Genomic DNA, 57671 nt, shown 5'->3' with positions numbered 1-57671 from the left:
CAGGCTTTGCGCCGAGAAGCCGCCGAACACCACCGAATGCGTGGCGCCGATGCGTGCGCAGGCCTGCATCGCGGCCACGCCGTCCACCGACATCGAGATGTAGATGACGACGCGGTCGCCCTTCTTCACGCCCAGGCTCTTCAGGCCGTTGGCGATGCGGCAGGTGCGGGACAGCAGCTCCTTGTAGCTGGTGCGCGTGACCTCGCCGCCATCGGCCTCGAAGATCAGCGCGGTCTTGTCGCCCTTGCCGGCCTCGATGTGGCGGTCCAGGCAGTTGTAGGAGGCATTGAGGGTGCCGTCCTGGAACCACTTGAAGAACGGCGCATTGGCGTCGTCCAGCGCCTGGGTGAAGGGCTGCTTCCAGGTGATGAATTCGCGCGCCAGACGCGCCCAGTAGGCCGCATGGTCGGCCTCGGCCTCGTCGACGAGGCGCTGGTAGGCCGCCATGCCCGACACATGCGCGCCTTCGCGCGCAGCGGCGCTGGGCTCGTACAGCTTGGATTCCTGGTTTTCACTCATCGTTTGTCTCCGTAGTGCGTCTCGACCGCTTCGGGCGCACTGTGGCCGCTGCGCCTGACGAACGGCTTACTCTAAGCGCGGCGCCGCCGTCCTGGAATGCCCGGGCTTGCGCCGGATCAAGCCGGCGGGGCGCCGCATAAACTCCCGCCTTCGTTACACATCGCCTGCCCGCATTCCCCCATGGCCCAGTTGCCCGATCCGACCGCCGTTCGCATGCGTCCGCTGCCGAACCTGATCTTCGCCAGCCGCTGGCTGCAGCTGCCGCTGTACCTGGGCCTGATCCTGGCGCAGTGCGTCTACGTGTTCCACTTCTGGGTGGAGCTGGTGCACCTGATCGAAGCCGTGTTCGGCGACCGGGCCGCGCTGGACAAGCTCATCTCCAGCATCGGCTACAAGACCGACGTGCCCGTCACCTCGCTGAACGAGACGGTGATCATGCTGGTGGTGCTGGCTTTGATCGACGTGGTGATGATCTCCAACCTGCTCATCATGGTGATCGTCGGCGGCTACGAGACCTTCGTGTCGCGCCTGCGGCTGGAGGGCCACCCCGACCAGCCCGAATGGCTGAACCACGTCAACGCCTCGGTGCTGAAGGTGAAGCTGGCCACCGCCATCATCGGCATCAGCTCCATCCACCTCTTGAAGACCTTCATCAACGCCGCCAACTACACCGACAAGGTGTTGATGTGGCAGACCATCATCCACATCGCCTTCCTGTTCTCGGCGCTGGCCATCGCGCTGGCCGACCGGATCATGACCCCCTCCCACGCACCGCGCGATCACTGAAGGCCGCTTCGGCACCATCCACCATGCGCTGGCTTCCCACGCGAGAAGACATCCTGCAGTCCCGCTGGCTGCAGCCGGTGGCCCACCACCTGCACGATGACCGGCTGTGGCACCTGGAGCGTGGCTGCGTGGCCCGCGCCGTGGCCATCGGGCTGTTCTTCGGCCTGCTGCTGCCCTTCGCGCAGTTCCTGGCGGCGGCAGTGTTCGCCGTCTGGCTGCGGGCCCACCTGGGGGTGGCCGCCGGCGCCACCTTCGTGACCAATCCGCTCACCTTCGCGCCCCTGTACTGGCTGGCGCACCGCATCGGGCAGGCGGTGCTGGGCGCGCCGGACGACGAAGCCGCGGCCGACGCCGTCAGCCGCCAGGTGGAGGCCGCGGCCGCCCACCAGGGCTGGCTGGCCGCCGCCTGGGACACCGTGCAGGGCGCCGGCGCCCCACTGGTCGTCGGCCTCGCGGTCATGGCGGTGGCCGCCTCGGTGCTGGGCTTCCTGGCGGTGTGGTTCCTCTGGCGCCCACGCCGCCCCGCCGCCTGACCATCGCCGCCTAACGCCCGTACAGCACCTGCGGCAGCCACAACCCGATCGCCGGGAACTGGTACAGCAGGATGATGGCCAGCACCTGGATGCCCATGAACGGGATCATCCCGGAGAAGATCTGGTTCAGCGTCACATGCTTGGGCGCCACGCCCTTGAGGTAGAAGGCCGACATCGCCACCGGCGGGCTCAGGAAGGCGGTCTGCAGGTTCAGCGCCACGAGCAGGCCGAAGAACAGCGGATCGACGCCAAAGTTGTCCAGCAGCGGCACGAAGATCGGCATGAAGATCACGATGATCTCGGTCCATTCCAGCGGCCAGCCCAGTACGAAGATGATGACCTGGCTGAGCACCAGGAACTGGGTCTTGGTGAGGTTCATGCCCAGCACCCACTGCTCCACCAGTTCCTGCCCCCCCAGCAGCGCGAAGGCCGCCGAGAAGATGGCCGAGCCGACGAACAGCCAGCACACCATGGCCGAGGTCTTGGCGGTGAGGAAGACCGACTCCTTGATCACCGTCATGTTCAGCCGGCCGTAGGCCGCCGCCAGCAGCATGCCGCCGAAGGCGCCCACCGCGGCCGCCTCGGTGGGCGTGGCCAGGCCCATCACGATGGAGCCCAGCACCGCCAGGATCAGCACCATGAGCGGGAAGAAGCTGGCCAGCAGCATCTTGAAGATTTCCAGCCGCGCGAAGCTCAGCAGCGCATAGAACACCAGCATCGCCACGCTGGCGATGGCCAGGGTGACCCAGAAGCTGGTGGGCGCGGGCCGGGTGGTGGCCTCGGCCGCCGCATCGGGCGGCGCGGCGCCGCCGACGGCGGACGCCTCGGGCGGCGCCGGCAGCGGCGGCGCGGAGGCCACGGCCGCCGCTTCGGGCGAGGTCGGCTCGGCCAAGCCGCCTTCGGACGGCGGCTCCGCCAGCCCGCCTTCGCTGGGCGGCTCAGCCAGCCCGCCCTCGCTCGGCGGCTCGGCCAGGCCGCCTTCGCTGGACGAGCTGCCGTCGCCCGCGCCGATCTGCTGCAGCCCGTTGTCGGCTTCGGCCGGTGCCACCCGCGTGACGGCCTGGTAGCTGCTGATGGCCACCACCGCGAACAGCACCGCCGGCATCAGCGCGACGAACAGCTGGCGCAGCAGGTAGCCGGCGGGCACGTCGGCATTGCGGCGGCCCTTGAGGGCACCGACCAGCGCCGGCAGCGCATGCATGCCGCCGCGGGCGCCCAGGGCCACCAGCGGCGCTGGCAGCGGCACCACCCGGTCGGCGGCCGACAGCGGCGGCGCCAGGCTGGGCTTGATCTTGGCCAGGATGATCACGTAAAGGATGTACAGCCCCGCCAGCATGATGCCGGGCAGCAGCGCGCCGGCATACAGCTGCACCACCGACACGCCGGCGGTGGCGCCATAGACGATGAGCAGCACCGAAGGCGGAATGAGGATGCCCAGGCAGCCGCCGGCCGTGATGGCGCCGGCCGACATCGGCACGCTGTAGCCGGCCCGCAGCATCTGCGGCAGCGCCAGCAGCCCCATCAGCGTGACCACCGCGCCGACGATGCCGGTGGCGGTGGCGAACACCGCGCAGGTGACCAGCGTGGCCACCGCCAGCGAACCCGGCACGCGGGCCAGCGACAGGTGCAGGCTCTTGAACAGCTTCTCGATCAGGTTGGCCCGCTCCACCAGGTAGCCCATGAAGACGAACAGCGGGATCGAGATCAGCACGTCGTTGGCCATGGTCTTGTAGGCCGCCTGCACCATCAGGTCCAGCGTGCGGTTGGCGTCCCGCTCGTAGGCCAGCCAGGTGAACAGCATGCCCATGCCCATCAGCGTGAACGCCGTGGGAAAGCCCAGCATGATCGCCACCACCACCAGCGCCAGCATCACCAGCCCTATGTGGCCGTTGGTGATGGTGGGCACGCTGACCAGCATGCCCAGCACCAGCACCACGATGATGGCCATCAGGCCGAAGCCGAACCAGAGCTCCTTGCGCAGCTTCATGCGCGGCTCCCGGCATTGCGGTCATGCGCGCGGCCGGCGGCCTCCACGTCGTCGTCGCTCACGTGCACCATCTCCTTCAGCTTGTCCACGTCCACCTCTTCCACATCGTGTTCCCGTGTCGGCCAGGCGCCGGTGCGCAGGCAGATCACGCAGCGGGCGATCTCCACCAGCCCCTGCAGCAGCAGCACCGCGCCGGCCAGCGGTATGACGAACTTGAACGGGTACAGCGGCAGCGCATCGGCCGAGAAGGTCTGCTCGCGGATGGCCAGCGACTCCTGCGCGAAGGTCCAGCCGGCCCAGGTGAGCGCGACGATGCCGGGCAGGAAGAACAGGATGTAGAGCACCAGGTCGATGGTGGCCTGGGTGCGCGGCTGGAAGAAGCCGTAGAGCACATCGCCGCGCACATGGCCGTTCTTGCTCAGCGTGTAGGCGCCGGCGGTCATGAACAGGGTGCCGTACAGCATGATCTGCGCATCCAGCACCCAGGCATGCGGCTTGTTCAGCGCATAGCGGGAGAACACCTCCCAGGTGATCAGCAGCATCAGCATGACCACCGTCCACGCGAACGCCTTGCCCACGAAAGTGGAGAAGCGGTCCACCGCCCACAAGCTCTTCTGCATCACGACTCCGGCAAACAGACAAAGGGCGCCGGCAAGCGGCGCCCCGGTGGTTCCTGACGCGGGTCAGGTCTTTCTGCCGCGGCCGAAGTAGTGGTTGAAGGCCATCTTGAAGTCGACCGTGTAGTCGTTGTGCCACTGGCCGGCGCGCTGCGCAAAGGCACGCTGCGAATCCAGCACCTTCTTGAACATCGGGTTCTCGCCGGCCTTCTTCTCCACCGTCTTGTCCCACGAGGCCAGCTGCGCGCGCAGCACGGCATCGGGCGTCTTGTAGAACTTGATGCCCTGCTGCTTGAGCGCCTCGTAGTCCTTGGAGTTGCGCTCCACGGCCTTCCAGCTCATGTCGGCGCTGGAGGCCTGCACCGCATAGTCGATGATGGCCTTCAGCTCGGGCGCCAGGCCCTCGAGCTTGCCCTTGTTGAACAGGATCTCGAACTGCTCGCCGCTCTGGTGGAAGCTCTGCAGCATGCAGTTCTTGGCCACGTCGGGGAAGCCCAGCACGCGGTCGCTGGAGGCGTTGTTGAACTCGGCCGCATCGATCAGGCCGCGGTCCAGCGCGGGCACGATCTCGCCGCCCGGCAGCGGGTTCACGGCCGTGCCCATGTCGGTGAACACGTCCACCGCCAGGCCCACGGTGCGGAACTTCAGGCCCTTCATGTCCTCCACCTTGGCCACCGGCTTCTTGAACCAGCCCAGCGGCTGCACCGGCATCGGGCCGTACAGGTACGAGACAACGTCCAGGTTCAGGCTCTTGTAGATCTCGTCCACCAGCGCCTTGCCGCCGCCGTAGTAGTGCCAGGCCAGCACCATGTTGGCGTCCATGCCGAAGCCCGGGCCCGAGCCCCACAGCGCCAGCGCGGAGTTCTTGCCGTACCAGTAGGCGATGACGCCGTGGCCGCCATCCAGCGTGCCCTTGCTCACCGCGTCCAGCAGCTGGAAGGCCGGCACCACCGAGCCGGCGGGCAGCACCTCGATCTTCAGGCGGCTGCCGGCCATGTCGTTCACCTTCTTGGCGAAGTCCTGGGCGTACTCATGGAAGATGTCCTTGGCCGGCCAGGTGCTCTGGAAGCGCAGCGTGGTGGTCTGCGCCTGGCTCACCGCCGGCGCTGCCAGGGCCCCGACGGCTGCACTGCCTGCAGCGGCGTTCTTGAGGAAGCGGCGGCGCGGTGCCGGAGCCGGGGCTTTCTGGGTCATTGCGATGTCTCCTGAACTTCAACGGACGATGCGGAGTTCGACTATCGAAGCTAGGCATTGACACCGGCAACTGGAGGTAACCCGCGACCGCGGGTAATTGCGCCGCGCAGATCAGTGGTGGTCGAGGTCTTGGGGCACCGGCGCGGTGGAAGCCAGCCGCAGGTGCAACGCGGCCATGGCCATCATCTGCGCCGACACCGGCGCGGTGATGAAGATGAAGAGCGTGATCAGCAGCTCCCGCAGGAACCATTCGCCCTGCCCCGCATGCCACAGCATGCTGGCCAGCAGCACGCCGCCCACGCCCAGCGTGCTGGCCTTGGTGGGCGCATGCAGCCGCATGTAGAAGTCGCGGAAGCGCACCAGGCCGATGGCCCCCACCAGCAGGAACAGCGCCCCCACCACGAGCAGCGCGGCGATGGCGCCTTCCAGCAAGGGGTTCAGGACGATCGATTCGGTATTGCCCATGTCGGTGCGCCTCTCACTCGATGACGTCGCCACGCGCGACGAAGCGGGCCATGGCCACGGTGCTGACGAAGCCCAGCAGCGCGATCAGCAGCGCGGCCTCGAACAGCAGGTCGCTGCGCAGCTGCAGGCCCAGCAGGATCACCAGCGCCACGGTGTTGACGTAGAGCGTGTCCACCGCCAGCACGCGGTCGGTGGGCGTGGGGCCGGCCAGCAGCCGCCAGGCGGTCAGCGCCATCGCCACCACCACGGCGCCCAGCGCGAAGTTCAGGGCCCAGGCCATCATTCGAAGATCTCCTTCAGCGGTGCTTCGTAACGCGCCTTGATGTCGGCCACCATGGCGTCGGCATCGGCGCAATCCAGCGCATGCACCAGGATCGCCCGGCGGGTGCCGTCATCGTCCTCGCGCCCGCCCTCGCCTTCGATGACGCAGGACACGGTGCCCGGCGTGGTGGTGATGATGGCCGCCAGCAGCACCGTGCCGGTGGGATGCCGGATGTCCAGCGGCACCCGCAGCCAGGCCGGCTGCGGCCGCGAGGCCGGGTTCACCGCGATCCAGGCCACGGTGAGGTTGGCCAGCACGATGTCCCACAGCACCACGCCGGTGAGCCGGAAGGCGCGCTGCCAGGCATGCAGCCGGGTGCCGTGGCTGAGGAAGGGCGCGGCCAGCCAGGGCAGCAGCACGCCGAAGAGGGCCGCCCACAGCACGCCGGCCACGGTGACGCCGCCCTGCAGCAGCAGCCACACGCCCGCCAGCAGCAGCGACAGCACCGGATGCGCCAGCCAGCGGCGCGCCGGCGCGGTGCCCGAAACCCAGGGCTTGTTCATCGGGAACCTCCCGTGGTGCGGTAGGGCCGCACCGTCTGCGCGGACTCATTGCCCAGCACCGCGCGCGCATAGCCGGCGCGGTCGGACATCTGCAGCGCCGCGGCATCCACATAGCGCTTGACCGGCGACGCCCACACCACCAGGGCCAGCGTGGCCACGAAGAGCATGGCCATCGGCGCCAGCAGCCGCGGACTGGCACCGGCGGAAGCGAAGCCGCCTTCGGCCGGTTCATGGCGCACCGCCCAGAACAGGATGCTGCCGGCCCGCGCCAGCCCCACCAGCGTGAGGAAGCCCACGCCCAGCACCACGGCCCACACCCAGGGCGCGGCCGGACCCTGCGCGGCCTGCAGGATCATCACCTTGCCCAGGAAACCCGGCAGTGGCGGCAGGCCGGCGACGGAGGCCGCGCCCAGCAGCAGCAGCAGCCCCAGCAGCACCGGCTGGGCCACCGGCGTGGCCGGCTCCAGCGTGCCGCCGGCCGCGCCGCGCTGTGCCGCCACCAGTTCGGCCAGCAGGAACAGCCCCGCCACCACCAAAGTGCTGTGCACCAGGTAGAACAGCGCCGCGCTCCAGGCCGCGGTGCTGAACAGGCCGATGGCCGCCACGATGGTGCCCACCGAGGCCACGTTCAGCCAGCCCACCAGCCGCGCCAGCGTGGTGGAGGCCAGCGCACCCAGCACACCCAGCGCGCCGGTGGCCAGCGCCATCGGCAGCAGCCAGGGCTGCACCAGCAGTTGCGAATCGCCGGCGCCTTCGCCGAACACCACGCCGTGCACCCGCAGGATGGCGTACACGCCCACCTTGGTCATCAGCGCGAACAGGGCCGCGACGGGCGCGCTGCTGGCGGCATAGGTGTTGGGCAGCCACAGGTGGAGCGGCAGCAGCGCGGCCTTGAAGCCGAACACCACCAGCAGCAGCATCGCCCCGGCCTGCAGCAGCGCCGCCTCCGGCGCCGGCACCTGCGGCACGCGCAGCGCCAGGTCGGCCAGGTTCAGCGTGCCGGTGAAGGCATAGACCAGCGCCATGCCCACCAGGAACAGCGCCGAGGCCGCCAGGTTGAGCACCACGTAGGGCACGCCGAAGCGCAGCCGCTCCCGGCCCTGGCCATGCACCATCAGCACGTAGGAGGCGATCAGCAGCACCTCGAAGAACACGAACAGGTTGAACAGGTCGCCGGTGACGAAGGCGCCCGACAGGCCCATCAGCTGGAACTGGAACAGCGCATGGAAGTGCCGGCCGTGGGCATCCCAGCCGCCGCTTGCATAGACAAGCGCCGGCAGCGCCACCAGGCCCACCAGCACCAGCATCAGCGCCGAGAGCCGGTCGATCACCAGCGCGATGCCGAAGGGCGCCGGCCAGGCGCCCAGCCGGTACACCTGCAGCGTGCCGTCGGCCGCGCGCAGCGCCAGCGCGACCGCGATGGCCAGCCCGGCCAGCACCGACAGCAGCGACAGCCAGCGTGCGCGCCGCAGCACCCGGTTGCCATGGCCGCCGGCGCCGTCGCCCATGGCCAGCAGGGCCACGGCGGTGGCCATGGGCAGCAGCACCGGCAGCACCGGCAGGTGGTCGGTCCAGCTCGTCATCGCTGCGGCTCCTGGCCGTCCACGTGGTCGCTGCCGGAGGCATCGCGGCTGCGCAGCGCCATCTCGATGACGAAGCCCGTGGTGGCGAAGCCGATGACGATGGCGGTGAGCACCAGCGCCTGGGGCAGCGGGTCCACCATCGGCTGGCCCTCGCGCACGATGGGCGGCAGCCCCACCGCCAGCCGGCCCATGGCGAAGATGAACACGTTGACCGCATAGCCCAGCAGCGACAGGCCCAGCACCACCGGGAAGGTGCGGCCGCGCAGCATCAGGTACAGGCCGCAGGCCGTCACCCAGCCGATGCCGGTGGCCATCAAGGCTTCGATCGTCATGCGGAAGCTCCTTGCTTGGAGGCGCTGCCCAGCGAGGACAGCATCAGCATCGTGGCGCCCACCACGGTGACGTACACGCCCAGGTCGAACAGGCCGGCGGTGGCCAGCGGCAACTCGCCCAGCAGCGGCACGCTGGGGTGGCCGTGCGCGCTGGTGAAGAAGGGCTGGCCGAAGAGGAAGGCACCGGCACCGGTGCACAAGGCGATACCCAGACCGACGGCGATCCATCGCGTGAAGCGGCGGGCGCCGTCGCCGCCCAGCCGCGCTTCGGCCTCGCCCTGGCCGCGCGCCATGTACTGCAGCAGCAGGGCTGCGGCGGTGACCAGGCCGGCCACGAAGCCGCCGCCCGGCAGGTTGTGGCCGCGCCAGAAGATGTAGGCCGACACCACCAGCGCCAGCAGCAGCACCAGCCGCGACACCACCTGCAGCATCAGCGGCGGCCGTGCAAAGGACCAGGCGCGGCCGGCGTCATCGGCCCTCGGCCGGCGTGCGCGCATGCCGTCCAGCAGCGCCAGCGCGCCCACCGCGGCGATGCCCAGCACCGTGATCTCGCCAAAGGTGTCGTAGCCGCGGAAGTCGACCAGGATCACATTGACCGCATTGGTGCCGCCACCCGCCGGCAGCGATTGCTCGGCGAAGAACCAGGAGATGGAATCGTGGTTGCGCGTGAGCACCAGCCACGCCAGCCAGGCCATGCCGCCGCCGCCCGCTGCCGCCAGCAATGCATCGCGGCTGCGGCGCAGCACGCTGGATTCGCGCGGCGTGGTGGCCGGCAGCAGCGCCAGCCCCATCAGCAGCAGCACGGTGGACACCACCTCCACGGCCAGCTGCGTCAGCGCCAGGTCGGGCGCCGACAGCGCCTCGAACGTCAGCGCCGTGACCAGCCCTACCGCGCCCACCAGCACCACCGCGATGAAGCGCTGGCGGTGCAGCGCCAGCAGGGCCGCCCCGGTGGCCACCAGCAGGCCCCACATCAGCAAGGCCAGCGGCGTGGCCGGCAGCTGCGGGCGCTCGCCCGCCGCCAGGCCCGCGCCGGCGGGGCCGAACAGCGGCCAGGCCGCCAGCACCACCGCCGTGCCCAGCATCCAGGCCATGTAGCGCTGCAGCGAGCCGTTCTCGGTGAAGGCGGTCAGCCGGCCGGCCGCGCGCAGCAGGCCGTCGAAGGCATGGGTGAACAGCAGCCGGCCGGTGAAGCCGTTGGGATGGTGCAGGTGCAGGTTGTAGTGCCGCTTGAGCCCGGCGTACATGAGCACGCCGCCGCCCAGCGCTATCACGCTCATCAGCAGCGGCAGGTTGAAGCCGTGCCACAGCGCCAGGTGATAGGCAGGCGGCGCGGTATTCAGCACCGCCGCCGCGGCCACCGCCACCAGCGGGCCCACCGTGGCCGCCGGCAGCACGCCCACCACCAGGCACACCACGACCAGCAGGCCCACCGGCGCCTTCATGAAGAACGGCGGCTCATGCGGATGCGGATTGGGCAGCGGCTTCAGCGGCCCGGCGAAGAACACGTCGTGGATGAAGCGCAGCGAATACGCCACCGAGCACACGCCCGCCAGCGTGGCCACCACCGGCACCAGCCAGCCATAGGTGCCGCCCACGGTCAGGGCCTCCCCGAAGAACATCTCCTTGGACAGGAAGCCGTTGGCCAGCGGCACGCCGGCCATCGAGGCCGCGGCCACCATCGCCAGCGTGGCCGTCCACGGCAGGTAGGGCAGCAGGCCGCCCAGCTGCCGCATGTCGCGCGTGCCGGTCTCGTGGTCGATGATGCCGGCCGTCATGAACAGCGAGGCCTTGAAGGTGGCGTGGTTCAGGATGTGGAACACCGCGGCCACCGCCGACAGCGGCGAGCCCAGGCCGATGAGGAAGGTGATCAGCCCCAGGTGGCTGATCGTGGAGTAGGCCAGCAGGCCCTTGAGGTCGTGGCGGAACACGGCCACGTAGGCCGCGAACAGCAGCGTGGCCAGGCCGGCGCCGGCCACGATGAGCTCGAACAGCGTGCTGCCGCCGATCACCGGATACAGCCGCGCCAGCAGGAACACGCCCGCCTTGACCATCGTGGCCGAGTGCAGGTAGGCCGACACCGGCGTGGGCGCGGCCATGGCCTCGGGCAGCCAGAAGTGGAACGGCAGCTGCGCGCTCTTGGTGAAGCAGCCCAGCAGCACCAGCACCAGCGCCACCGGATAGAGCGCATGGGCCCGCACCTCCTGGCCGCGGTCCAGCATCTGCGAGAGCTCGTAGGTGCCGGCGATCTGCCCCAGCAGGATGATGCCGGCCAGCAGCGCCAGCCCGCCCCCGCCGGTGACGGCCAGCGCCATGCGGGCACCGGCCCGGGCATCGGCCCGGTGGCCCCAGTAGCCCACCAGCAGGAACGACGAGATGCTGGTGAGCTCCCAGAACACCACCAGCAGCAGCAGGTTGTCGGCCATCACCACGCCCAGCATGGCGGCCATGAACAGCAGGAACTGGGCGTAGAACTTGCCTGCAGGGTCGTCCGCGTGCAGGTAGTAGGCGGCGTACAGCACCACCAGCGCGCCGATGCCGGTGATGAGCCAGACGAACATCAGCGCCAGGCCGTCGAGCCGGAAGCCCAGCGTGAGGCCGATCTCGGGCAGCCAGGGCTGCTGCCACAGCAGCACCTGCCCGGCCAGCACCGCCGGCGCCAGCAGGCTCACCAGGGCCAGCGAGGCCAGGGCCACACCGCCGGCGATCCATGCCGCGGCGCGCCGGCGGCCCGCCGAATTGGCCCGGCCCACCCAGGCGGCGGCAGGCATGCCCAACAGCAACGGCAGCGCGACTGCCAGCCCCAACAAATGGCTCATCGTTCTTGTGTCCTCCGGCACAGCGCCGTTCGTGCAACGGCGTCGCCGCAAGGTTCCGCCCGGGGAAACGATAATCGATGCAGCCCGCTCCTCCCGAACTCAGTCGCCAAGCAAGCCATCATGACCACGACGATTCGCCAGCAAGACCTGATCGACAGCGTAGCCGCCGCGCTGCAGTACATCAGCTACTACCACCCGGCCGACTACATCGCCCACCTGGCCCGTGCCTACGAGCGCGAGCAGAGCCCGGCCGCCAAGGACGCCATCGCGCAGATCCTGACCAATTCCAAGATGTGCGCCGAAGGCCGCCGGCCCATCTGCCAGGACACCGGCATCGTCAACGTCTTCCTGAAGATCGGGATGGACGTGAAGTGGGAGGGCTTCGGCGGCTCGATCGCCGACGCGGTCAACGCCGGCGTGCGCCAGGGCTACCTCAACCCCGACAACGTGCTGCGCGCCTCGGTGCTGGACGACCCCATCTTCGCCCGCAAGAACACCAAGGACAACACGCCGGCCGTGGTCCACATGGAAGTGGTGCCCGGCAGCACGGTGGACGTGATCGTCGCGGCCAAGGGCGGCGGCTCGGAGAACAAGAGCAAGATGTACATGCTCAACCCGAGCGACGACATCGTCGACTGGGTGCTGAAGACCGTGCCCACCATGGGCGCCGGCTGGTGCCCGCCGGGCATGCTGGGCATCGGCGTCGGCGGCACCGCCGAGAAGGCCGTGATGATGGCCAAGGAAGCGTTGATGGAAGACATCGACATGTACGAGCTGCTGCAGCGCGGCCCGCAGAACAAGCTGGAGGAGCTGCGCATCGAGCTGTACGAGAAGGTCAATGCGCTGGGCATCGGCGCGCAGGGCCTGGGCGGCCTGACCACCGTGCTCGACGTGAAGATCAAGACCTTCCCCACGCATGCGGCCAGCAAGCCGATCGCGATGATCCCGAACTGCGCGGCCACCCGGCATGCGCACTTCGTGCTCGACGGCAGCGGCCCGGCCTACCTGGAGCCGCCCAGCCTGGACCTGTGGCCCGACGTGAAGTGGCAGCCCGACTACAACAAGAGCAAGCAGGTCGACCTGAACACGCTGACGCCGGCCGAGGTGGCCAGCTGGAAGCCGGGCGACACGCTGCTGCTCAGCGGCAAGCTGCTGACCGGCCGCGACGCCGCGCACAAGCGCATCCAGGACATGCTGGCCAAGGGCGAGAAGCTGCCGGTGGACTTCACCAACCGCGTCATCTACTACGTGGGCCCGGTGGACCCGGTGCGCGACGAAGTGGTGGGCCCGGCCGGCCCGACCACCGCCACCCGCATGGACAAGTTCACCGACATGATGCTGGACAAGACCGGCCTGATCGCGATGGTGGGCAAGGCCGAGCGCGGCCCGGTGGCCATCGACTCCATCAAGCGCCACAACAGCGCCTACCTGATGGCGGTGGGCGGCGCGGCCTACCTGGTGGCCAAGGCCATCAAGGGCGCACAGGTGGTCGGCTTCGCCGACCTGGGCATGGAAGCCATCTACGAGTTCGACGTGAAGGACATGCCGGTGACGGTGGCGGTGGATTCCACCGGCACGAGCGTTCACCAGACCGGCCCGAAGGAATGGCAGGCCAAGATCGGGAAGATTCCGGTGGCGGTGGCGTAGGCACCCGGTGCCGTGAACCCACGGCATCGGCCGCCCCGCCGCATTCCACGCCGGCCTTGACGCGTTTCGTCGCATCCTGCGCGACGGCCGGCCGCGCGGCGGGCAGCATGCGCGCATGGCCTCATCCGCAGCGCTGCGCAATACCTCGACGGTGATCACGCTGCCGCCCAGGGCGCGCCACAATCGCGCCTTCGGCCTGCAGTACCCGCCCGACATGACGTTCCCCCGCACCAAGATCCAGCCACCGCGCCTGCGCGTGGGCGCCTGGGTCGAGCGTGCCGGGCTGCAGGCCCGCCTCGGCCCTGCCCTCTTCTGCCACCGGCTGGTGCTGCTGTGCGCCGCCGCCGGCTACGGCAAGACGGCCGCGCTGGCCCGCCAGATCGAGCACCTGCCCCCCGGCACCGCCCACGCCTGGGTGGCCGCCGACGACGGCGACGACCTGCACCGGCTGCTGGGCTGCCTGGTGGCCGCGCTGGAGCCCTACGACCCGCCCTGGCGCATCGCGCCCGAGGCCCTGGTGGCCCTGGCCGCCTCCGGCGACGCCCGCCAGCGCCACGTGGCCGCCGCCGAGCTGCTGGAGGCGCTGGACGCCTGCGAGGTGCCCCACGGCATCGTGGTGCTGGACGACATGCACCGGGTGGACGATCCCGCGGTGTACGAATTCATCGACCTGCTGCTGGAGCGCCTGGGCCCGTGCTGGACCATCGTGGTGTCCAGCCGCACCGAGCCGCCGCTGGCGCTGGCCCGACACCGCGCGCGCGGCGAACTGGCCGAGTTCAAGCAGGCCGACCTGCAGTTCAACCGCGACGAGGTGCTGTCCCTGGCCACCGCCACCGGCCTGGACGCCGCGCTGGCCGAGCGGCTGTGGCAGCGCACCGCCGGCTGGCCGGTGGGGCTGCGGCTGGCCCTCAGCGCCGCCCGCGAGCCCGGCGGTGCGCTGCACCGCGCCACCATTGACCGCCATGTGTTCGAGTTCATGGCCACCGAGGTGCTGGAGGAGCTGCCCGCCGCGCTTCGCGACTTCCTGCTGCACACCTCGGTGCTGCCGGAGCTGACCGCCGCCCGCACCGCCGCCGTCACCGGCCTGCCGCAGGCCACCGCCGCCGCGCTGCTGGAGGAGGTCGAGCGCCGCGGCCTCTTCGTCAGCGTGCTGGAGGTGGACGACGACAGCGACGACACGCCCACGCTCACCCTCAAGCTGCACGACCTGTTCCGCGACGCGCTGGAGCACCGGCTGCAGCGCGGCCGGCCGCAGGAGGTGGCCGCGCTGCTGGCCCGCGCCGCCGCCACCGAGCCGGATCCCACGCGCCGCATCGGCCTGCTGCTGCGGGCCGGCCAGCTGCCCGAAGCGGCCGCCGTGCTGATGGCCGCGGGCCCCGGCCAGCTCGCCGAAGGTGCGGTGGCCAGCGTCAGCCGGCTGGTGGCGCAGTTCCCGGCCGGGTGGGCCATCGGCTCGCCCGAGCTGCAGCGCATGCGCGGCCTGGCCGCCTGGGCCCGCTGGGATTTCGCCGAGATGCTGGATGCGATGCGCCAGACCGAATCCGCCTGCGAAGCCCGGGGCGACCTGCCCGGCCAGCAGGCGGCCCAGGCCTACCAGGCGCTGGCGCTGAATGCCTTCGGCCGCATGCACGAGGCCGGCCAGCGGCTGACGGTGCTGCGCCGCGAGGCCCTGACGCCGGAGGTGCGCATCGTGGTGCTGGTGGCCTGCTCCTGGCATGCGCTGGAGGTGGGCGCGCTGCACCGCGTGGGGCCGGTGCTGGACGAGCTGATGGACCTGCTGGCCGACGACCCGCGGCTGGAGAGCTGGTACCAGTGCATGCCGCTGCCGCGCTTCAACGGCCTGCCCGGCACCGCCCGGCCGCTGCAGCGCTATGCCGACGGCGTGCTGCGGGTGGCTGGCGACATGCCGACGCCGCTGCGCGCCAGCGCCATGGTGCAGCACGGCTGGCGGCTGCTGTGGCAGGGCCGGCTGGCCGAGGCGGAGGAAGCCTGGCAGCGCGGCCGGGCCGATGCCGCCTGGGTGGGCGACCCCGTCAACGTGCGACACCACCTGCAGGTGCTGGGCGCGCTGCTGCATGCGGTGCGCGGCCGCGCCGCCGAGGCCGCCGCGCTGGCCCGCGGCTGGCTGGAGGGCAATCCCACCGGCGCCAGCAGCTGGGGCCGCACCCAGCTGCTTTTCCAGGCGGCGCGCATCGCCGCGCTGGTGGACGATCTGCCGCTGCTGTCCGACGTGCTGCAGGAACTGGCGCTGCAGGCCGACCGCAGCCGCGGCGGTGGCCCGGCGGCGCTCGAAGGCACCCGGCTGCAGCTGCCGCTGCGCGGCCACCTGGCGAGGCTGCAGGGCCGTCGCGCCGAGGCCGTCGCCCGCTGGCAGGAGGCGCTGGTGTGCGAGGAGCAGATCGATCTCGTGGGCCAGGCCGCCGAAACCCGGCTGCACCTGGCGCAGGCGCTGCTGGAGAGCGGCCAGCCCACGCTGGCGGCCGAGGTGCTCGCGCCGGTGTTCGAGCGCGTGGCCACCGAAGGCGAACCCGGCGGCGTGCTGCTGGCCCGCGGCCCGCTGGCGGTGCTGGCCACCGCCGACTGGGGCGGCGCGCTGGCGCCGGCGCGCCAGGCGCTGCTGCGGGGCTGGCTGGCGCGGGTGATGCCTGCCGGAACGGTATCGGCAGCGATGCTGGCGGCGGCTTCGGTGGCCGGGGCGACCCACCCCGGCCTGCGACATGAGCAGATCCTGCTGCCGGCCACGCAGCCGCCGCGGCCGCTGCAGCCGGTGGTGCCGTCCGCGCGGCAGCCGCAGCCGCCGCGCGGCCTGCCTGCGGCTGAACCGGCCCTGGACCGCCACGGCCTCAGCCCGCGCGAGCGCGAGGTGCTGGAGCGCATCGCCCATGGCGACAGCAACAAGCTGATCGCCCGCGCCTTCGACCTGAGCCCGCACACCGTCAAGCGCCACGTGGCCAACCTGCTGGACAAGCTCGGCGTGGCCTCGCGCGGGCAGGCGGCGGCCTGGTACCGGCAGCACCTGGACCGCTGACGCCGACGGCACGGCCGACACCCCCAAAGGTGTGTGGCCCGTCGCCCCGGCGCCGGGATGGCTCCTGTGGCCGATGTGCGCGCGGCGGGCCTTTCGCACACTGCATGGCAGGCCGGCAGGGTGCCGGCTGCACGCAGTCCGAAGGTTCCACCATGAGCATGCCCCACGCCGCCAAGCCGCCCATCCTCGAAGACGTTGTCCTGGCGCGCCCGCGCCAGCCGCAGCCGCGCCGCACCGACCTGTATGCCGCCATCCACAAGGCCCTGCGCCGCGCGATGTGCGACACGCTGACCCGCCTGGGCATGCTGGACACCGACGACCACGCCGACATGCTGCGCACCCTGGGCCAGGCCGAGCACCTGCTGTGCCTGCTGCGCAGCCACCTGCGCCACGAGAACGACTTCATCCACACCGCCATCGAGGCCCGCCGCCCCACCGGCGCCCGCCGCACCGCCGACGACCACCTGGAGCACATGGGCGCCATCGCCGGCCTGGAGGCCGAGCTGCGCACCCTGCGCGTGGCCGACACCAGCATGCGCCCCACGCTGGCCATGCGGCTGTACCGGCACTTCGCGCTCTTCGTGGCCGAGAACCTGCAGCACATGCACATCGAGGAAACGGCCAACAACGCCGCGCTGTGGTCGCTGTACGACGACGAGGAACTGAATGCGCTGCACGACCGCCTGGTGTCCAGCATCCCGCCGGCCGAGATGATGGACACGCTGCGCTGGATGGGCCCGGCCCTGGCTCCGCGCGAGCTGGCCGCGTTGCTGGCCGACATGCAGTCCAAGGCGCCGCCGGCGGCCTTCGCCGCGGTGATGGACATGCTGCGCCCGTTGCTGGACCCCGGCCGCTGGGTGCAGCTGGCCGCCACGCTCGGCCTGCCCGCCAGCCGCGGCGGCCTGCCGATGGGGTCGCGGGCGTGAGCCCGGGGCCGACCGAGGGCGGGCGCCCGGCTCCCGTGCAAGCGAAGGCGGCGAAGTCGCCGCGGGGCCGCTGGCTGCGCCGCGGCGCAGCCGGGCTGGGCATCGTCGTGCTGCTGGCCGCCGCCGCGGCCACCGCCGGCCATGTGATGGCCGGCCAGCGCATGAAGCGGCAGGTGGCCGTGCCGCCGCAGCCCGCGCCGGCCTGGCGCAGCGATGCGGCGGCGGTGGACCGCGGCCGCTACCTGTATGCCTCGCGCGGCTGCGTGGACTGCCATGGCGCCGACGGCGCCGGCCGCACCTTCCTCGACGAGCCGGGCGGCCTCAAGGTGGTGGGTCCCAACATCACGCCCGATGCCGGCAGCGCGGTGGCCGGCTACCGGCCGCAGGACTGGGCGCGCACCCTGCGCCACGGCGTCAAGCCCGACGGCACGCCGGTGCTCATCATGCCCAGCGAGGACTACAACCGCCTGACCGACGACGACCTCTCGGCGCTGGTCGCCTATGTGCGGCAGCTGCCGGCCCGGCCCGGCGCCAGCGCGGTGGTGTCGCTGCCGCTGCCGGTGCGGGTGCTGTACGGCTTCGGCGCCATCCCGGACGCGGCGGCCAAGATCGACCACACGCTGCCGCCGCCGATGCCGGTGCCCGAGGGCGTCACCCGCGAGCACGGCGCCTACGTGGCCAACATGTGCCTGGGCTGCCACGGCGCACGGCTGACCGGCGGCAAGGTGCCCGGCGGCCCGCCGGACTGGCCGGCCGCCGCCGACCTCACCGGCGGGGACGCCGGCGGCATGGCGGCCTATGCCGACGCGGATGCACTGCTGAAGATGTTCCGCACCGGCCGGCGGCCCGACGGCACGCCGGTGAAGGTGATGCCCTTTGAATCGCTGCGGGAGATGAGCGAGACCGACGTGCGGGCGCTGCACCTGTTCCTGCGCGGGCTGCCGGCCGGTGGCGCTGCGGCGGGCCAGGCCGGCGCGCCGGTCACTCCGAAGGCGCAGGCGCGGGGCTAAGCGGCGCCGCACCGCCCGCGGGCACCACCACGCCCGGCGGGCGCGGCGGCCGCGGCTCGCGGTGCACCTGCTGGGGATACGGGATCTCCACGTCCAGCGCATTCAGCGTGCGCAGCACCGCCAGGTTGACCGCGCTGCGCACGCCGCCCAGGCCGTTGTGCGGGTCGCGGATCCAGAAGCCGATGGTCAGCTCGATGCCGCTGTCGGCGAAGCTGGTGAGCGACACCCAGGGCGCCGGGTCGGTGAGCACGCGGTCGATGCCGGCCACCACCTCCACCAGCCTGGGGATCAGCGCGTCGACGTCGGTGTCGTAGGCCACCTGCACCACCGTCGTGCCGTTGATGCGGGTGTCGCTCATCGTCATGCTGACCACGCGCTGGGTGATCATCATCTCGTTGGGCACGATGGACTCGCGGCCGTTGAGCGCGCGGATCACGGTGTAGCGGGTGCTGATGTCGGTGATGCGGCCCTCGAAGCCGTCCACCTCCACCATGTCGCCGATGCGCAGGCTGCCCTCGGCCAGCAGCACGAAGCCCGAGACGTAGTTGGCCGCCAGCTTCTGCAGGCCCAGGCCGATGCCCACGCCGATGGCGCCGCCCAGCACCGACAGCGCCGTCAACGGAATGCCCGCGGCCGACAGCGCGAACAGCAGACCCACCACCAGCAGCAGCGCCCGCGTGGCATTGGCCGCGATCTTGCGCAGCGACACGCTGCCCGAGAAACCCGCCTCGCTCACGCCGGCCAGCAGGCGGCCTTCGATGGCGGCCGACAGCCACAGCACCAGCACCAGCACCACGACGGCGCTGAGCGCACCTTCGATCACGCTGCGCAGGCTGATCTGCGAGCCGCCCACCGTCCAGGTGATGGCCTCCAGCTCGTCCAGCACCACCGGCAGCAGGCCGGTGAGCCACAGCACCAGGCACAGCCACACCAGCCAGGACAGCCAGCGCTCGACGATGCGCACCGCATGGCTTTGCGGAAAGGCCACCCGCAGCACCCGCACGCCGATGCGGATGGCGCACAGCGACATCAGCACCGGCACCGCCAGGCGCAGCACCGCCTGCGGCAGCTCGGCCGGCATCAGCAGCCGGGCCAGCAGCACCGCGCCCAGCGCCAGCACTGGGAACAGCACGCCGTCGATCAGCCGGTCGCCGAACCAGATGCCGCCCGGCTTGCGGCCGGCGCCGCGCAGCAGCCACGTCAGGCCCAGGGCGCCGCCCAGGCAGGCGGCCAGGATGGCCAGCTCGGCCAGCGAGGCGAGCTGCCACAAGCCTTCGAGCCGGCCTTCCAGCCGACCGGCCAGCGAGCCGGCCGGCGGCACGGAACTCAAATGCCTACCCCACCACCGCCGTGGCCGGCATCCACGCCGGCCAGCACCCGCAGGTGCGCGGCCACGCTGCGGCCCAGGGCCGAGAGGTTGTAGCCACCTTCCAGGCAGGACACGATGCGCCCCCGGGCATGCCGCTCGGCGAGGTCCACCAGCTTCCAGGTGATCCAGGCGTAGTCGGCCTCCACCAGGCCCATCTGGCCCAGGTCGTCCTCGCGGTGGGCATCGAAGCCGGCGGAGACGAAGATCATCTGCGGCTTGAACTGCTCCAGCCGCGGCAGCCACATGGCCTCGATCAGCTCGCGCACCTCCATGCCCTTGGTGTAGGCGGGCACCGGCAGGTTGACCATGTTGGTGCCCTTGGGCACGGCGCCGCTGTGCGGATACAGCGGATGCTGGAAGAAGCTGCACATCAGGATGCGCTCGTCGCCGGCCACGATGTCCTCGGTGCCGTTGCCGTGGTGCACGTCGAAGTCGATGATGGCCACGCGCTGCAGGCCGCGCACGTCCAGCGCATGGCGCGCGGCCACGCACACGTTGTTGAAGAAGCAGAAGCCCATGGCCTGGCTGCGCGTGGCGTGGTGGCCGGGCGGGCGCACCGAGCAGAAGGCGTTGTCCACCTCGCCGTCGATCACCGCGTCGGTGGCGGCCACCGCGGCGCCGGCCGCGCGCAGCATCGCGTTCCAGGTGCCGGGGCCGGCGCTGGTGTCGGGGTCCAGCGCCTGGTGGCTGCCGTCGTCGCGCAGGCGCAGGCCCAGGTCGGCGATCTCGCTCACGTAGCCCACGCTGTGGGCCAGTTCCACATCGGCCAGGCTGGCCACCGGGGCGTCGCGCATGTCCAGCGCCAGGTCCAGGCCGGTGGCGCGCAGGTGGTCGGCGATCGCGTCCAGCCGCTGCGGGCACTCGGGGTGGCCGGCGCCCATCTCGTGCGCCTTGCAATCCGTATGGCTATAAAACGCGGTGGTCATCGGGGAAATGGTGCTGGCGATTTGGGATAACGTGCATGCATGGCCCTGGACATCACGCAGCAGCTTTCAAGACTCACGGACCAGATTAGCACGATCATCGTGGGCAAACGCCCGCAGATCGAGGACTGCGTGGCCTGCCTCCTGGCCGGCGGGCACCTGCTGATCGAGGACGTTCCCGGCGTGGGCAAGACCACGCTGGCGCACACGCTGGCGGTGTCGCTCGGCCTGCATTTCTCGCGGGTGCAGTTCACCGCCGACCTGATGCCCAGCGACCTCGTCGGCGTCAGCGTGTTCGAGCGGTCCAGCGAATCCTTCGTCTTCCATCCCGGCCCGGTGTTCGCGCAGGTGCTGCTGGCCGACGAGATCAACCGCGCCGGCCCCAAGACGCAGAGCGCGCTGCTGGAGGCGATGGAAGAGCACCAGGTGACGGTGGAGAACCACACCCGGCCGCTGCCCAAGCCCTTCTTCGTCATCGCCACGCAGAACCCGACCGACCAGCTCGGCACCTACCCGTTGCCCGAGAGCCAGCTCGACCGCTTCCTCATGCGCATCACGCTCGGCTACCCCGACCGCGCCAGCGAGCGCGCCCTGCTGGCCGGCGAGGACCGCCGCGCCGCCATCACCCGCCTGACGCCGGTGATGCAGCCGGCCGACCTGCTCTCCGCGCAGCAGGCGGTGCTGCAGGTGCATGCGTCGGAGGCGCTGCTGGACTACCTGCAGGCGCTGATCGCGGCCACGCGCAGCGGCGAATGGTTCGTCGAGGGTTTGTCGCCCCGTGCCGCGCTGGCGGTGCTGCGCGCGGCCAAGGCACATGCGCTGATCGGCGGCCGCGGCCACGTGGCGCCCGACGACGTGCAGGCCATCCTGGCGCAGTCCATCGCGCACCGGCTGGTGCCGGTGGCCGGTGCCGGCCGCGGCAGCGTGGAGCAGGTTCGGGCCATGGTCGAGGCCGTGCCGCTGCCTTGAGCAGCCCGCCGCCCCGCCCGCCATCCGCCTGACCATGTGGGCCGCACCGCGCGCGCGTTTCCAGGCCTGGTGGCAGGCCCGGCATCCGCTGTCCGACCGCTGGGTGCTCACCCAGCGCAACATCTACATCGTGCCCACGCCGGCCGGCCTGGCCTTCGGGCTCACGCTGCTGGTGATGCTGCTGGCCTCGATCAATTACCAGCTGAACCTGGGCTACATCCTCACCTTCCTGCTGGCCGGGGCGGGGCTGGCCTCGCTGCACATCACCCATGCCACGCTGCGCGGCCTGACGCTGCACCTGCGGCCGGTGGCGCCCTGCTTCGCCGGCGAGCCGGCGCGGCTGGACGTGGTGATCGAAAGCCCCGGCAGCCGGCGCCATGGCATCGGCGTGGGCTTCGAGGCCGCGGCGCAGCGCAGCCAGCAGGTGTTCGTGGACGTGCCTGCGCTGGGCCAGGCACCGGCAGTGCTGCGCTTCGTGCCGCCGCACCGCGGCCCGCACGGCATCCCTGCGCTGCGCGCTGAAACCCGGTTTCCCTTTGGCCTGTTCCGCGCCTGGACGGTCTGGCGGCCGGCCGCGCGCGTGCTGGCCTGGCCGGCGCCCGAGCAGCCGCCTGCCCCGCTGCCGACGCCGCAGCCGCTGGCCGGCGAGGCGCCCACCTCGCGCGAGCGCAACGGCGCGGAGTTCGACGGCGTGCGTGCCTACCGCCGCGGCGACGCGCTGCGCCGCATCGTGTGGAAGAAGGCGGCGCGCACCGGCGAGCTGGTGACACGGGAGAACGGCGGCACCGCCTCGCGCGAACTGTGGCTGGACTGGCAATCGGCCGCCGGCCAGCCGGGCACCGAGGCGCGCCTGTCGCGCCTGTCGGCCTGGGTGCTGGCTGCCGAGCAGGCCGGCGTGCTGCATGGCCTGAAGCTGCCCGGGCTGGAGCTGCCCCCCGGCCAGGGCGACGCCCACCCGGCTGCGCGCGCTGGAGGCGCTGGCGCTGTGGCCGCGCGGCGGCGGCGCCAGCTCCGCCGGAGCCGGCCGATGACGACGCTGCGCCTGCCCCGCTGGCCGCTGGCCGGCCGCCTGCCGCGCGATGCCCGCGACGTGCTGTTCCTGCTCGCCGTCATCGGCTGGACCATCCTGCCGCACCTGGCACGGCTGCCCGTGTGGTGCAGCCTGCTGGTGGGCGGCGTGCTCACTGCGCGTGCAGTGCTGGCGCTGCGCGCCGCGCCGCTGCCCAGCCGCTGGCTGCTGGCCGCGCTGCTGGCGCTGGCGGTCGGCCTCACGCTCAACAGCTACCGCACGCTGCTGGGCAAGGAGGCCGGCGTCACCCTGCTGGTGGTGCTGATGACGCTGAAGACGCTGGAGCTGCGCGCGCGGCGCGACGCGCTCGTGGTGTTCTTCCTCGGCTTCTTCCTGGTGCTGACCAACTTCCTGTATTCGCAGTCGCTGCCGGTGGCCGCGGCCATGGTGGTGGCGGTGTGGGGCCTGCTCACCGGCTTGGTGCTGGCCCACATGCCGGTGGGCCAGCCGGCGCTGCGCGAGGCCGGCGGCCTGGCCGCGCGGGCCACGCTGTTCGGCGCACCGGTGATGGTGCTGTTGTTCCTGCTGTTTCCGCGCATGGGTCCGTTGTGGGCGCTGCCGCAGGACGCGGGCGGGCGTACCGGCCTGTCGGGCACCCTGATGCTGGGCGGCGTGGCCGAGGTGGCCAACGACGACAGCGTGGCCTTCCGTGTGCGCTTCGAGGAGGCCGCCGCCGCCGAACGAGCAGCTCTACTGGCGTGGCCCGGTGCTCAGCCGCTTCGACGGCCGTGAATGGCACCGGCTGGAACGCAGCAGCATGGGCCCGGCCGGCTTGCTGCGGGCCGACCTGCGCACCCGCGGCCAGCCGCTGCGCTACGAGATGACGCTGGAGCCCTCCCGGCTGCCGCTGTTGCCGCTGCTGGAGGCCACGCCCGCGCTGGCCGAGCATGCGCCGCGCATCGAGGGCTGGCGGGTCTTCCAGCGTGCCGACCTGGAGTGGCTGACCGACCGCCCGGTGACCGACCGCCTGCGCTTCGAGGTGCAGGCCTGGCCCCACCACGAGCACGGCCCGCAGCAGGCCGCGCTGGGCCTGCAGGACCACCTGTCGCTGCCACCCGGCTACAACCCCCGCACCCTGGAATGGGCCGCCGCGCTGCGCCGCCAGCCGCGCTATGCGCAGGCGGGCGCGGCCGAGCTCACCGACGCGGTGCTGCGCCACATCCGCACCGGCGGCTTCACCTACACCCTGGCGCCGGGCCTGTATGGCGACGAGGAGGGCCGCCATGCCATCGACGAGTTCTGGCTCGACCGCCAGCTGGGTTTCTGCGAGCACTTCGCCACCGCCTTCGTGGTGGTGATGCGGGCGCTGGACGTGCCCGCGCGGGTGGTCACCGGCTACCAGGGCGCCGACCCGCTGCCGCAGGACGGCTACCTGGTGGTGCGCCAGAGCCATGCCCATGCCTGGGCCGAGGTCTGGCAGGCCGGCCGCGGCTGGGTGCGGGTGGATCCCACCGCCGCGGTGGCGCCCGACCGCGTGGTGCGCAGCCAGTCGCTGCGACCGCCGCCGGGGCTGGTGGCCGGCGCCCTGGCCGGCATGAGCCCCGTGCTGATGGAGCAATGGCGCGCCACCTACGAACGCATCAACAACCGCTGGAACCAGTGGGTGCTCAACTATTCGCGCACCCAGCAGTTCGACCTGCTGAAGAGCCTGGGCTTCGACACCCCGCGCTGGGAGGACCTGGCGCTGCTGATGGTGGGGCTGGGCAGCGGCGCCGCGCTGCTGGGTGCCGCCTGGGCGCTGTGGGACCGCCAGCGGCGCGACCCCTGGGAGCGACTGCAGGCCGACATGCGCCAGCGCCTGGCCGCGCTGGGCATTGCCGCCGGCCCCTTCGAGGCGCCGCGCACGCTGGCTGCGCGTGTGCGGGCCCGCCTGGGGGCGCGCGGCGAGCCGGTGGCCGCGCAGCTGGACGCACTGGATGCGCTGCGCTATGGCCGTAACGCGGTGCAGCGGCCCGACCGCGGCTGGCAGCGCGCCTTCGCCCGCGCCGCGGCAGCCGCACGCCGGCCGGGATAATCCGGCGATGACCTTGCCTTGCTCGCCGGCCGCCCTGCCGGCCTCCTTCATCGCGCCGCTGCCGGAGACCCTGCGGGCTGCCGGCCTGGCGCTCGCCACGTTCTTCGCCCTTGCACTGCAGGTGCCGGCGGCTTCCGCCCAGCCGGCGGACAAGTCCGCCGCGCGCCAGGCCGCCAAGCCATCCTCCAAGCCGCCCGCCAAGCCCGCCGAACGCAGGAAGGCCACCGCCACGCGCGCCGACGACGCGCCGGACGTGGTGACCTACGGCCGCCGCGACGACGTGATGGCATTCGCCGACGAGCTGGCCCAGCGCCACGGCCTGGACGCCGCCTGGGTGCGCCAGCAGCTGGCGCAGGCGCGTTACCTGCCGTCGGTGGCGCGGCTCATCATGCCGCCGCCGGCGGGCACGGCCAAGAACTGGGCCGCCTACCGCGCCCGCTTCGTCGAGCCCACGCGCATCAACGCCGGCCTGCGCTTCTGGCAGCAGCATGAAGCCGCCCTGGCGCGCGCCGAGGCCGAGTACGGTGTGCCGGCGCAGATCGTGGTGGGCATCATCGGCGTGGAGACGCTGTACGGCCGCATGACCGGCAACTTCCGCGTGCTGGACGCGCTGGCCACGCTGGCCTTCGACTTTCCCACCGGCCGCAAGGACCGCACGCCCTTCTTCCGCGGCGAGCTGGAGGAACTGCTGCGCTGGTGCGCCGGCGGCACCGGCTGCGACCCGCAGTCGGTGCGCGGCTCCTATGCCGGTGCCGTCGGCCTGCCGCAGTTCATGCCCGGCAGCATCAACCGACATGCGGTGGACTTCGATGGCGACGGCCGCATCGACCTGCAGGGCAGCGCGGTGGACGCCATCGGCAGCGTGGCCCACTACCTGGCCAACCACGGCTGGCAGCGTGGCATGCCCACGCATTACGAAGTGGCCGTGCCCGCCGACACCACCCAGCGCGCCACGCTGCTGGCGCCCGACATCACGCCCACCTTCACCCCCGCGCAGATGGCCGACCTGGGCGCCCTGCTCGGCGAAGACGCCCAGCGCCACGACGGCCCGCTGGCCCTGGTCGAGCTGCAGAACGGCGAAGCTGCCCCCAGCTACGTCGCCGGCACCGCCAACTTCTACGCCGTGACCCGCTACAACTGGTCCAGCTACTACGCGCTGGCCGTCATCGACCTGGGCGCGGCAGTCAACGCCGCAAGACTGGCCGCGCGTTAGCCGCCAAGCGCAGCGAAGCCGCCCCCTCAAGCCACCCGCCGCGGGACCGGCTCCGCCGGCCCGCCAGCGGGGCGGCCCCCTCGGGGGTAGCGAGCGCAGCGAGCTTGGGGGCTATTGAACCGGAACCAGGAAGTCCCGGCTGATCCCCACGCCCAGGTCACCCACGCGGTCCAGGAACTGCGTCAGGTAGGCATGCAGCCCGGTGGCCAGGATCTCGTCGATCCGGCCGTACATCAGGTCGGCGCGGATGCGGCCGGCGCGGCGCAGGGTCTCGCGGCTCTGGTCGTTGGCCACCATCTGCAGGTTGCACACCACCTCGTTCAGGCATGCCACCAGCGAACGCGGCATGTCCTCGCGCAGGATCAGCAGCTCGGCCACCTTCTCCGGGCGGATCACGTTGCGGTAGACCTTGCGGTAGACCTCGAAGCCCGAGACCGAACGCAGCACCGCGCTCCAGTGATAGAAGTCCACCTCCTGCGCCTCCTTGGCATTGCTGCCGAAGAAGTCGCCGGCCAGCGACTGGAACTTCACGTCCAGCAGCCGCGCGGTGTTGTCCGAGCGTTCCAGGAAGGTGCCGATGCGCAGGAAGTGCAGCGCCTCGTCCTGCAGCATGGTGCCCACCGTCACGCCGCGGCTCAGGTGCGAGCGGAACTTCACCCACTCGAACAGCGCGCTCGGGTCGCGGTGGAAGTCGGTGCTCTTGATCATGCGGTTGAACTCGAGCCAGGTCTGGTTCTGCGTCTCCCACACCTCGGTCGTCAGCGCGCCGCGCACCGCACGCGCGTTCTCGCGCGCCGCGCGCAGGCAGCTGGCGATGCTGGAGAAGTTGGACTCGTCGCGCACCATGAAGTCCATGACGCTCTTGGCGCTGAAGTCCTCGTACTTCTCGCGGAAGCCCCAGGTCAGCTCGCTGATGCTGAGCAGGCCGCGCCAGCCTTGCTCGGCCTCTTCGGCCGATTGCGGCAGCAGCGAGGTCTGGTAGTTGACGTCCAGCATGCGCGCGGTGTTTTCCGCACGCTCCATGTAGCGGGCCATCCAGTAGAGGTGGTCGGCGGTTCTCGAAAGCATCGTTGTTCTCCTGTCTCTTCTCTCAGGCTTCCAGCACCCAGGTGTCCTTCGTACCGCCCCCTTGCGAAGAATTGACCACGAGCGAGCCTTCCTTCAGCGCCACGCGGGTGAGCCCGCCTGGCACCATCTGCACCGTCTTGCCCGACAGCACGAACGGCCGCAGGTCGATGTGCCGCGGCGCGATGCCCGATTCGACAAACGTCGGGCAGCTCGATAGCGACAGCGTCGGCTGCGCGATGTAGTTGCTGGGGTTGCCCTGCACCACCTTGCGGAACTCGGCAATCTCGGCCTGCGTCGCGGCCGGGCCGATCAACATGCCGTAGCCGCCGGCGCCGTGCACTTCCTTGACCACCAGCTCATGCATGTGGTCCAGCATGTACTTCAGGCCCTCCGTCTCGCGGCCCAGGTAGGTGGGCACGTTCTGCAGGATGGGCTTTTCGCCGAGGTAGAACTCGATCATCTTCGGCACGTACGGATAGATGGACTTGTCGTCCGCCACGCCGGTGCCGATGGCATTGCACAAGGTGATGTTGCCGCTGCGGTAGACGTCCAGCAGGCCTGCGCAGCCCAGCGTGGAGTCGGCGCGGAAGGCCTTGGGATCGAGGAAGTCGTCGTCCACGCGGCGGTAGATCACGTCCACCCGCTTCGGGCCCTGGGTGGTGCGCATGAAGACGAAGTTGTCGTCGACGAACAGGTCCTTGCCTTCCACCAGTTCGACGCCCATCTGCTGGGCCAGGAAGGCATGCTCGAAGTAGGCGCTGTTGTACATGCCGGGCGACAGCACCACGACCACTGGCTCGTTCACCGCCGAAGGCGATACCGCGCGCAGCGTCTCCAGCAGCAGGTCGGGGTAGTGCGCCACCGGCGCCACGCGGTGCTGGCTGAACAGCTCGGGGAACAGCCGCATCATCATCTTGCGGTTCTCGAGCATGTAGCTCACGCCGCTGGGTACGCGCAGGTTGTCCTCCAGCACGTAATACGTGCCGCTGCCATCGGCATTGCCGGCCCGAACGATGTCGATGCCGGAGATGTGCGAATAGACGTTGCCCGGCAGGTTGACGCCCATCATCTCGGGACGGAACTGCGCGTTGTTGATCACCTGCTCGCGCGGCACGATGCCGGCCTTGATGATCTCCTGGTCGTGGTAGACGTCGTACAGGAAGCGGTTGAGCGCATTGACGCGCTGGCGCAGGCCCTTCTCCATCTCGCGCCATTCGCCGCTGGGAATCACGCGCGGGATCAGGTCGAAGGGAATCAGCCGCTCGGTCCCCGAGCCGTCCTCGTCCTTGGCGCCATACACCGCGAAGGTGATGCCCACGCGGCGGAAGATCACTTCCGCCTCTTCGCGGCGCGAACGCATCACGTCGCTGGGTTGTTGCTTGAGCCAGTTCTGATAGGTGCGGTAGTGCTCGCGGACCTCGCTGGCGTTGACCTGCATTTCGTCGTAGGCCGTTTTCATTGGATCTCCTCTTTACCGGACCTTTAGCAACTTCCAGGCCCAAACCGCCCCAATTCGGGGCACTTCAAACCACCCGTTCCGTCTTGACGCCGACCTCCAGCGCATGGTCGCCGCCACCTCGAATCACACCGCGCAACGGCGTCACATCGCCGAAGTCGCGGCCATAGGCCAGCCGCACGTGATCGGTGGCCGGCAGCATGTCGTTGGTCGGGTCCAGCTCCAGCCAGAAGCCGCCCTCTTCCATCGGGCACCACACCGAGACCCAGGCATGCGAGGCATCGGCGCCGATGAAGTGCGGCGCGCCCACGGCCGCGCTGGCCACCGAGGCCTCGCCATCAGCCTGCTCGTCGGCCGGCGTGGGCGGCGTGGTCAGCAGGTAGCCGCTGACGTAGCGCGCGGCCAGGCCATGCATGCGCAGCGCGCCGATCATCAGGTGCGCGAAGTCCTGGCACACGCCGCGGCGTTCTTCCAGCACCGTGGCCAGCGGCGTGTCGATGGAGGTGCTGGCCGTCTGGTAGCTGAAGTCGGCGTGGATGCGGTGCATCAGGTCGACCGCGCACAGGCCGATGGGCCGGCCCGCCACGAGCGAGGCGTCCGCATAGTCGGCCAGCGCCGGCAGCCGCGGCACATAGGGCGAGGCCACTGCGAACTCGACGGCCGGCTCGTACGGCACCCGAGCGGCATAACGCAGCCGCGCGGCCACCTCTTCCCAGGGCCGGGTGCCGGGCAGCAGCGCCTCATGCCCCCGAGGCACGGCACGCACGCGGCTGCGGGCCCACACCTCCAGCCGGCGGTGCGCACCACTGACGGTGAAGAAGGTGCGGGTGTTGCCATAGCGGTCGCGGCCGGTGCTGTGGTGCAGCGGCTCGGGCTCCACGCCCATCTCGAAGGCTTCCACCGACTGGAAGGCATCCTCGATGGGCCGCAGGAAGGCCTCGTGCTGCGCCAGGTCCACCGGCGCGGCGTAGTGGTAGCGGGTGACATGCTCCACCTGCAGCGCGGCGCCGCGGGTGGTGGCGGCGGAGGTCGGGGTCATGGCGTCCATGGGATCACACGCGCTGCAGCCGGTCACCGCCTTCGGCATGCGCGAAGTAGCGCTGGCCGACGTCGTCGGACAAGCGGGCGCCGGCGTCCTGCAGCCGGCGGGCGAGCACGCAAAGCTGCAGCCGCAGGGCTTCGTCGTCCAGGTCGCGCAGCTCGTCCAGCGTGATGCCGGCGCCCTCGACCGGCAGCCGCTCGCGCAGCGCATCCAGCATGCTGGCGGTGCCGGGCAGCTTGCCCAGCTCGGTGCGCAGCCGGCGCAGGGTGCCGGCAAAGGCACGCGGGTTGGCATCGTCCAGCACCAGCAGGTCGACGAGGGCCAGCAGGTCTTCATGCCGCTGGTAGCGCGAGCGGAAGGTGAGGGTGCTGTCGAACAGCTCCAGCACCAGGTCGACGCCGGCGGCGCTCTTCAGCGCGTCCAGCTCCAGCAGCGTGTGCAGCGTGTGGGCCATACCCACCAGGCGTTCGATCAGGCGGCCGACGGTGAGCAGCCGCCAGCCGTGGTCGCGGGTCATGCGGTCGGTCTGCGCGCCGGTGACGGCCGCCAGTTGCAGGCCGAGCCGGTCCAGCGCCGGCATGGCCAGGGAGACCGTGGGCAGCGCGGCGTCCAGGCCGGCGAAGGTGGCATTGAATTCCTCTGCCATGCGGCGCACCAGGTTCACCTGCTCGGGCGACAGGCGGTCGCGCAGCGCGCTGGCGGCGTATTCCAGCGCGCCGAGGTGGCCGGCCACGCTGGTGACCGGCGCGCGCGGCTGGCCGGCGGCCGGCTTGCGCGCGCCGGAGGCCAGGGCGGCCAGCACGTTGCGTTCGAACAGCTGCGGCGCGCGCGAGGCGCTGGGCGTGCCGTAGGCCGCCAGGCCGTTGAACACCGCCAGCGTGCACAGCGCATCCAGCACCGGCGGCGGCGGATCGCCATCGGCGTCGATCATGTTCAGCAGCGCCCGCGCCAGTCGTACCGCCTGCTCGGTGCGCTCGGTGTAGCGGCCCAGCCAGAACAGGTTCTCGGCGGTGCGGCTGGACACCGGCCGGCGGCGGGTTGCGATGTCGTCCACCCGCAGCCGCTGCGGCAGCATCGAGAAGGTGTCCACCGGGCCATCGGTCATCACCCAGGTGTCGAGGCTGGAGCCGCCATGCTGCATCGACACCGACAGGGGCGAGCGGGTGGCCACGCGGGTCATGCCGCCGGGCAGCACATGCCAGCGGCGCTCGGTGTCGGCGATGGCATAGACCCGCAGCATGGCCGCGCCGGCCGTGGCCGCGCCACTGCGCCACATCGGCGTGCGCGACAGCATCAGCCGGCCCTGGGCCATCCAGGCATCGGGGTCGCCCTGGATGCGGCGCACCCAGTCGGCCACGCCTGCCTCGCCGGGCACGGTCGCGCGGCGGCGGCCGGGGTCGGGGAAGGCCGGGCGCACCACCCGCTCGGCCAGCGTGGGCAGCACCGCGCGGAAGGCGGCTTGCTCGCCGCACCACCAGGAAGGCAGCGACGGCAGCAGCAGTTCCTCGCCCAGCAACCGGCGCGAGATGGCGGGCAGGAAGCCCTGCACCGCGGGCGACTCGAGGAAGCCGCTGCCCAGCGCATTGGCCACCACCACGTTGCCGGCGCGCACGGCCTGCAGCAGCCCGGGGATGCCCAGCGTGGAATCGGGGCGCAGCTCCAGCGGGTCGCAGTAGTCGTCGTCCAGCCGGCGCAGCAGGCCGTGCACCGGCTCCAGGCCGGCCACGGTGCGCAGGTACACCCGGTCGGCACGCACCGTGAGGTCGCCGCCTTCGACCAGCGGCACGCCCAGGTAGCGCGCCAGGTAGGCATGCTCGAAGTAGGTCTCGTTGTAGGGGCCCGAGGTGAGCAGCACCACGCGCGGCGTGCCGCCGGCCACCAGCCGCGCCTGTGACTCCACCGTATCCAGCAGCCGGCGGTAGCTGGAGGCGATGTGCTGCACCCGCATCTCGCGGAAGGCCTCGGGGAACAGCCGAGAGATGATGAGCCGGTTGTGCAGCACGTAGCCCAGGCCCGACGGGCCCTGCGTGCGCTGCGAGATCACCCACCAGTCGCCTTCCGCATCCCGCGCCAGGTCGAAGGCGGCGATGTGCAGGTGCAGGCCACCCGGCGGCCGCACGCCATGCAGCGGCCGCAGGTAGCCCGGGTGGCGGTACAGCAGCGCCGGCGGCAGCAGCGACTCGGCCAGCAGCTTCTGCTCGCCGTACACGTCGGCCATCATGGTGTCGAGCAGGCGGGCCCGCTGCGACACGCCGCGCTCGATGGCCGCCCAGTCGGACGGCTCGATCAGCATCGGCATCAGCTCGAGCGACCAGGGCCGCGCGGCCGTGCCCTCCGCGCTGTGGATGTTGTGGGTGACGCCATCCACCTTGATCTGCTGCGCGATCAGCTCCAGGCGGCGGTCGAAGTCGGCCGGGGTTTCCTGGGCCGGCAGCCACTGGAAGAAACGCTGCCAGGCCGGACGCAGCCGGCCTTCGGCATCACGCAATTCGTCGTAGCTGTCGGGGTCGGGCAGGTCCAGCTGTGCCAGCAGCCCCAGCGGTGGCGTCGGGGCGGGATCGGAGGGCAACTGGTGGCTCACACTTTTATCAATTCACGGCACAAGCCCGCGACGTTACCCCAGGCGCAGGTCGAGCGTGAATGGGAATTCCCGGCTGGGTTGGACCGGCACCACCTGCATCGTGCCGGGCGTGTGCCCGTTGGAGAAGAAGCGCGCCAGCCGCCGGCTCTCGGCCTCGTAGGCGTTGATCGGGAAGGTGTCGTAATTGCGCCCGCCCGGATGCGCCACGTGATAGCGGCAGCCGCCGATGGATCGGCTGAGCCAGTTGTCCACGATGTCGAAGGTGAGCGGCGCATGCACGCCGATGGTGGGATGCAGCGCCGAAGGCGGCGCCCAGGCGCGGTAGCGCACGCCGCAGACGAACTCGCCGATGCGGCCGGTGGGCTGCAGCGGGATCGCCTGGCCGTTGGCGGTGATCACGTGGCGGTTGTCGTTCAGGCCGGTGACCTTGACCTCCAGCCGCTCCAGCGATGAATCGACATAGCGCACCGTGCCGCCGATGGCGCCCTCCTCGCCCATCACGTGCCAGGGCTCCAGCGCGTTGCGCAGCGTGAGCTCGATGCCCTGCGTGGCCACATGGCCCACCAGCGGGAAGCGGAACTCCAGGTGCGGCGCGAACCACTGCGCATCGAAGGCGTAGCCGGCATGGTTCAGCTCGGCGATCACGTCGTCGAAGTCCATCTTGACGAAGGTGGGCAGCAGGAAGCGGTCGTGCAGCCCGGTGCCCCAGCGCGTGAGCCGCGTGGCGCCGTTGCCCTTGTAGGGCTTCTTCCAGAACCACGACAGCAGCGCGCGCAGCAGCAGCTGCTGCACCAGGCTCATGCGGGCATGCGGCGGCATCTCGAAGGCGCGCAGCTCCAGCAGGCCCAGGCGGCCGGTGGGGCCGTCGGGCGAGTAGAGCTTGTCGATGCAGAACTCCGACCGGTGGGTGTTGCCGGTGACGTCGATCAGCACGTTGCGCAGCATGCGGTCGATCAGCCACGGCGGGCATTGGCCGTACAGGCCGATCTGCCGCTCGATTTCCTTCATGGCGATCTCGGCCTCGTACACCTGGTCGTCGCGTGCCTCGTCGATGCGCGGCGACTGGCTGGTGGGGCCGACGAACATGCCGGAGAACAGGTAGCTCAGGCTCGGATGGTTGTGCCAGAAGGTCAGCAGGCTGGGCAGCAGGTCGGGCCGGCGCAGGAAGGGGCTGTCGGCCGGCGTGGCGCCACCCAGCACGAAGTGGTTGCCGCCGCCGGTGCCGGTGTGGCGGCCATCGACCATGAACTTCTCGGTCGACAGGCGCGACTCGTGTGCCGCCTGGTACAGGAACTCGGTGTGGTCGACCAGCTCGTTCCAGTCCTTGGCTGGATGGATGTTGACCTCGATCACGCCGGGGTCGGGCGTGACCTGAAGCAGCTTCAGGCGCGGGTCGCGCGGCGGCGGGTAGCCTTCCAGCACGAGCTTGACGCGCAGCTCGGCGGCGGTGGCTTCCACCGCGGCCAGCAGCTCCAGGTAGTCCTCCAGCGAGGCCAGCGGCGGCATGAAGACATAGAGCACGCCGCTCCTGTGCTTGGCCAGCGCCTCGGCCTTGGGGCCGTTGGCGCGCATCGGGTCGCGCACTTCCACGCACAGGCCGGTGCGGGTGATCCAGCCGGCCGATTCGAAGCGTTGCGGATAGCGGGCGTCGGCCGCGGCCGGCGCCTGCAGCGCGGCGGCGCCAGGGCCTTCGCCGGCCTGGCTGGCCATGCCCGCACCGCCGGCGGCTTCGCCGAACGCGGGCTGCCCGGCCCGGTAGCCCTGCACCGGCGCCGACATGCCACCCACCGCGGTGACGCCGGGCGCGCTCACCGGGTACTGCGCCCGCAGGGCCGCGGCAGCCGGCAGCGGCGCCCGTGGCGCGAACGGGTCCTGCTCGATCAGGAAGGGATAGTCGCTTTCCTTCACCCAGGGCAGCGAATCCAGCGGCAGCCGGTAGCCCATCGGCGAATCGCCGGGCACGAGGTACATGCGCTCGTCCCGGAAGAACCACGGTCCGGTGACCCAGCGCGGGCCGCCCACGGCCGGCGACTCGTTGGGCTTGAGCGGCAGCAGGTAGCCCACCACGCTTTCCAGGCCCTGGTCGAACACGCGGCGCAGGCGGGCCCGCTCCAGCTCGTCGCCCAGGCGCGAATCGAAGGGATCGACGTTGACCGGCAGGCGGCGCTCACGCCAGAGGTAGTACCAGGTGTCCTCGTAGCCGGGCTGCACCCACTTGTCCTCCACGCCCAGCTTGCGGCTGAGCGTGCGCACGAAGCGGTTGGCGTCCTCGCTGGTGTAGTGGTGCTGCTCGCGTTCGTCGGCGAACAGCGAGGGATCGTTCCAGGCGGGCTGGCCGTCGGCCCGCCAGCAGATGGACAGCGCCCAGCGCGGCAGCTGTTCGCCGGGATACCACTTGCCCTGGCCGAAATGCAGGAAGCCGCCGGCGCCGTAGCGGTCGCGCAGCTTGTGGGTCAGGCCCTGCGCCAGGCCGCGCTTGGTGGGCCCCAGCGCATCGGTGTTCCATTCGGCGCCGTCGCGGTCGTCGACCGACACGAAGGTGGGCTCGCCGCCCATGGTCAGCCGCACGTCGTCGGCCATCAGCTGCTCGTCCACCTGGTGGCCCAGGGCCAGCACCTGCTGCCACTGGTCCTCGGTGTAGGGCATGGTCACGCGCGGCGACTCGTAGATGCGCGTGATCTGCATGTGGTGCTCGAAGGTCACCTCGCTCTCGTCCACCGCGCCTTCCACCGGCGCGGCGCTGGAGGGCTCGGGCGTGCAGGCCACCGGGATGTGGCCTTCGCCGGCCATCAGGCCCGAGGTGGGATCGAGGCCGATCCAGCCGGCGCCGGGCAGGAACACCTCGCACCACGCATGCAGGTCGGTGAAGTCGACCTCGGTGCCGCTGGGGCCGTCGAGCGACTTGACGTCGGGCTTGAGCTGGATCAGGTAGCCGGAGACGAAGCGCGCGGCCAGGCCCATGTGGCGCAGCACCTGCACCAGCAGCCAGCCGGTGTCGCGGCAGGAGCCGCTGGCATTGGCCAGTGTCTCTTCCGGCGTCTGCACGCCGGGCTCCAGGCGCACCAGGTAGCGGATGTCCTTCTGCAGGCGCTGGTTGATGCCCACCAGGAAGTCGATGGTGCGCTGCTCGGTGCGCGGGATGCTGTCCACCAGGGCCTGGAAGCGCGGCGTCAGCTCGCACTTCGACAGGTAGGGCGCGAGGTCGTGCTCCAGGCCTTCGGCGTACTTGAACGGGAAGTTCTCGGCCTCGGGCTCGAGGAAGAAGTCGAACGGGTTGTAGACCGCCATCTCGGCCACGAGATCGACGGTGATGCAGAACTCGGTGGTCTTCTCGGGGAAGACCAGGCGCGCGAGGTAGTTGGAGAACGGATCCTGCTGCCAGTTGATGAAGTGCTGGGCCGGCTCCACGCGCAGGGAATAGCTCAGGATCGGCGTGCGGCAGTGCGGTGCCGGGCGGAGACGGACGACCTGGGGCGACAGGCCGACACGGCGGTCGTAGCGGTAGCGCGTGACGTGGTTGAGTGCGACGTGAATGGCCACGAACGATTCCTTTGATCTGACTTCGGGTGCGTTGCAACTTCCACGCCATCAACGCGATGGCGTGGACCGACGCCAATACTGCGGAGAACTCTGGCGTTCGCAGGTCATGGCGCCCTCACGCCATGCCCAAGCGCCGCAAGTATCGCTGCGCGTCACCTGCACGCCCCGGGCGGTGTAGCGCGCCAGCACCGCGTCATGCGGATGGCCATGGCGGTTGAGGTGGCCGGCCTGCACCACCGCCACCCGAGGCGCCACCGCATCGAGGAAGGCCGGCGTGGACGAGGTGCGGCTGCCGTGGTGCGGCACCAGCAGCACGTCGCTGCGCAGCGCGGCGGCCTGCGTGGCCGCCAGCTGCGCTTCCTCGGCGGCTTCGATGTCGCCGGCCAGCAGCAGGCTGCGGCCTTGCGCGTCCTCCACGCGCAGCACGCAGCTGCGTGCGTTCGGGCGGGCTGGCAACGGCGCTGGCGGCGGGGGCGGATGCAGCAACTCGAAGCGCACGCCGTCCCACTGCCAGCGCTGGCCCGCGGCGCAGCGCGCATGGGGCTGCGGACCGGCACGCAGCGCATGGCCTTCATCCAGTGAGCTGAGCAGCCGGTCTACCGGCATGGCGGCCCGCAGCGAGGCGGCGCCGCCGACGTGGTCGCTGTCGCGGTGGCTGAGCACCAGCAGGTGGATGCGCCGCTCGCCGCGGGCGCGCAGCAAGGGCAACAGCACGCGGCCGCCGGCATCGGCGCCGGGGCCGTAGGTGGGGCCGGTGTCGTACAGCAGCAGGTGATGCCGCGTGCGCACGAGCACCGCGCTGCCCTGGCCCACGTCGGCGGCCAGCGCCTCGAAGCGGCCTTCGGCGGGCCGCGGCACCGCCGGCCACAGCAGTGGCAGCAGCAGCGCCAGGCCCAGCAGGCGCAGCCGCAGGGGCAGCACCGGCAGCAGCAGCAAGCCACCCAGCAGGCCCGCCGCCCGCGCCCAGGCCGGGGCCACGGCGGCGATGAAGACGCCATCCGGGCCGTGCGGCAGGTGCCCCAGGCCGGCGGTGAGCAGCTGCAGCACGGCCGCGCCCGCGTCCCACAGCGACGGCCACAGCAGGCCCAGCAGGGCCAGCGGCGTGATGAGCAGCGTGACCACCGGAATGGCCACCAGGTTGGCGACGAAGCCCACCAGCGACAGCTGCTGGAAGAACACCAGCGTGAGCGGCGCCAGCCCCAGCGTGGCCACCGCCTGGGTGTGCAGCAGCTGGCGGGTGGCCTGCAGCAGGCGCCGCCAGGCGGACGTGGGTGGCGGGCGCTCGAGCCCGGTGTCGATGTCCGCAGCGGCGGCCGGATCGCTGGCGGACTCGCGGTCGGCATGGGCACGTGCCGGCGCGTCACCGCCCAGCATCAGCAGGCCCACCGCCACGAAGGACAGCCAGAAGCCCGGCTGCAGCAGGGCCCAGGGATCGGCCACCGACACCACCGCAGCCGCGGCCAGCAGCACCAGCAGCGGCGGCCAGCGCAGGCGGCCGCTGGCCAGCAGCGCGGCGGTGGCCAGCATCCACACCGTGCGCTGGGCGGGCACGCCCCAGCCCGCGAAGGCGGCATACGCCGCCGCGCCCAGCACGCCGCCCCAGCGGGCCGCATGGGGCGTGGCGGCCAGCTGCATCAGGCGGGGGCTGCGGCGCCAGCCGGCCCCGACAAGGCCGGTGGCCAACCAGGCGAACATGGTGACGTGCAGGCCGCTGATGCTCATCAGGTGGGCCACGCCGGTGTCGCGGAACAGGGCCCAGTCGGCGGGTTCGATGGCCGCCTGGTCGCCCACTGCCAGCGCGGCCAGCACGCCGGCCGCACGGCTGTCGGGCACCTGCAGCAGCACCGCGTCCCGGGCCTGCTGGCGCCACCGGCCCAGCGCGGTGACCGGCGCGGCTTGCAGCCGCTGCGGCGCGGCGGGGCCGGCCTCGCGCACCGAGCCGGTGGCGCGGATGCGCTGCTCGAACAGCCACAGCTCGCGGTCGAAGCCATGCGGGTTGGCCAGCCCGTGCGGCGGCTTCAAGCGCAGGCTGAAGCGCCAGCGCTCGCCGGACTGCAGCCGCGTGGCCAACGCGGGCAGCGCCGGGCCGCCGTCGTCGGCGTCGTCGCGGCCGGCATACCAGCCCAGCAGCAGGCGCCGTGGCACGGCCACCGGCTCGCCGTCCAGCGTCGCGCGGTCCACCTCGAACCCGAATTGCAGGCCGCCGCCCATGCGGCGCGGCAGGCCCGTGACGGTGCCTTCAGCCACCACGTCGCGCTGCACCGCGGCCTGCGGCAAGGCCTCCGCCAACACCTGGCTGGCGCGCCAGCCGGTGGAGGCGAAGGCCAGCAGCAGCAGGCCGGTGGCCCGGCAGGCCAGGCGGGGCCAGCCACCGCCGCCGGGCGCCGATCGCGGCACCGCGGCAGCGGATGCCAGCAGCACCAGTCCGAGCGCCATGCCGGCCAGGTAGGCCTGTGGTGGCCAGAGCTGCGGCTGGGTGGTTTGCAGCAGCACGCCGCCGAGCCATGCGACTACCAGCCCGGCGAGCTTCAGGCCCGCCGCATCTCCACCCATGCGGCCAGTGTAGGCACAAGCCCCCAAAGCGGGGTGTACGATCCCGCGCTCCTGTTTCAGCCAGCTCCGAAGGACCCGTCCGTCATGTCTTCCGCGATCCACGACCGCCTGCAATCCCTTGGCATCACGCTGCCTGCCGTGGCCACGCCGGCCGCCGCCTACGTGCCCTTCGTGCAGACGGGCAACCTGGTGTTCCTGTCGGGCCACATCGCGCGTAAGGACGGCAAGCCGTGGGTGGGCAAGCTGGGCGCCACCATGACCACCGACGAAGGCAAGGCCGCCGCGCGCGCCATCGCCATCGACCTGATGGGCACGCTGCAGGCGGCGGTGGGCGACCTCTCGCGCGTGACCCGCATCGTCAAGCTGATGAGCCTGGTGAACGTGACGCCCGAGTTCACCGAGGCGCACCTTGTGACCAACGGCGCCTCGGAGCTGCTAGGCGAGGTGTTCGGCAGCCAGGTGGGCGCGCATGCACGCAGCGCCTTCGGCGTGGCGCAGATCCCGATGGGCGCCTGCGTCGAGATCGAGCTGATCGCCGAAGTGGCCCAGTGAGGGAGGTGGCTTCGCCCGCCCGCCGTGCCGATGCATGGCTGGGCATGATCGCGCTGGTCTCGCTGGCCGCGGTGGCGGCGGCACTGGTGTCGCAGCATCTGTTCGACATGCAGCCCTGCCCGTGGTGCGTGCTGCAGCGGGCGATCTTCGTGGCCATCGCCATCGCCTGCGGCATCGGGCTGGTGATCCGCAACGGGCTGGGCCGCGGGCTGTCGGCACTGCTGGTGCTGGGGCTGTCGCTGGCCGGCGTGGCCGCGGCGCTGTGGCAGCACTTCGTGGCCGCGGCCACGGCGTCGTGCAACCTGACGCTGGCCGACCGCATCGTCAGCGGCCTGGGGCTGGACGGCCTGGCACCCGAGGTGTTCCAGGCCCGGGCCTCCTGCGCGGACGCCGCCGTCAAGCTGGCCGGCGTGCCCTACGAGTTCTTCAGCCTGGCGCTGTACGCCATCTTCGCGCTGGCGGCGCTGCGGCTGCTGCGGCGCTGAGGCCTCGGCGGGCCATTCAGGGCGCGGCGTTGCGCAGCCCGGCCAGCCGCCTGCGGGTGCCGGGGTGCGTGGGCGTGTCGGGCTGCACGCCGTGGCGCGCCAGGGTGGCGATGGCCACCTCGATGCCGTAGCCCATGCGGCCCAGCACCTGCATCGCATAGGCATCGGCATTCAGCTCCTGCTCGTGCGACAGCGCCGACATCTCGCGGCCCAGCAGGGCGGCCACCGGGTCGGTGCGCTGCTGCACCACCTCCGCCGGGATGTGCCGGCGGTACACCGCGCGCACCGCCGCCCAGTCGGCATGCACCGCATGGCCCAGCTCATGCGCCAGCACGAACAGGCGCTCGCCTTCCGGCCGCGCGGCCAGGTCGGCATGCACCACCAGCACCCGGCCGTGGAAGGTCTCGGCCAGCACCGGGCCGGTGACCACCTGCAGCGTGACCGGCAGGCCCCGGGCCTCCGGCGCATGGGCCAGCACCTGCTGGAAGCCCTGCTGCAGCAGCTGCAGCCGCGCATCGCCCGCGGCCACCGGCGTGAGCGCCGCCAGCCGCAGCGCCTGGGAGCGTTCCAGCACCTGGGTGATGGGCGCGCCGGCGTCGGCGGCCGGCATGCCCTCCCCGGCCGCCGCGGGCGCGGCGACCAGGCACATGCCCACGCAGACCGCCAACAGGCCAGCGGCGGGGAAGAACGGATGGCGGAAGCGGGCGGTGGGCATGCGCAGGTCTCCGGAGGGCCGGCCCGGCGGGCGGCACGGTGGTGCGCTGCAACATGCGTACCCGCGCCCGGGTTAACCCGAAGACGCTGCCCGCACCACGGTGTGGCGGGCGGCGCCTGCGCCTAGCGTGGCAAGCGGCGTGCGCCCCAGGCCAAGACCAGCGACGCCACCACCAGCACCGCCATGCCGCCGGTGAGCGAGCTGGCATGCGCCACGCCGCCGATCAGCGGCGGGCCGGCGACGAAGCCCAGGTAACCCAGCGACGACACCGCAGCGATGCCCGCGGCCGGCGCCACGCCCGGCGCGCGGCTGGCCGCCATGAACAGGATGGGCACCACATTGGCCAGCCCGGCACCCACCACCGCTAGCGCCGGCACCGCCACCCAGGCGCTGTGCGACAGCAACGCCAGGCTCATGGCCGCCGCCGCCAGCAGCCCGCTGCCGGCCAGCAGCCGCGGCGCGCTGATGTGCGTGCGCAACCAGTCGCCGCCGAAGCGCGCCAGCGCCATGGCGCCGGCAAAGGCCGCATATCCGGCCGCGCCGACCGACTGCGTCTGCTGCAGGTCCTGGGTGATCCAGAGCACGCTCCAGTCGTAGATCGCGCCTTCGGCCACCAGGCCGGCGGCCGCCAGCAGGCCCAGCAGCACCAGCAGCGCCGTCCAGCGGCGCGGGCCGCCTTCGCCGTGCTCGGCCGGCGGATGCTCGGCCAGCATGCGCGGCGCCGCCGCCAGGATCACTGCCCAGGCCACCGCGCAGGCGCCGGCCAGCTGCCACAGCGGCGGCACCTGCGCCTTCAGCAGCAGGCCGCCCACGCCGGCGCCGCCCATCGCGCCCAGGCTCCACATGCCGTGGAAGCCGCTCATCACCTTGAGGCCGCCACGAGTTTCCAGGAGCGACCCTTCGGCATTGATGGCCACGTCGAACAGCGCGGTGGCCGCGCCGAACACGCCCAGCAGCAGCAGCAGCGGCAGCATGGCCAGCGGCGCGCCCTGCCCGCTGGAGGGCAGCAGCACCGAGGCCAGCACGCCGCAGGCGGTGGTGCCGGCCAGCTGCACCACCCGCCGCGGGCCCAGCCACTGCACGATGGCGCCCGCCTTCAGCAGGCAGGCCACTGCGCCCAGCGCGGCCGCCAGCAGGGCCACCGACAGCTGCGCCTCCGACAGGCCGTAGTGCGCCTTCGCACTGGGCACGTGCGCACCCCAGCTGCCGGTAATGAAGCCGAAGGCCAGGAACTGCAGGCGGGTGGCGAGGCGGGCAGAACGCAGATCGGCACTGAGGGTCGACGTCATTTGCACGAGTATGCACGATCAAATACATTCGTGCATGATCATGCACACGCCGCCGCCCTCGCCCGCCGCCGACGACCTGCCCCGCTTCGCCCAGGAGCGCCAGCAGCGCATCGCCGAGCTGCTGAAGACCCGCGGCCGCGTGGAAGTTGCGCCGCTGGCGGCGCAGTACGGCGTGTCCGACGACACCATCCGCCGCGACCTGCGGCAGCTGGCCGCGCGCGGCCTGGTGCAGAAGACCCATGGGGGCGCGGTGGCGCTCAACACCGGCGTCATGAGCTCGCAGCAACGCGCGGCGGTGATGCCCGGCGTCAAGCAGGCCCTGGCGCGCACCGCAGTGGGGCTCGTCCAGCCGCACCAGACGCTGTTCATCGACGGCGGCAGCACCATGCTGGCGCTGGCGCACCAGCTGCGCGCCGACGACGCACCAAGGCCGATCACCGTGGTCACGCACTCGCTGGACGTGTTCCTCACGCTGGCGGATGCGCCCCAGGTGCGGCCGGTACTGGCCGGGGGCCACTGGCTGCCGGAGCATCGGGTGTTCGAAGGCGAACAGGCGCTGGCCACGCTGCAGGCGCACCGGGCCGACATCGCCTTCCTGGGCGCCTGCGCGCTGCATGAGCGCACCGGCGTCACCGCCTGGCAGCCAGGCGACGCCGCCATCAAGCGCGCCATGGTGCGCGGCGCGGTGCGGCGCGTGGTGCTGTGCGACGCAAGCAAGCTGGACCAGGTAGCGCCGTGCGCGGTGGCCGAACTCGCGGAACTCGACCACATCGTGACTGACGCGGAGCACGCATTTCTCGCCGGCCGCCGCCTGCCCCCCATGGGGCAGAAAAACTAACCGTGCGCCAGAAATACTGAATCGGCCGCCGCGCTGCCGTACCCGGCCCTAGAGTGGCCGGCGATGCTGACCATTCCCGAAACTCTTCAAGAATATGGACTGGGACCGGGGCGATATCCCGGCACCCATTTCGTGATCCAGGGCGGCTATTTCGATGCGGACAGGGGCGTGGATGCCTTTTCCCGCGCGTCGCTGCAGCGCGCATTTGAAATCGGCGCGCTGCTGGCCACTGCGGATCCCAGCCGCCGCATCGGTTTCGACGTCCTGGTGAACGACCTGGGCGCCCAGTGCAACGACACCCTGTGCACGCCGGGCACCGGCCCCCACGACGAAGCCGCCCTGCACGCCATGCTGGCCGAGATCCGCTTGTTGGCCGAGCGCCACGGCCAGCAGGTGACGCTGACCACCGAACGCCACATGCGCAACTGGGCGCTGCGGCGCCTGCGCAAGCTGCTGGCGGCACCCGACCGGCGGCAGCAACAGCCGCGGCTGCACAGCGTGCCGCTGCATGAGGCCGGCCACCGCTGGCAGCTGGACTCGCGCTTCGGCGCGCCCATCGTGCTGTTCGAGGAACGCGGCGACCGCTGGGTGGGCAAATGCCCGGCCATCATGGGCGGCTACTACGCCTATACCCTGGAACGCATGGCGCCCGATACCCTGGCGGCGTCGAAGGTGGTGATCGACCTGTGTTCGCCGGCCGACCGCGACAAGGTTTCCAAGGGCGCCGAGGCGGCCTTTTCACTGCTGCGTCCGCCGCACCGCGCCAGCGACCTGCTGATGCCGGTGGTGTGCGACACCTGGTGCGAGCACCTGTTTCCCCGGGCCTACCTGAGCCGGGATTTCCTGCCGCGATGAACGACATCCTGTATTTCGATTACCAGGCGACCACGCCCGTGGACGACAGCGTGCTGGAAGCGATGCTGCCGTTCTTCGGCGGGCGCTTCGGCAATCCGTCGAGCCCGCACCTCTACGGCCTGCAGGCCGAAGCCGCGGTGGAGAAGGCGCGGCGCGGCATTGCGCAGGCGCTGGGCGTGGATGCGGCGGAGATCGTGTTCACCAGCGGCGCGACCGAGGCCAACAACCTGCTGATCAAGGGCCTGGCCGGCAGCCGTGGCCGCGGCCACGTGGTGTCGGTGGTCACCGAGCACAAGTCGGTGCTGGCGCCGCTGCGCACGTTGCAGCGCCAGGGATTCAGCCTGACCCTGCTGCCGGTCGATGGGCGCGGCATCCTCGACCCGGCCCGCCTCCAGGACGCCCTGCGGGACGACACGGTGCTGGTCAGCGCCATGTACGGCAACAACGAGACCGGCAGCCTGCATCCCATCGACGCCATCGCCTCGGTGGCCCATGCCCGGGGCATTCCGCTGCATTGCGACGCCACCCAGGCCATCGGGCAGCTGCCGGTCCAGCCGCGGGCGCTGGGCATCGACCTGATGACGTTCTCGGGCCACAAGATCTACGGGCCGAAGGGCATTGGCGTGGCCTATGCCAGCCGGCAGCTGCGCGAAGACCGCCTGCTGCAGCCGCTGATCGAAGGCGGCGGCCAGGAAGGCGGCCTGCGCGGCGGCACGCCCAACGTGCCGGCCATCGTCGGGCTGCATCGCGCGGTGGAGCTGGCCATGTCGCTGCTGCCCACCGAGCCGCTGCGTGCCGCCCGGCTGCGCCAGTCCTTCCTGGCCGAGCTGGCCACCCGCGTGGACTTCATCAACAACACGCCGCTGGAACAGGCCCTGCCGCACTGCGTGAACCTGTCGTTCCCGGACGTCAATCCGCAGGCCCTGCTGCAGTCGCTCAGCGGGCTGGCGGTCTCCGACGGCTCCGCCTGCAACAGCGGCGCCCAGCAGCCCTCGCATGTGCTCACGGCCATGGGGCTGGCGCCGGCGCTGGTGGGCGCCAGCCTGCGGCTGAGCTTCGGCCGGCCCACCCGCCATGACGACGCGGTGCTGGCCGCCCGCCTGCTGGCGCTGGACGTCGCCGCCTGCCGGCAGCGCTGATGCAGCCCACGCACCCGTCCGCGCCCGCACCGGCCCGGCCCGGCCTGCGCAGCCGCCTGCGCGCCGAGCTGCTGCTGGCCGGGGCTGCCGCCGGCTGGGGCGCCGGCTTCGTGCTGATGAAGTCGGCGCTGGCCTCGCAGCCGGTGTGGCCCACGCTGGGCTGGCGCTTCGCGCTGGCCGCGCTGCTGGTGCTGCCGCTGGCCTGGCGGGAGCGGGCGCAGTGGCGGCCGGCGGTGCTGCGCAGCGGACTGCTGCTGGGGCTGCTGCTGTTCGCGGTGTTTGCGCTGCTGATGAGCGGGCTGCAGCGCACCAGTGCCACCAACACCGGCCTGCTGGCCGGGCTGACGGTGGTGTGGATCCCGCTCATCACCCGCGTGTGGCTGCACCGGCCGCTGCCGCCGGCGGCCTGGGCCGGGGTGGCCCTGTGCGCCGCCGGCGTGGTGGCGATGGCCGGCGGCCGGCTCGATGCCCTGGGCGCCGGCGATGCGCTGGTGGTCGCGGGCTCGTGGGTGTCGGCGCTGCACATGCTGCTGCTGGCCGGCAGCGCCGGCCGCCTGCCCAGCGCCAGCCTGACCGTGCTGCAGCTGCTGGTGGTGGCGCTGCTGTCGGCCGCGCTGGGCTGGCAACAGCCGCCGGCGCCGCCGCCCTGGGAGGACACCGGCTTCCTGCTGCTGGTGGCGGCCACCGCGCTGCTGTCCACCGCCCTGCCCTATGCGGTGCAGACCCGCTACCAGCGCGACACCAGCCCGATGCGCGCCGCGATGATCTTCAACCTGGAGCCGGTGTTCGCGGCGCTGCTGGCCTTCTGGCTGCTGCACGAGCCGCTGGGCGCGCAGGTGGCGCTGGCGGCTGCGCTGATCGTCGCCGGCATGGTGGTGGCCGAGTGGCGGCCGCGCGGCTCTTAACATCGCCGCGCGCAACGGCTACTGCGGTCCCGGGTCCGGCGCCCACCTCATCCACCGCAGGAAGAACCGCCACCGATGGCCAGCCCCTGGGACCGCGACCAGCTCGAGACCTTCGCCAGCGTGGTGGCGCATCAGAGCTTCGAGCGTGCCGCCACGGCCATGAACCTCACCCGCGGCGCGGTCTCGCAGCGCATCCGCGCGCTGGAGGAGTCCATGGCCGCCGTGCTGCTGGTGCGTGAGCGGCCGGTGCTGCCCACCGCCGCCGGCGAGGTGCTGCTGCGCCATGTGCAGGCGCTCAGGCTGCTGGAGGAAGCCACGCTGCAGCGGCTGGCGCCGGCGCAGGCCGCCGGCCGGCCGGTGCCGCTGGCGGTGGCGGTGAGCGCCGATTCACTGGCCACCTGGTTCGGCGGCGCCCTCACCGCGCTGCTGGCGCATCCGCGCATCGCGCTGGAACTGGTGATCGACGACCAGGACCACACCTTCGGCCGCCTGACCCGAGGCGAGGTGGTGGGCTGCGTCTCCACCGCGGCGCGGCCGATGACCGGCTTCAGCGCCGAGCCGCTGGGCCGCATGGCCTATCGCTGCGTGGCCCACCCGGCCTTCGCGCGGCGCCACTTCGGCGGCGGCCTGGTTCCCGCGGCGCTGCTGTCGGCGCCGGCGCTGATGTTCGACCGCCGCGACACCCTGCAGGCCGACTTCTTCCGCCAGCTGCTCGGCTTCGTGCCCGAGCTGCCGGTGTGCCACTACGTGCCTTCGCCGCAGGCGCTGCTGGCGCTGATCGCGCAGGGCTTCGGCTTCGGCCTGGTGCCGGCGATGCAGGCCGCGCCGCTGCTGAAGGCCGGCACGCTGGTCGACCTGGCGCCCGGCCGCGGCATCGGCGTGCCGCTGTACTGGCACCGCTGGCAGGCCGAGCCGGAGCTGGCCGCGCAGGTCACGGCACTGGTGCTGGCGCAGGCGGCCCGGGCGCTGGAGCCGCTGGCCCCGGTGCCGGGCCGAGCAGCGCCACCGCCTGGCTGAGCGGCGGTCAGGCGGTGACGCGCATCACCTTCTGCAGCCCTTCCACCTTGCGGCCCTTGCGCGCGCGCTTGCCGACGTGGGCTTCGAGCGCCGTGTTGCGCAGCACCTCTTCCTTGGCCTTGCCGCCGCGGCCGCGGCCGTGCACGGTGCAGCTGGTGGCCAGCGTGGCCACCGAGACCAGCGGCGCGGTGGCGTCGACGTCCATCAGCGTCAGGCCCTTGCCGCCGCCGGGCTGCAGCTTCAGCTCGTCGAGCGCGAACACCAGCAGCCGGCCGTCCAGCGCCAGCGTGGCCACCTGCGTGTGCGCCGGCAGCACCGGGATGGGCGGCAGCACCTTGGCGTCGTCGTCCAGCGTGAGGAAGCTCTTGCCGCCGCGCTGGCGCGACAGCAGGTCGCCGATCTTGGCCAGCAGTCCGTAGCCGCCGGTGTTGGCCAGCAGCAGCGTGGCCTCCAGCGGGCCGGCCATGTAGTGCGCCGGCTGCGTGCCGGCTTCCAGCTCGATCAGCGAGGTGATGGGCGCGCCGTCACCACGGCCACCCGGCAGCAGCGACACCGCCACCGTGTACACCCGGCCATTGCTGCCGAACACCAGCAGCGGATCGACGCTGCGGCAGGCGAAGGTGCCGTACAGCGCATCGCCCGCCTTGAAGGCCAGCGTGGTGGTGTCGATCTCGTGGCCCTTGAGCGCACGCACCCAGCCCTTGAGGCTCACCACCACGGTCACCGGCTCGTCGACGATGCGCACCTCGGCCTGGGCGCGCTTGTCGGCCTGGATCAGCGTGCGGCGCTCGTCGCCATGGGCCTTGGCATCGGCCTCGATCTCGCGCACCACGGTGCGCTTGAGCGAGGCCGGCGTGGCCAGGATGTCTTCCAGTTTCTTCTGCTCGGTGCGCTTGTCGGCCAGCTCCTGCTCGATCTTGATGGCTTCCAGCCGGGCCAGCTGGCGCAGCCGGATCTCGAGGATGTCCTCGGCCTGGCGGTCGCTCAGCGCAAAGCGCTCGATGAGCGCCGGCTTGGGCTCGTCCGCATTGCGAATGATGCGGATCACCTCGTCGATGTTGAGCAGCACCAGCTGCCGGCCTTCCAGCACATGGATGCGGTCGAGCACCTTGCCCAGCCGGTGGCGCGTGCGGCGCTCCACGGTGGCGGTGCGGAAGCCGATCCACTCCAGCAGGATCTGCCGCAGGCTCTTCTGCGTGGGCTTGCCGTCGGCGCCCACCATCGTCAGGTTGATCGGCGCGGAGCTCTCCAGGCTGGTGTGGGCCAGCAGCACGTTGATCAGCTCCTGCTGGTCGACCGTGCGGCTCTTGGGCTCGAACACCAGCCGCACCGGCGCGTCCTTGCTCGACTCGTCGCGCACCGCATCCAGCACGCCCAGCACCGTGGTCTTGAGCTGGGTCTGCTCGGTGCTCAGCGCCTTCTTGCCGGCCTTGACCTTGGGGTTGGTCAGCTCCTCGATCTCTTCCAGCACCTTCTGGCTGCTGGTGCCGGGCGGCAGTTCGTTCACCACCACCTGCCACTGGCCGCGGGCCAGGTCCTCGATCTTCCAGCGGGCGCGCACCTTCAGGCTGCCGCGGCCGGTGGCATAGGCCTCGCGGATGTCGGTGGCACTGCTGATGATCTGGCCGCCGCCGGGATAGTCCGGGCCCGGCAGCACGGCCAGCAGCTCGTCGTCGCTCACCAGCTCCTGCTTGATCAGCAGCACCGCGGCCGCGGCCACCTCGCGCAGGTTGTGGCTGGGCACCTCGGTGGCCAGGCCCACGGCGATGCCGCTGGCGCCGTTGAGCAGCACGAAGGGCAGCCGCGCCGGCAGCTGGCGCGGCTCGTCGGTGGAGCCGTCGTAGTTGGGGATGAAGTCGACCGTGCCTTCGTCGATCTCGTCCAGCAGCAGCCGGGTGATGGGCGCCAGCCGGGCCTCGGTGTAGCGCATGGCCGCGGCGCCGTCGCCGTCGCGGCTGCCGAAGTTGCCCTGGCCGTCGATCAGCGGATAACGCTGGCTGAAGTCCTGCGCCATGCGCACCAGCGCGTCATAGGCCGCGGTGTCGCCATGGGGATGGAAGCGGCCCAGCACGTCGCCCACCACCCGCGCGCTCTTCACCGGCTTCGGTCCGGTGGCGGTGGTGAAGGCCAGGCCCATGCGCTCCATCGCATAGAGGATGCGGCGCTGCACCGGCTTCTGGCCGTCGCACACGTCGGGCAGCGCGCGGCCCTTGACCACGCTCAGCGCATATTCGAGATAGGCCCGCTCCGCATAGTGCGCAAGCGTGATGGCGTCGGGGTTCCCGCCATCGGCGGGTGGCATCAGTTCAAGCTGGTCCATGGACTCATCGGGGGACGCTTCGGAAGGCGGCGCCTGCAAGGGCCTGGCGGCCCGGCGCCCGGGCGGCGCCGCGGGGCTGCGGCAGCAGCGCCCGTGCGGCGGCGCATGGGAAAGAGGCCCGATGTTAGTGGGGTTGCCGGCGTCGCCCGCCGGCGCCGGTCACGCCGGCAGCGTGAACGAGAAGGTGGCGCCGCGGCCGGGGCTGGTGTCGGCCCACACCTGGCCGCCATGCAGCTCGACGATGTGGCGCACCACCGCCAGGCCGATGCCGGCGCCGGGGAAGTCGTCGCCATGCAGCCGGGCGAAGGGATGGAACAGCTCGTCCACCCGCTCGGGCGGAAAGCCGCAGCCGTTGTCGCGCACCTGGAAGCGCCAGTGCGCACCCAGGTTCTCGCAGCGCAGGTCCACCCGTGGGCGCGGCACATGGCGGGTGAACTTGAAGGCGTTGTCCAGCAGCCGGGCGAACACCTGGCTGATGAGTTCCGGGTCCACCCGCAGCTGGGGCAGTGGCTGCACCCGCAGCACCACCTCCGGCGGCGCGGGCTGCTGCTGCCGCAATGCCGCCACCAGCTCCGCCAGCGCCACCGGCGTGCGGCTGGGCATGGCCGCGCCCACCTGCAGCAGCTCCAGCATCGAGCTGACCATGTCGCCCAGCCGGTGGCTGTGCTGCTCGATCATCGACACCCACTGCCGCACCTGCTGCACGTCACCCTCCTCCAGCCGCTGGCGGCACAGGCTGGACAAGGTGCTCATGCCGTACAGCGGCCCGCGCAGGTCGTGCGCCACGCGGCGGGTGAAGTGGTCCAGCTCGCCCGGCGCATCGAACAGGCCGTGACGCACCGGCCATTGCCGCGCGGCAGCGTCCCTTGCCACCTGGTCTGCCGCCGCGCGCCGCGCCGCGGCGCGAACCACCATCAACTGCCCCGGAATAGCCTGTCCCATGGAGTTGCCCCGATCAGTCTGGATGCAACGTTGTATCGGCATGCGAGCCGTCGTAATTGATAGAAGTGATGCCGAAAAGCCGGGCGGTCGCGGCGTCAACGCCCAGGTGAAAAAAAGCCCTGCGCTTGCAGGGCCGGGTCCGATGGAGCGGTGGCGCTTCAGCGGGCGCGGCGGCGGGCCACCCAGCCCACGGCGGCCAGGCCGGCCAGCATCAGCGCGTAGGTCTCGGGCTCGGGCACCGGGGGCAGCGCGGTGGAATACAGCACGGCGTTGGAGACGGCGCTGTAGCTCAGGTTGAAGGTGTCCAGGTTGGTGCCGGCATCGAAGCGGTAGAACGCGGTGCCGTTGCCCGGGCCGCCCTGGCCATTGCCGAAATGCATGGCCACGTAGGTGGTGCCGTTGAGCAGGGTGGCGAAGTTCACCGTCTGGCCGGAGAACTCGATCTTCTCGACGGCGTTGAAGTCGCCGTTCCAGGTGAAGCCCAGCGAGTTGAGCGCGGTCTTCTGGGCCAGCACGTTGTCGGCCTTGTTGTTCAGCAGGTTGCCGCTGAAGAAGCCGGCGCAGGCGGAGGCCTGGGGCGACAAGTCGGTGACGGAGCACACGGCGACGGACTTCGGCTTGGCCTGGGCCGGCACGGCGGCCATCAGGGTGGTGGCGACGGCGGCGACGAGGGAGAGGTACTTCATGGGGTGGTTGAACGGCTGTACTGCGGGACCGGTGTGGACTGTCTTCGTCCCGGCCCGATGGCGGCCATCCTCCCCCCAAGGGGGGTCACCCCCGGAACCCGCAGTTGAGTGGCTTTGTGCACACAGACAGGCTTGCGTCAGCCTGGCGGCCACCCATTCCTCGTTGGTGGGCTCCACCGCCACGGCCACTGCGCTGTCCGTGGCCGAGATCAGCGGCGCATGCGCGGCATTGGCATGCGCATCCAGCCGCAGGCCCAGCCAGTGCAGCGCTTCGCAAATGCGCAGGCGCAGCACCGCGTTGTGCTCGCCGATACCGGCGGTGAACACCAGCAGGTCCAGCCCGCCCAGCACCGCCACCAGCGCGCCGATCTCGCGCACGATGCGGCGCACGTACAGCGCCAGGGCGGCGGCGGCGCGCTGGCCGGTCTCGCCGCCGCCGGCTTCGGCCTGCAGCAGCACCCGGGGGTCGCTGCTCAGGCCGGACACGCCCAGCAGGCCGGCGCGGTGGTACAGCAGCGCGCCCACCTGGTCCACGTCCAGCCGCTCCTGCTGCATCAGGTACAGCAGCGCGCCGGGGTCGAGCGCGCCGCTGCGGGTGCCCATCATCAGCCCGTCCAGTGCCGAGAAGCCCATGGTGGTGGCCATGCTGCGCAGGTCCTGCATCGCGCACAGGCTGGCGCCGCTGCCCAGGTGGGCCACCAGGGTGCGGCCGCGCGCCCGCTGGCCATGCCGCTCGGCCAGCGCGGTGGCCATGTAGTCGTAGGACAGGCCGTGGAAGCCATAGCGCCGCAGGCCGCGCTGCGCATATTCGTGCGGCAGCGGCAGCATCTGTTCCACCTGCGGCAGCGTGTGGTGGAAGGCGGTGTCGAAGCAGGCCACCTGCGGCAGGCCCGGCAGCCGCTGCAGCAGCATCTCGATGGCATCCAGCGCAAACGGCTGGTGCAAGGGCGCCAGCGGGATGTAGCCCTTGAGGTCGGCCAGCACCCCGGCATCCACCCGCACCGGCGCCGCATACCGGCTGCCGCCATGCACCACCCGGTGCGCCACCGCCTGCAAGGGCCGGCCGGCCAGCCGCGCCTGCACCCGATGGTGGATGTGCTCCAGCGCCGCGTGGTAGGGCCGCCCGGCCTCCAGCGCGATGGGCGAGGGGTCGCTGCCGGTCTCGCCGAAGGTGGGCTGCGGTCCGGCGATGCCGTCCACCTTGCCGTTCCATTCGGGGCGGCGCGGCGGTGGCCCGGCGCCGGCATCGAACAGCGCGAACTTGATGCTGGAGGAGCCGCAGTTCAGCACCAGGATCAGGCGGCCGCCGTTCATGGCGGCGCCCGCCGGTAGGCATGCGCCAGCAGCGAGGCCAGCGCGCACGAGGCGATGCGCGACTCGCGTGAATCGGCCCGGCTGGTGAGCACGATGGGCACCCGCGCGCCCAGCACGATGCCGGCGCTGGAGGCATCGCCCAGGTATTCCAGCTGCTTGGCCAGCATGTTGCCGCTCTCCAGGTCGGGCACCACCAGCACGTCGGCCCGGCCGGCCACCTGCGACACGATGCCCTTGACCTGCGCGGCCTCCATCGACACCGCGTTGTCGAAGGCCAGCGGGCCGTCGAGCAGGCCCCCGGTGATCTGGCCGCGGTCGGCCATCTTGCACAGTGCGGCGGCATCCAGCGTGGCGGGCATGGCGGCATTCACCGTCTCCACCGCGGCCAGGAGGGCCACCCGCGGCCGCGGCACGCCGATGGCATGCGCGAGCGCGATCGCGTTCTGCACGATGTCGGCCTTGTCGGCCAGCGTGGGCGCGATGTTGATGGCGGCGTCGGTGATGATGAAGGGCCGCGGGTAGGCCGGCGTCTGCATCAGGAAGCAGTGGCTGATGCGGCGCTTGGTGCGCAGCCCGGCCGCCGCGGGCACCACCGCGGCCATGAGCTCATCGGTGTGCAGGCTGCCCTTCATCAGCGCCTCCGCCCTGCCCTGCGCGGCCAGCTCGGCACCGCGCGCCGCGGCAGCATGGCTGTGCGGCACGTCGATCACCTCGATGCCGGCCAGGTCGTCGGGCTGCAGGCCGGCGGCCTGCAGTGCCGCTTCCAGCTTCGCCCGCGGCGCGATCAGCACCGGCTCGATCAGCCCGGCGGCCTGCGCATCCAGCGCGCCGCGCAGGCTCAGCGCATCACACGGGTGCACCACCGCCATGCGGATGGCGCCGAGCGGTCGCACATGGTCGAGCAGCCGCTGCACGCCCTGCGCACCAGAGGGGCCGGGGCGCAGGGCGGGCAGCGTGGGCGATGGCGGCACGACGGTGGCCGCCGCGGCGGCCTCGCACTGCAGCGTCATGCGCAGGCCGTCGTCGCTGCGGGCGGTGACGGTGAGCTGCAGCGTGTCGCCCACCTGCAAGCGCGTCGAGGTCATGGGCGGTCCTCAGTCAGGAAGGGATCTGCAGCACGTAGCGGCCCGGGGCATCGCCGAGCGTGCGGTAGCCCTGGCGCGGTGCGCCCATTGCGGGCGGCGCCACCGGCGCGCCGCTGCGCTGCTGCAGCCACTGCAGCCAGGCGGGCCACCAGGAGCCTTCCTGCCGCGGCGCCTCGGCCGCCCACGCGTCGGGCGACACATAGGGCGCGCCGGCCGCATGGCAGCGCAGCTGGTAGCTGCGGTGCGGATGGCCCGGCGGGCTGACGATGCCGGCGTTGTGCCCGCCGCTGGTGAGCACGAAGGTGATCTCCGACACCGTCTGGTAGTGCAGCTTGTAGACCGAGCGCCAGGGCGCGACGTGGTCGGTCAGCGTGCCCATCACGAAGGCGGGCAGCGTCAGGTCGCTCAGCGCCACCGGCTTGCCGCCGGCCAGGTAGCGGCCGTGGGCCAGGTCGTCGTGCAGGAAGAGCTGGCGCAGGTACTGTGCATGCATGCGCGCCGGCATGCGGGTGGCGTCGGCATTCCAGGCCATCAGGTCGTTCATCGGCGCACGGTCGCCCAGCAGGTACTCGTTGACGATGCGCGACCACAGCAGGTCGTAGGAACGCAGCATCTGGAAGGCGCCGGCCATCTGGTTGGCGGTGAGGTAGCCGGTCTGCGCCATCTGCGCTTCCAGCAGGCTCACCTGGCTTTCATCGATGAACAGGGCCAGCTCGCCAGGCTCGGCGAAGTCGGTCTGCGCGGCGAACAGGCTCAGCGTGGCCAGCCGCTCGTCGCCGTCGCGTGCCATCGCGGCCGCGGCGATGGCGAGCAGCGTGCCGCCCAGGCAATAACCCGCCGTATGCACCTTCCGGCCGGGCACGATGGCGTTGACCGCGGCCAGCGCATCGTGGATGCCGTGCTGCAGGTAGTCGTCCATGCCCAGGTCGCGCTCGGCCACGCCGGGGTTCTTCCATGAGAGGCAGAACACCGTGTGGCCCTGGTCCACCAGGTGCTTGATGAGCGAGTTGTGCGGCGACAGGTCGAGGATGTAGTACTTCATGATCCAGGCCGGCACGATGAGCACCGGCTCCGGATGCACCCGCGGCGTGGCGGGTGCGTACTGGATCAGCTCGCACAGTGCATTGCGCATCACCACCCGGCCCGGCGTGCAGGCCACCTCGTGCCCGGGGCGGAACCGCTCGGTGCCCGCGGGCGGTGCGCCGGTGGCCAGGCGCCGCAGGTCGTCCACGGCATGCAGCCAGCCGCGCAGCAGGTTGCCGCCGGCCTCGTCGGCCGTGCGCTGCAGCACCACCGGATTGGTGAGCAGTTGGTTGCCGGGCGAGAGCATGTCCAGCCCCTGGCGGGCGATGAAGGCCACCATCTCCTCATGATGCGGATCGACCCCGCGCACACCGCGCGTGGCCGCGGCCCACCACTGCTGCTGCATCAGGAAGCTGCGCTGCAACAGATGGAACGGCCATTGCTGCCAGGCCGGCGCGGCGAAGCGACGGTCCGGTGCCGCCGACGGCGCGGGCGCGCCGCTGCGCAGCAGGTGCAGCAACTCGTCGACCTGCTCCCAGGCCAGCCGGGCCAGTGCCATGCGCTTGCCGGGCGACACCGCCAGGTGCAGCGCCCAGTCCAGCCCCGCCAGCATCACCGCCGCCGGTGACAGCGACGCCGTGGCGCGGGCGATGGCCGCGCGCACCAGCATGTCGAGCCGGTCCTCGGGCGAGCTGGGCGCCAGGCTGGACGACGACGACGATGGCGATGACTGCACGGCCCTGCTCCCTGGGCCGGGCGGCTGCACCTGCAGGCGGTGCGCCGAGGCCCATGACTTGTTGGGGGCCAAGCCTAGGTGCGCGGGCGGCAAGTCGGCTTGATCTGCATCAGCCGGCCGCGCAAGGGCAAATGATGGCCGGGCGCATTGACCGGCCGTTTGGCGGGCCCCTAGCATCGGCCGGTCCCGACTGCACACACACATCGCCCATGCAACACGTCGGCAAGCTGCAGTCCTGGAACGACGAACGCGGCTACGGCTTCATCGCCCCCCACCCACGGCGGGGCAGCGCTGTTCGTGCACATCAGCGCCTTTCCGGCCGATGGTTCGCGACCGACCGTCGGCGAGCACCTGTCCTACGAGCCGGGCACGGGCGCCAACGGCAAGCCGCAGGCGGTGCGTGCATGGCGCCAGGCGATCGGGCGGCCGGGCGCGGCGCGGCGTGCACCAGCCTCCGTCACGCAGGGCCGGCGTGGCCTGCCCCGGCTGATGCAGGCGCTGCTGGTGACGGCCTTGCTGTTGGGCCTGGCCGCCTACGGCTGGCGAGCGTTCCAGCACAACCTGCAGCGCAGCGGCCCTTCGCTGGTGCCCACGGCCAGCGTTGAAAGGCCTGGCACCGCGCCATCGCGCTTTCGCTGCGACGGGCGCACGCAGTGCACCCAGATGACCTCGTGCGAGGAAGCCACGTACTTCCTGCGGCATTGCCCCGACACGCAGATGGACGGCGACGCCGACGGCGTGCCCTGCGAGCGCCAATGGTGCGGCCGCCCCTGGTAGCCTGCGCGCCACCCGCTGCACCTCCGTCCGCCTGTTGACGCTTTCCATCCTCGCCGGCCTGCTGCTGGGCCTGGCCTTCGCCGTGCTGGCCGACACCTTCTGGGTGGCGGTGTTCCGCGCGCAGCCGGTGGGCTGGTTCAAGCGCGTGCTGCAGGGCACGGCGCTGGTGCGCATCGAGGGTTCGGCCGGCGCCATCCTCATCTACCCGCGTGAACGCCGGCTGGAGGTGCAGCACCGCGGCCGCCGGCACCGGCTGGCCTTCGACGACATCCGCGGCCTGGAGTACCGCGTGGAAGAGCGCCCGGCCAGGCTGCAGGAGCTGTTCTTCGGCCTCGACATCACCGACCTGCTGAGCCGCTACCAGGACACCGTGGACTGGTTCTCCATCGCCCTGCTCACCCACGGCGGCGAGCGCGTGCCGCTGTACCTCAGCGGGCGCTGGCAGCGGCGGGAGTTCGCCCTCGGCTGGTACATCGATGCGCAGCAGGCCGTGCTGCAGCGCCTGGGGCTGATGGCCGACGTGGAGCGGCGCAGCCGCGACGCGCTGGACACCCTGCGCCGCCACCTCTGAGATCCGCCGCTGCTGTAGGCCGGCGCCGGCCGACAGCGCCGGCTGCGGACAATGGAGCCCCGCCATGCGCAGCCCTGCGCCGGAGCCCGTCATGTTCTCCCACATCCACCTGGGCACCGCCCATTTCGAGCAGGCCTTCGGCTTCTATGAAGCGATCGCCGACGAGCTGGGCCTGGTGTTGCGTTTCAAGGAGCCCGATCGGCCCTGGGCCGGCTGGCAGCAACCCGGCCACGACCGGCCGCTGCTGATCATCGGCCGGCCCTTCGACGGCCAGCCGCACGCCCCCGGCAACGGGCAGATGGTGGCCTTCCTGGCGGCCACGCGGGAGCAGGTGCGCCGCGTTCATGCCGCCGCGCTGGCCCAGGGCGGCACCTGCGAAGGCCCGCCCGGCCCGCGGCCGGAGTACCACGCCCACTACTACGGTGCCTACTTCCGCGATGTCGATGGCAACAAGCTGGCCGTGGCCTGCCATGCGCCGCAGGCCGAAGCCTCCGGCGCCGCGTTCGACGCCTCCTAGTACCGCCCGGACAGCAGGGACCCCGCATCCGGCGCCTGGGGCTTCAGCTCCAGTGCCTTCAGCATGCGCCAGGTGGTGCACACCGAGGACGACACCACCGGCAGGCCCAGCCGGTCTTCCACCGGCTGCACCGAGGCCAGCGAGGGCATCTGCACGCAGGCGGAGATGACCACCGCGTCGCAGTTGGCGGTGTTGAGCCGACGGCTGATCTCGATCGGCGCGCGCGGGTCCTGCGCGCCCACTTCGAGGTTGTCGCTGATCTCCAGCGACAGCGCGTCCAGCACCTCGATGCCTTCGTGCTCCAGGTAGTCCACCACCAGCGCGGTCAGCGGCTTCATGTAGGGCGCCAGCACCGCGATCTTCTTCGCGCCCAACGCCTGCAGCCCTTCGACCAGTGCACCGGCGCTGGTGACCACCGGCGCGGCGCCTTCGTTCTCCAGCGTGCGAGCGCGCAGCCGCGCTTCCGACGTGCGGTGGTAGCCGCGGCCCATGCTCATGATGGCCACCAGGCAGGCGTAGCCCAGCACGTCCACACGTGCATCGGACAGCTCCAGCGCGCAGCGGTCGCTGTCGGCGTCCATGCGGGCCAGTTCCTCCTTGGTCACATGCTTCATGCGCATGCGGGCCGAGTGGAAGCTGAAGCGCTCGGGCAGCAGGGCCTCGCGGGCGCGCAGCATCGCCGGGATCTCGGTCTCCATCGTGGTGTTGGAGCTCGGCACGATCTGGCCGACGCGGAAATGGGTGCGTTGCATCGTCATGCCTTCCTGCGGTGCCGGATCAGTCCGCACGGATGTTGCGGGCCTTGATCACCTGGCCCCAGTAGTCGGTCTCGCGCGTCACCAGCGCGGCCAGGGCGTCGGGGCCCAGGTAGCGGATCTCGATGCCGGTGCGGTCGGCCATGGCCTTGGCCTCGGGCGTGGCCAGGGCGGCCTTGACCTTCTCGGTCAGCTGCTGCACCACGGCCGGCGGCGTGCCGGCGGGCGCGAACAGGCCCACCCAGGCTTCCAGCTCGAAGTTGCCCAGGCCCGCCTCGGCGGTGGTGGGCACGTTGGGCAGGCCGGGATGGCGCGTCTTGCCCGTCACCGCGAAGGCCTTCAGCTTGCCCGCCTGCACATGGCCCATCACCGAAGGCGGCGTGGTCATGAACACCTGCACCTGGCCGCCCAGCACGTCCTGGATGGCGGGGCCGGAGCCCTTGTAGGGCACGTGGGTCATCTCGAAGCCGGCCGTCTGCTCCAGCAGCGCGGTGCCCACATGCGACAGCGAGCCGTTGCCCTGCGAGGCGTAGTTCAGCTTGCCCGGGTTGGCCTTGGCATAGGCGATGAATTCCTTCAGCGTGTTGGCCGGCACCGAGGGATGCGCCGCCACCACGTTGGTGGCCGCGGTGAGCAGCGCCACCGGCGCGAAGTCCTTCTGCGCCCAGGGCAGCTTGCTGAACATCGACGGATTGCCCACGTGGTAGGCCGAGTACGAGATCAGCAGCATGTGGCCGTCCTTCGGCGCCAGCGCCACCTGCTGGTAGGCGATGTTGCCGCTGGCGCCGCCCTTGTTCTCGACGATCACCGTCTGCCCCAGCAGCCGCGAGAGGGGATCGCTGAGCAGGCGGGCCGAGGTGTCCACCACGCCGCCCGGCGGATTGGGCACCACCAGCGTCACCGGCTTGCTGGGCCAGGCCTGCGCGTGGGCCGGGGCGGTGGTGGCGGCCAGCAGGGCCAGCGTGGCCGCGGAAGCGGCGGTGGTGGCGAGGAAGGCGCGGCGGGGCAGGCTCATGGTTGTCTCCGGACTGCTTGTGGATGGCCGCCATGCTCGCCGCGGCCGGCGGACTTGGGTTGGCATC

The 57671-nt window shown here is 71.6% G+C and carries 47 protein-coding genes and 1 pseudogene (1 of these 48 running past the window's edge); 20 read left to right on the top strand and 28 right to left on the bottom strand.

Annotated features, from left to right (window positions below; translation table 11 throughout):
• A protein-coding gene (gene acs / locus LRS14_RS00795) for an acetate--CoA ligase (protein WP_257798227.1) crosses the window boundary here: on the bottom strand, positions 1-519 show its start. Its footprint begins 1452 nt before the window's first position; only the first 519 of its 1971 coding nucleotides appear in the window; it begins with the start codon at positions 517-519; its stop codon lies off the left edge, out of view.
• 213 nt (positions 520-732) lie between these two features.
• Here acs and LRS14_RS00790 point away from each other — a divergent pair, with 213 nt between their 5' ends.
• Positions 733-1305, top strand: a complete 573-nt coding sequence (locus LRS14_RS00790; RefSeq protein WP_157039651.1) for a TIGR00645 family protein — start codon at positions 733-735, stop codon at positions 1303-1305.
• Positions 1306-1328: 23 nt separating this feature from the next.
• Complete coding sequence (locus LRS14_RS00785) at positions 1329-1838, top strand: DUF2062 domain-containing protein (RefSeq protein WP_046114546.1); 510 nt, start codon at positions 1329-1331, stop codon at positions 1836-1838.
• 10 nt (positions 1839-1848) lie between these two features.
• On the opposite strand, the gene LRS14_RS00780 is transcribed toward LRS14_RS00785, so the two are convergent.
• The 9 genes from LRS14_RS00780 to LRS14_RS00740 form a co-directional block, all read right to left on the bottom strand.
• The gene (locus LRS14_RS00780; RefSeq protein ID WP_257798226.1) at positions 1849-3825 is read right to left on the bottom strand and encodes a TRAP transporter large permease subunit; all 1977 of its coding nucleotides are present in this window, start codon (positions 3823-3825) and stop codon (positions 1849-1851) included.
• Positions 3822-4445 (bottom strand): TRAP transporter small permease subunit, encoded by a 624-nt coding sequence (locus LRS14_RS00775; protein ID WP_046114548.1) that lies wholly within the window; start codon positions 4443-4445, stop codon positions 3822-3824. The genes LRS14_RS00780 and LRS14_RS00775 overlap by 4 nt, the downstream gene beginning before the upstream one ends.
• Before the next feature lie 63 nt (positions 4446-4508).
• The gene (locus LRS14_RS00770) at positions 4509-5636 is read right to left on the bottom strand and encodes a TRAP transporter substrate-binding protein (protein ID WP_046114549.1); all 1128 of its coding nucleotides are present in this window, start codon (positions 5634-5636) and stop codon (positions 4509-4511) included.
• A 111-nt stretch (positions 5637-5747) separates the two neighbouring features.
• Positions 5748-6101 (bottom strand): Na+/H+ antiporter subunit G, encoded by a 354-nt coding sequence (locus LRS14_RS00765; RefSeq protein WP_046114550.1) that lies wholly within the window; start codon positions 6099-6101, stop codon positions 5748-5750.
• 13 nt (positions 6102-6114) lie between these two features.
• Positions 6115-6384, bottom strand: a complete 270-nt coding sequence (locus LRS14_RS00760; protein ID WP_046114551.1) for a K+/H+ antiporter subunit F — start codon at positions 6382-6384, stop codon at positions 6115-6117.
• Complete coding sequence (locus LRS14_RS00755) at positions 6381-6926, bottom strand: Na+/H+ antiporter subunit E (RefSeq protein WP_046114552.1); 546 nt, start codon at positions 6924-6926, stop codon at positions 6381-6383. The genes LRS14_RS00760 and LRS14_RS00755 overlap by 4 nt, the downstream gene beginning before the upstream one ends.
• On the bottom strand, positions 6923-8509 hold the full coding sequence (locus tag LRS14_RS00750) for a monovalent cation/H+ antiporter subunit D (protein WP_257798225.1): 1587 nt from the start codon (positions 8507-8509) through the stop codon (positions 6923-6925). The genes LRS14_RS00755 and LRS14_RS00750 overlap by 4 nt, the downstream gene beginning before the upstream one ends.
• Entirely contained in the window at positions 8506-8835 is a 330-nt protein-coding gene (locus LRS14_RS00745) for a Na+/H+ antiporter subunit C (RefSeq protein ID WP_375136408.1), read from the bottom strand. Before LRS14_RS00745 ends, LRS14_RS00750 begins: the two co-directional genes overlap by 4 nt.
• Positions 8836-8837: 2 nt before the next feature.
• Positions 8838-11660 carry a monovalent cation/H+ antiporter subunit A gene (locus LRS14_RS00740; RefSeq protein WP_257798224.1) on the bottom strand — a complete coding sequence of 941 codons (2823 nt, stop codon included), beginning with the start codon at positions 11658-11660 and terminating at the stop codon, positions 8838-8840.
• 120 nt (positions 11661-11780) lie between these two features.
• Between LRS14_RS00740 and LRS14_RS00735 the strand changes: the two genes are divergently transcribed.
• The 4 genes from LRS14_RS00735 to LRS14_RS00720 all read left to right on the top strand — a co-directional run bounded on the left by LRS14_RS00735 (position 11781) and on the right by LRS14_RS00720 (position 18271).
• The gene (locus LRS14_RS00735; RefSeq protein ID WP_257798223.1) at positions 11781-13307 is read left to right on the top strand and encodes a fumarate hydratase; all 1527 of its coding nucleotides are present in this window, start codon (positions 11781-11783) and stop codon (positions 13305-13307) included.
• 115 nt (positions 13308-13422) lie between these two features.
• Entirely contained in the window at positions 13423-16335 is a 2913-nt protein-coding gene (locus LRS14_RS00730; RefSeq protein WP_257798222.1) for a LuxR C-terminal-related transcriptional regulator, read from the top strand.
• A 152-nt stretch (positions 16336-16487) separates the two neighbouring features.
• Entirely contained in the window at positions 16488-17261 is a 774-nt protein-coding gene (locus tag LRS14_RS00725; RefSeq protein ID WP_257798221.1) for a hypothetical protein, read from the top strand.
• 35 nt (positions 17262-17296) lie between these two features.
• Positions 17297-18271, top strand: a complete 975-nt coding sequence (locus LRS14_RS00720) for a cytochrome c (RefSeq protein WP_257798220.1) — start codon at positions 17297-17299, stop codon at positions 18269-18271.
• On the opposite strand, the gene LRS14_RS00715 is transcribed toward LRS14_RS00720, so the two are convergent.
• Together LRS14_RS00715 and LRS14_RS00710 are read right to left on the bottom strand one after the other, a co-directional pair.
• A complete protein-coding gene (locus tag LRS14_RS00715; RefSeq protein ID WP_257800385.1) occupies positions 18243-19592 on the bottom strand; it encodes a mechanosensitive ion channel family protein in 1350 nt (449 codons plus the stop codon). The genes LRS14_RS00720 and LRS14_RS00715 overlap by 29 nt on opposite strands.
• Positions 19593-19597: 5 nt before the next feature.
• The gene (locus LRS14_RS00710) at positions 19598-20566 is read right to left on the bottom strand and encodes a histone deacetylase family protein (RefSeq protein ID WP_046114556.1); all 969 of its coding nucleotides are present in this window, start codon (positions 20564-20566) and stop codon (positions 19598-19600) included.
• 39 nt (positions 20567-20605) lie between these two features.
• Here LRS14_RS00710 and LRS14_RS00705 point away from each other — a divergent pair, with 39 nt between their 5' ends.
• From LRS14_RS00705 to mltB, 4 genes are read left to right on the top strand one after another with little or no spacing between them, the layout of a single operon-like run.
• Entirely contained in the window at positions 20606-21532 is a 927-nt protein-coding gene (locus tag LRS14_RS00705; protein ID WP_257798219.1) for a MoxR family ATPase, read from the top strand.
• 34 nt (positions 21533-21566) lie between these two features.
• Positions 21567-23333 (top strand): transglutaminaseTgpA domain-containing protein, encoded by a 1767-nt coding sequence (locus LRS14_RS30095; protein ID WP_310740780.1) that lies wholly within the window; start codon positions 21567-21569, stop codon positions 23331-23333.
• The gene (locus LRS14_RS00690; protein WP_257798217.1) at positions 23308-24615 is read left to right on the top strand and encodes a transglutaminase domain-containing protein; all 1308 of its coding nucleotides are present in this window, start codon (positions 23308-23310) and stop codon (positions 24613-24615) included. Before LRS14_RS30095 ends, LRS14_RS00690 begins: the two co-directional genes overlap by 26 nt.
• Positions 24616-24622: 7 nt before the next feature.
• Positions 24623-25828: a lytic murein transglycosylase B gene (gene mltB, locus LRS14_RS00685; RefSeq protein WP_257798216.1), complete on the top strand. Its 1206-nt coding sequence runs from the start codon at positions 24623-24625 to the stop codon at positions 25826-25828.
• 111 nt (positions 25829-25939) lie between these two features.
• Here the strand turns inward: mltB and LRS14_RS00680 are convergent, their stop codons facing one another.
• From LRS14_RS00680 to LRS14_RS00655, 6 genes are all read right to left on the bottom strand, one after another.
• Complete coding sequence (locus LRS14_RS00680) at positions 25940-26896, bottom strand: alpha-E domain-containing protein (RefSeq protein ID WP_046114558.1); 957 nt, start codon at positions 26894-26896, stop codon at positions 25940-25942.
• A gap of 22 nt (positions 26897-26918) precedes the next feature.
• Entirely contained in the window at positions 26919-28355 is a 1437-nt protein-coding gene (locus tag LRS14_RS00675; RefSeq protein ID WP_257798215.1) for a circularly permuted type 2 ATP-grasp protein, read from the bottom strand.
• Positions 28356-28419: 64 nt separating this feature from the next.
• Positions 28420-29391: a transglutaminase family protein gene (locus LRS14_RS00670; RefSeq protein WP_046114607.1), complete on the bottom strand. Its 972-nt coding sequence runs from the start codon at positions 29389-29391 to the stop codon at positions 28420-28422.
• A gap of 13 nt (positions 29392-29404) precedes the next feature.
• Entirely contained in the window at positions 29405-31975 is a 2571-nt protein-coding gene (locus LRS14_RS00665) for a circularly permuted type 2 ATP-grasp protein (RefSeq protein ID WP_257798214.1), read from the bottom strand.
• Between the two features lie 33 nt (positions 31976-32008).
• Positions 32009-35515 (bottom strand): DUF2126 domain-containing protein, encoded by a 3507-nt coding sequence (locus LRS14_RS00660; protein ID WP_257798213.1) that lies wholly within the window; start codon positions 35513-35515, stop codon positions 32009-32011.
• 48 nt (positions 35516-35563) lie between these two features.
• Positions 35564-38068, bottom strand: a complete 2505-nt coding sequence (locus LRS14_RS00655) for a DNA internalization-related competence protein ComEC/Rec2 (RefSeq protein WP_257798212.1) — start codon at positions 38066-38068, stop codon at positions 35564-35566.
• Between the two features lie 84 nt (positions 38069-38152).
• On the opposite strand from LRS14_RS00655, the gene LRS14_RS00650 reads away from it, so the two are divergent.
• Together LRS14_RS00650 and LRS14_RS00645 are read left to right on the top strand one after the other, a co-directional pair.
• Positions 38153-38620 (top strand): RidA family protein, encoded by a 468-nt coding sequence (locus LRS14_RS00650; protein WP_046114562.1) that lies wholly within the window; start codon positions 38153-38155, stop codon positions 38618-38620.
• A gap of 5 nt (positions 38621-38625) precedes the next feature.
• Entirely contained in the window at positions 38626-39105 is a 480-nt protein-coding gene (locus LRS14_RS00645) for a disulfide bond formation protein B (protein WP_257798211.1), read from the top strand.
• 16 nt (positions 39106-39121) lie between these two features.
• Here LRS14_RS00645 and LRS14_RS00640 read toward each other — a convergent pair whose 3' ends face one another.
• Both LRS14_RS00640 and LRS14_RS00635 read right to left on the bottom strand, forming a co-directional pair.
• Positions 39122-39820: a M48 family metalloprotease gene (locus LRS14_RS00640; RefSeq protein ID WP_257798210.1), complete on the bottom strand. Its 699-nt coding sequence runs from the start codon at positions 39818-39820 to the stop codon at positions 39122-39124.
• Positions 39821-39942: 122 nt separating this feature from the next.
• Entirely contained in the window at positions 39943-41109 is a 1167-nt protein-coding gene (locus LRS14_RS00635) for an MFS transporter (protein ID WP_257798209.1), read from the bottom strand.
• Between the two features lie 34 nt (positions 41110-41143).
• On the opposite strand from LRS14_RS00635, the gene LRS14_RS00630 reads away from it, so the two are divergent.
• The 5 genes from LRS14_RS00630 to argP all read left to right on the top strand — a co-directional run bounded on the left by LRS14_RS00630 (position 41144) and on the right by argP (position 45863).
• A complete protein-coding gene (locus LRS14_RS00630; protein ID WP_257798208.1) occupies positions 41144-41947 on the top strand; it encodes a DeoR/GlpR family DNA-binding transcription regulator in 804 nt (267 codons plus the stop codon).
• A 168-nt stretch (positions 41948-42115) separates the two neighbouring features.
• Entirely contained in the window at positions 42116-42802 is a 687-nt protein-coding gene (locus LRS14_RS00625; RefSeq protein ID WP_257798207.1) for a hypothetical protein, read from the top strand.
• Complete coding sequence (locus tag LRS14_RS00620) at positions 42799-43941, top strand: cysteine desulfurase family protein (protein ID WP_257798206.1); 1143 nt, start codon at positions 42799-42801, stop codon at positions 43939-43941. The genes LRS14_RS00625 and LRS14_RS00620 overlap by 4 nt, the downstream gene beginning before the upstream one ends.
• Positions 43941-44846, top strand: coding sequence for a DMT family transporter (locus LRS14_RS00615; protein WP_257798205.1), 906 nt, complete (start codon positions 43941-43943; stop codon positions 44844-44846). The genes LRS14_RS00620 and LRS14_RS00615 overlap by 1 nt, the downstream gene beginning before the upstream one ends.
• A gap of 75 nt (positions 44847-44921) precedes the next feature.
• Positions 44922-45863, top strand: coding sequence for an HTH-type transcriptional regulator ArgP (gene argP, locus LRS14_RS00610; RefSeq protein ID WP_257798204.1), 942 nt, complete (start codon positions 44922-44924; stop codon positions 45861-45863).
• Positions 45864-45870: 7 nt separating this feature from the next.
• On the opposite strand, the gene parC is transcribed toward argP, so the two are convergent.
• The 6 genes and pseudogenes from parC to LRS14_RS00580 all read right to left on the bottom strand — a co-directional run bounded on the left by parC (position 45871) and on the right by LRS14_RS00580 (position 53903).
• Complete coding sequence (gene parC / locus LRS14_RS00605) at positions 45871-48183, bottom strand: DNA topoisomerase IV subunit A (protein WP_257798203.1); 2313 nt, start codon at positions 48181-48183, stop codon at positions 45871-45873.
• Between the two features lie 159 nt (positions 48184-48342).
• Positions 48343-49056 carry an ATP-binding protein gene (locus tag LRS14_RS00600; protein ID WP_257798202.1) on the bottom strand — a complete coding sequence of 238 codons (714 nt, stop codon included), beginning with the start codon at positions 49054-49056 and terminating at the stop codon, positions 48343-48345.
• Between the two features lie 227 nt (positions 49057-49283).
• Positions 49284-49505, bottom strand: a complete 222-nt coding sequence (locus tag LRS14_RS00595; protein WP_257800384.1) for a PEP-CTERM sorting domain-containing protein — start codon at positions 49503-49505, stop codon at positions 49284-49286.
• 447 nt (positions 49506-49952) lie between these two features.
• Positions 49953-51125 (bottom strand): annotated as a pseudogene (locus LRS14_RS00590) (acetate/propionate family kinase); the annotation flags it as partial.
• Positions 51122-52210 (bottom strand): bifunctional enoyl-CoA hydratase/phosphate acetyltransferase, encoded by a 1089-nt coding sequence (locus LRS14_RS00585; RefSeq protein ID WP_257798201.1) that lies wholly within the window; start codon positions 52208-52210, stop codon positions 51122-51124. The gene LRS14_RS00585 and the pseudogene LRS14_RS00590, both read right to left, overlap by 4 nt.
• 13 nt (positions 52211-52223) lie before the next feature.
• A complete protein-coding gene (locus LRS14_RS00580) occupies positions 52224-53903 on the bottom strand; it encodes a PHA/PHB synthase family protein (RefSeq protein WP_404977566.1) in 1680 nt (559 codons plus the stop codon).
• 363 nt (positions 53904-54266) lie between these two features.
• Between LRS14_RS00580 and LRS14_RS00575 the strand changes: the two genes are divergently transcribed.
• The 3 genes from LRS14_RS00575 (at position 54267) to LRS14_RS00565 (ending at position 55834) form a co-directional block, all read left to right on the top strand.
• The gene (locus tag LRS14_RS00575; RefSeq protein WP_257798199.1) at positions 54267-54746 is read left to right on the top strand and encodes an excalibur calcium-binding domain-containing protein; all 480 of its coding nucleotides are present in this window, start codon (positions 54267-54269) and stop codon (positions 54744-54746) included.
• A 34-nt stretch (positions 54747-54780) separates the two neighbouring features.
• Entirely contained in the window at positions 54781-55317 is a 537-nt protein-coding gene (locus LRS14_RS00570) for a hypothetical protein (RefSeq protein ID WP_257798198.1), read from the top strand.
• Between the two features lie 91 nt (positions 55318-55408).
• On the top strand, positions 55409-55834 hold the full coding sequence (locus LRS14_RS00565) for a VOC family protein (RefSeq protein WP_257798197.1): 426 nt from the start codon (positions 55409-55411) through the stop codon (positions 55832-55834).
• On the opposite strand, the gene LRS14_RS00560 is transcribed toward LRS14_RS00565, so the two are convergent.
• Both LRS14_RS00560 and LRS14_RS00555 read right to left on the bottom strand, forming a co-directional pair.
• Positions 55831-56592 (bottom strand): Asp/Glu racemase, encoded by a 762-nt coding sequence (locus tag LRS14_RS00560; RefSeq protein WP_310740779.1) that lies wholly within the window; start codon positions 56590-56592, stop codon positions 55831-55833. The genes LRS14_RS00565 and LRS14_RS00560 overlap by 4 nt on opposite strands.
• A 19-nt stretch (positions 56593-56611) precedes the next feature.
• On the bottom strand, positions 56612-57604 hold the full coding sequence (locus LRS14_RS00555) for a tripartite tricarboxylate transporter substrate binding protein (protein WP_257798196.1): 993 nt from the start codon (positions 57602-57604) through the stop codon (positions 56612-56614).
• Between the last annotated feature and the right edge of the window lie 67 nt (positions 57605-57671).

The organism is Aquincola sp. J276, from assembly GCF_024700035.1.
GTDB classification, from domain to species: Bacteria; Pseudomonadota; Gammaproteobacteria; order Burkholderiales; family Burkholderiaceae_C; genus Aquincola; species Aquincola tertiaricarbonis.
This window is presented reverse-complemented; position numbering and strand designations above follow the sequence as displayed.

Coding starts and splice junctions, on each gene's coding strand:
- LRS14_RS00790 (WP_157039651.1), top strand. CDS start 733: ATGCGTCCGCTGCCGAACCTGATCTTCGCCAGCCGCTGGCTGCAGCTG.
- LRS14_RS00785 (WP_046114546.1), top strand. CDS start 1,329: ATGCGCTGGCTTCCCACGCGAGAAGACATCCTGCAGTCCCGCTGGCTG.
- LRS14_RS00780 (WP_257798226.1), bottom strand. CDS start 3,825: ATGAAGCTGCGCAAGGAGCTCTGGTTCGGCTTCGGCCTGATGGCCATC.
- LRS14_RS00775 (WP_046114548.1), bottom strand. CDS start 4,445: ATGCAGAAGAGCTTGTGGGCGGTGGACCGCTTCTCCACTTTCGTGGGC.
- LRS14_RS00770 (WP_046114549.1), bottom strand. CDS start 5,636: ATGACCCAGAAAGCCCCGGCTCCGGCACCGCGCCGCCGCTTCCTCAAG.
- LRS14_RS00765 (WP_046114550.1), bottom strand. CDS start 6,101: ATGGGCAATACCGAATCGATCGTCCTGAACCCCTTGCTGGAAGGCGCC.
- LRS14_RS00760 (WP_046114551.1), bottom strand. CDS start 6,384: ATGATGGCCTGGGCCCTGAACTTCGCGCTGGGCGCCGTGGTGGTGGCG.
- LRS14_RS00755 (WP_046114552.1), bottom strand. CDS start 6,926: ATGAACAAGCCCTGGGTTTCGGGCACCGCGCCGGCGCGCCGCTGGCTG.
- LRS14_RS00750 (WP_257798225.1), bottom strand. CDS start 8,509: ATGACGAGCTGGACCGACCACCTGCCGGTGCTGCCGGTGCTGCTGCCC.
- LRS14_RS00740 (WP_257798224.1), bottom strand. CDS start 11,660: ATGAGCCATTTGTTGGGGCTGGCAGTCGCGCTGCCGTTGCTGTTGGGC.
- LRS14_RS00735 (WP_257798223.1), top strand. CDS start 11,781: ATGACCACGACGATTCGCCAGCAAGACCTGATCGACAGCGTAGCCGCC.
- LRS14_RS00730 (WP_257798222.1), top strand. CDS start 13,423: ATGGCCTCATCCGCAGCGCTGCGCAATACCTCGACGGTGATCACGCTG.
- LRS14_RS00725 (WP_257798221.1), top strand. CDS start 16,488: ATGAGCATGCCCCACGCCGCCAAGCCGCCCATCCTCGAAGACGTTGTC.
- LRS14_RS00710 (WP_046114556.1), bottom strand. CDS start 20,566: ATGACCACCGCGTTTTATAGCCATACGGATTGCAAGGCGCACGAGATG.
- LRS14_RS00705 (WP_257798219.1), top strand. CDS start 20,606: ATGGCCCTGGACATCACGCAGCAGCTTTCAAGACTCACGGACCAGATT.
- LRS14_RS30095 (WP_310740780.1), top strand. CDS start 21,567: ATGTGGGCCGCACCGCGCGCGCGTTTCCAGGCCTGGTGGCAGGCCCGG.
- mltB (WP_257798216.1), top strand. CDS start 24,623: ATGACCTTGCCTTGCTCGCCGGCCGCCCTGCCGGCCTCCTTCATCGCG.
- LRS14_RS00680 (WP_046114558.1), bottom strand. CDS start 26,896: ATGCTTTCGAGAACCGCCGACCACCTCTACTGGATGGCCCGCTACATG.
- LRS14_RS00675 (WP_257798215.1), bottom strand. CDS start 28,355: ATGAAAACGGCCTACGACGAAATGCAGGTCAACGCCAGCGAGGTCCGC.
- LRS14_RS00670 (WP_046114607.1), bottom strand. CDS start 29,391: ATGACCCCGACCTCCGCCGCCACCACCCGCGGCGCCGCGCTGCAGGTG.
- LRS14_RS00655 (WP_257798212.1), bottom strand. CDS start 38,068: ATGGGTGGAGATGCGGCGGGCCTGAAGCTCGCCGGGCTGGTAGTCGCA.
- LRS14_RS00650 (WP_046114562.1), top strand. CDS start 38,153: ATGTCTTCCGCGATCCACGACCGCCTGCAATCCCTTGGCATCACGCTG.
- LRS14_RS00640 (WP_257798210.1), bottom strand. CDS start 39,820: ATGCCCACCGCCCGCTTCCGCCATCCGTTCTTCCCCGCCGCTGGCCTG.
- LRS14_RS00635 (WP_257798209.1), bottom strand. CDS start 41,109: ATGACGTCGACCCTCAGTGCCGATCTGCGTTCTGCCCGCCTCGCCACC.
- LRS14_RS00630 (WP_257798208.1), top strand. CDS start 41,144: ATGATCATGCACACGCCGCCGCCCTCGCCCGCCGCCGACGACCTGCCC.
- LRS14_RS00620 (WP_257798206.1), top strand. CDS start 42,799: ATGAACGACATCCTGTATTTCGATTACCAGGCGACCACGCCCGTGGAC.
- LRS14_RS00615 (WP_257798205.1), top strand. CDS start 43,941: ATGCAGCCCACGCACCCGTCCGCGCCCGCACCGGCCCGGCCCGGCCTG.
- argP (WP_257798204.1), top strand. CDS start 44,922: ATGGCCAGCCCCTGGGACCGCGACCAGCTCGAGACCTTCGCCAGCGTG.
- parC (WP_257798203.1), bottom strand. CDS start 48,183: ATGGACCAGCTTGAACTGATGCCACCCGCCGATGGCGGGAACCCCGAC.
- LRS14_RS00595 (WP_257800384.1), bottom strand. CDS start 49,505: ATGCATTTCGGCAATGGCCAGGGCGGCCCGGGCAACGGCACCGCGTTC.
- LRS14_RS00585 (WP_257798201.1), bottom strand. CDS start 52,210: ATGACCTCGACGCGCTTGCAGGTGGGCGACACGCTGCAGCTCACCGTC.
- LRS14_RS00580 (WP_404977566.1), bottom strand. CDS start 53,903: ATGCTGGTGCGCGCGGCCATCGCCCGCGCCACGGCGTCGCTGTCACCG.
- LRS14_RS00565 (WP_257798197.1), top strand. CDS start 55,409: ATGTTCTCCCACATCCACCTGGGCACCGCCCATTTCGAGCAGGCCTTC.
- LRS14_RS00560 (WP_310740779.1), bottom strand. CDS start 56,592: ATGACGATGCAACGCACCCATTTCCGCGTCGGCCAGATCGTGCCGAGC.
- LRS14_RS00555 (WP_257798196.1), bottom strand. CDS start 57,604: ATGAGCCTGCCCCGCCGCGCCTTCCTCGCCACCACCGCCGCTTCCGCG.